Consider the following 57,671-nt stretch of genomic DNA (forward strand, 5'->3'; position numbering starts at 1 on the left):
GGTGAGGTTGCTTGGCGCCAGGTCAGCCGAGCCGCCCAGATATTCCGGCAGGATTTTACCGAAGGCTTCGATGGCGTTCTGCGAGGCTTTACGGCTGGCGATTTTCGCCGGGTTGGCCTGCAGCTGCTCAATGAATTTCTGCGACTCGCTGGCCCAGTTAGCCGGCAATTCGTTGTTCACGCGACGCTTGAACTCAGCAGCCAGCTCCGGATGCGCGGCAGCGTAGGCAGCAAACTTCTTATCCCACGCAGACTCTTTCGCCTGGCCGGCTTCTTTAGCATCCCACTGCGCGTAAATGTCTGAAGGGATTTCGAACGGACCGTGGTTCCAGCCCAGCTGTTTGCGGGTCAGCGCGATTTCATCGGCACCCAGCGGCGCGCCGTGCGAGTCGTGCGTGCCGGCTTTGTTCGGCGAACCGAAGCCAATCACGGTTTTGCACATCAGCAGCGAAGGTTTATCGGAAACCGCTTTGGCTTCTTCCACCGCTTTCTTAATCGCGTCAGCGTCGTGACCGTCCACGCCGCGCACCACGTGCCAGCCGTAGGCTTCGAAACGTTTGGCGGTGTCGTCGGTGAACCAGCCGTCGACGTGACCGTCGATGGAGATGCCGTTGTCGTCATAGAAGGCGACCAGTTTGCCCAGCTTCAGGGTGCCGGCGATGGAGCACACTTCGTGTGAAATACCTTCCATCATGCAGCCGTCGCCCATAAACACGTAGGTGTTATGGTCTACGATGTCATGGCCCGGACGGTTGAACTGCGCCGCCAGCGTGCGCTCGGCAATGGCGAAGCCAACGGCGTTAGCGATGCCCTGGCCAAGCGGGCCGGTGGTGGTTTCCACGCCTGCGGTGTAGCCGTATTCCGGGTGGCCTGGAGTTTTGGAGTGCAGCTGACGGAAGTTCTGCAGCTCGCTCATTGGCAGATCGTAGCCGGTGAGGTGCAGCAGACTGTAAATCAGCATTGAGCCGTGACCGTTCGACAGCACAAAGCGGTCGCGATCTGCCCACAGCGGGTTAGTAGGGTTATGGTTCAGGAAGTCTCGCCACAGCACTTCGGCGATGTCCGCCATGCCCATCGGGGCACCCGGATGTCCCGAATTGGCTTTCTGTACTGCATCCATACTTAACGCGCGAATGGCGTTGGCAAGCTCTTTACGAGAGGGCATCTTCTACTCCAGGTCGGATTAATGCTCCGCCACGCTTAACTTATTGTAATTAATCAGTTATAAGGCGAAGCGAGAAAAAAGTCGCACATCAATGTACATGAAAATCAGGGCAAAAGTACATGCATCGGGGTGCTAAATAGCGGGTAAACGGTTGCATTTCCGGCCTTGTCTGCTAGCCATTGAATAAGTTGCGAGCTATAACCAATGCGTTTAAACACCTGCGACGGTTTCAGGTGTTTGTTTTCTTTACCTTGTTACCTAAAGGATGCGGATATGAAAATAAGAGCCACGATTGTTGCTCTGGGCCTGGCTTCGCTGCTGAGCGGCTGCGAAGGATTCGACAACAACGCGCTGCTGCAATCTGGCGCGCAGGCTTATCAAGCCTATGCGCTGAACGATTCACAAGTGAAGGAGTTGAGCGACCAATCCTGTGCGCAGATGGATAAAGACAACCAGCTTGCGCCCGCCAACAGTGAATATCAGCAGCGTTTGAATAAAATCGCTGCCGCGCTGGGCGACAATATCAACGGCGTACCCGCCAACTACAAGGTGTATCAAACCAAAGACGTCAACGCCTGGGCGATGGCGAATGGTTGCATCCGCGTGTATAGCGGGCTGATGGATATGATGACCGATAACGAAGTGGAAGGCGTGCTCGGCCATGAAATGGGCCACGTTGCGCTGGGTCACACGCGTAAAGCTATGCAGGTCGCGCTGACCACCACGGCGACACGCACTGCGGCGGCATCGGTAGGCGGCGTGATTGGCTCGCTGTCACAATCGCAGTTGGGTGAAATGGGCGAGAAGCTGGTCAATGCACAGTTCTCGCAAACCCAGGAGTCACAGGCCGATGATTACTCTTACGATCTGCTGAAAAAACGCGGCGTGAATCCAATGGGCCTGGCGACAAGCTTTGAGAAGTTGGCAAAACTGGAACAGGGGCGCCAGAGTTCGATGTTTGATTCTCACCCGGATTCTGAAGCACGCGCGCAGCATATCCGCGAACGTATTGCCGCAGACGGGAAGTAAATAGTGCTCGCGGTCCCCCATCCCGGCCTTCCCCCGTTAACGGGGGAAGGAGACGCAGCCATATGCAGCTTCTGAACGCACATATCGCAGCATCTTCCTCCCCCGTTAACGGGGGAGGACCGAGGTGGGGGGCAGCCAGCAAAGAACGATTAACGCTTAAACAAACCGTCCACCATCGCGCCCAAATCCTGCGTGCTGGACGTATCGATGTGGCCCTGCGGCGATAACTTATCAATCACCTGCGGTAGTAACGCGGCCAGCGTGCCGGACGCGCCATTCACATCGGTGCCCAACTTGTCCGCCAGCGACTGGAGCTGCCCAGGCTCAAGTGCATTTTGGATATCGCCGCCGCCAATCGACTGATTATCGCCGCTGCCGATCCAGGTATTCAGCACCTGCCCCAATCCGCCCTGTTGAAACTTCTGCAGCAGTACTTCAACACCGCCCTGCTCCTGCACCCAGTTCCAGATAGTCATCAGCTGCTGGAGCTGATTACCCTGTCCACTTGCGCTGTTGCCATTGCCCAGCGATCCCACTAAATCGTCTAGCAAGCCCATAAAAGCCTCCGCAGATTAATTAACCGCCACTAAGTGTAGCCGCAGGCGCAAGGATTAACCTTTATTCGCCGCCTGCACGTGCAGCATATCCAGCGCCAGTGTGGCCGCCGCCAGCGAAGTGAGATCGGCGTGGTCGTAACCCGGCGCCACTTCCACCAGATCCATACCAACGATATTCATGCCCTGCAAACCGCGAATCAGCTTGGTGGCTTTATCGCTGCTCAGGCCGCCAATCACTGGCGTGCCAGTGCCCGGCGCATGGGCAGGATCAAGGCAGTCGATATCAAAGGTCAGATACACCGGCAGATCGCCGACGGTGCGCTTCACTTCCGCCAGAATATCGTCGACGCTGCGATCGTTGACCTGAGCTGCATCCAGCACGTTGAAGCCAAGGCTCTTGTCGAACTCGGTACGAATACCGATCTGCACCGAATGCTGCGGATCGATCAAACCTTCTTTCGGCGCGGTGAAGAACATGGTGCCGTGGTCGAAGGTTGGGCCGTTGGAATAGGTATCGGTATGCGCATCGAAGTGCACCAGCGCCATTTTGCCGAAGTGTTTAGCGTGCGCGCGCAGCAGCGGCAGCGTCACGTAGTGGTCGCCGCCGAAAGTCAGCATGCGTTTACCGTTCGCCAGCAGCTTCTCGGCGTGCGCCTGCAGTTTGTCCGACAGATCCTGTGAATCGCCGAAGGCATACACCAGATCGCCACAGTCGACGACGTTCAGACGCTGACGCAGATCGAAATCCCACGGCCAGCGACAGCCTTCCCACGCCAGATTGGTGGAAATCTGACGAATCGCGCCCGGCCCTAAACGGCTGCCCGGACGGCCTGATGTCGCCGCATCGAAAGGAACACCGGTAATCACCCACTCCGCATCGCTGTCGTAAGGTTGGAAGTTCAGCGGGAAGCGCATGAAACCGAAAGCGTTAGAAACCAGGGAGTTATCGTACTGATTGCCCAGGGTGTTATACATAAATCGTCCTCTTTAATCCGTCATTAGCCTAATAAGGTATACCCTAAATAATTCATGCTGTAGGAAGGCGGCAAACGAGAGAATCCCGATGAGCTTACTTGAGTAAGTGATTCGGGTGAACGAGAGCAGCCAACGCACCTAGAGCATGAAGTATTTAGGGTATAGATGAAAAAAATCCCCTCCGCGTCGTTAGGCCCGACGAGGAAGGGATGATGGGCGCGATTATCGCGAAGATTGCAGCGCCCTGCAATCGGGCAGCAAAAATCAGCGTTCGCGCATCGCCTCTTTGCCTTTATTAAACGGTTTTATCAGGTAATCCATCACCGTTTTCTCGCCGGTTTTGATATCCACGGTAGAAACCATCCCCGGGCTGATGGAGAAGCGCTTACCGGCTTTATTCTGTACGTAGTCGTTATCGGTACGGATAAACACGCGGTAATAGTAGATCTCCGGTTTGACCTCATCCTGAATGGTATCCGGCGAAATGCTCTCCACCACGCCGTTGAGGCCGCCATAAATGGCGTAGTCATAGGCGGAGATCTTCACCACCGCGCGCTGGCCGGGATGAATAAAGGCGATATCACGCGGCGACAGTCGCGCTTCAATCAGCAGACGATCGTTCATTGGCACGATGTTCATCAGCTCACCATTCGGTGGCACCACGCCGCCGACGGTGGAGACTTTGATGTTTTTCACAATGCCGCGCATCGGTGAACGGATGGTTAAACGCGTTACCGTGTCTTCACGCCCTTTCACCACCTGCGCCATGCTGTCGGCTTCGGCGTTGGCCTTCGCCAGCTCTTCGCGCGCCTGCACGTAATATTGCGAGCGCATGTCAGTAAGCTTCAGCTCCAGATCCGATTTATCACGCTGCAAACGCAGCACCTCCACGCTACTGGCGGCACCGGTTTTCGCCAGGCGCTGCGTAATCGCCAGTTCGCGGTTGGCCAACGCCAGCGACTCTTTAAACTGCGCGGTGGCATCGGAGAGCTGAGCGCGGCGGGTTTTGTACAGCCGGGTTTCTGAGGCCTCCAGCTCGGGAAACTTATCCAGCTCCGCCGGGAAGGTGAGCGGCTGATCGTTCACTTCCGCCGTCAAACGGGCCGCCGCTGCCAGCGCCGCACGATAGCGCGCGGCACTCTCACCGACGTTGGATTGCGAACGCGTGGCGTCAAGCTTGGCCACAATCTGTCCGGCCTGCACCTGATCGCCTTCATGCACATACAGCTCGGTCAAAATGCCGCCCTCCAGCGATTGCAGCACCTGATCGCGCGAGCTGGGGATCACTTTGCCGGTGCCGGTTGAGACTTCATCCAGCACACCAAACCACGCCCAAATCACCGTGACGAGGATCAACGCGGTGCTGATGACAATCAGCCGCACGGCGCCGGTGTAATGGGTTTCGGATCGCAACTCGCCCAGCAGATCGTCGGAGGAGTCCACCTCGGCGGCGGTCACCAGCCGCAGTCTTGCCGGTAATTGTTTGATCATGATTGCGCCTCCGGTTGACTACCGTTAGCGCGCGGCGGCGGCAAGGCGTTCTCTTTCGGGCTATCCATCACCAGCTGTCCCTCTTTCAACACCAGCACACGATCCACCAGCGCCAGGATCGCCGCTCGATGCGTGGCGACGATCAGCGTGCGACCATTCAGCCACTGGCCAAGACGTTCGATAAACTCCTTCTCGGTGTGATCGTCGAGCGCCGCCGTCGGCTCATCCAGCAGGATAATGTTGGGATCGCGCAGCAGCATACGCGCCAGCAGCAGCGACTGGCGCTGGCCGCCGGAAAGTCCGGTGCCACCTTCCATAATCGGATGATCGAGACCGAGCGGCAGACGACGAATAAAGTCTGCCCCGCCGCTGACGGTCAGCGCGCCGAAGATGGCATCATCGGTGGCGTGCGCCGCGCCGAGAGTCAAATTTTCACGCAGCGTACCGTGAAACAGGCGCGCATTTTGCGTCAGCAGGCCGACGTTGCGTCGCACGTCGGCAACATCGATATGCGGCAAACTGAGGTTATCCAGCCGCAGCTCGCCGCCGACTAAATCAATGCCGCCGCACATCGCCTGCAGCAGGGTCGATTTGCCGGAACCGTTGCGCCCCAGCACCGCAATGCGCTCGCCCGGTTTAATCGTCAGGCTTTTAATGCGCAGCGCGATAGTCATCGAATCGGTGTAGTAACGGAACATGGCGTCGGTGAACTGATAGTGACCAAACAACACCGGCGTGTGAATGCGCGTCTCGTCCTTGCTGTTTTCCACCGGCAAGTTCATCAGCGCATCGAGGCTGCCTTTCGCCGCTTTCACCTGCTGCCAGCGCGCCAGCACGCCGCACAGTGTCGCCATCGGCGCAATCATGCGTGAAGAGAGCAGCGACGCAGCCACGATGGCACCGGTGGTGATATCGCCGTCGATCACCATCGGCGCGCCGATGACGATCACGCTGGCATACACCAACCCTTGCACCGTCACGCCCCAGGTGATCAGCGAGTGCATCACTTTGCGCATCTCGACGCCGGATTGGGCGGTGATGCGAATGTAGCTGTTCCACTGCTGCAGGAAGCGATCTTCCGCCTGCATCAGCTTGATGTCCTCCAGCCCTTGTACGCTCTCCACCAGCACCGCGTTACGCAGCGTCGACTCTTTCAGGTTTTGCTGCGCCAGCTTCGACAGTTTTTTCTGGCTCAGCACCCCCGGCAAGATCATCAGCAGCACCGCCACCGGCGCAATCCAGGCCAGCTGCGGCGCGATGATTGCCATCACCAGCAAGAACAGCAGGAAGAATGGCATATCGACAATCGCCGTCACCGTGGTGGAGGTGACCATTTCGCGGATCGACTCCAGCTCGCGCAGCTGCGAGATGAAGGTGCCGGTCGAACGCGGCACCGCGCTGCTCCGTAGCCGCAGCGCGTGACCAAAGACGCGATCGGAGACGCGCATGTCGGCGCGTTTACCCAGCAGATCGGTGACGTGATCGCGCCCGACGCGCAGGATATAGGTGAACACCACCGAGATAATCACCCCGATATACAGCACGTACAGCGTCGGATAGGACTGCGCCGGAATCACCCGGTCATACACCTGCATCGAGAAGATAATACCGACCAGCGCCAGCAGGTTGATCAGAAACGATCCCAGCATCACGTAGCCGTAAGGACGCAGATCGTGCAGCACCAGGCGGCGCAGCCAGTCCGGTTTCACCGTCGACAGATAGCGATCAACGCGGCTGTCTTTGGCCGCCGTCACCGGCCGCAGCGCCGCGGCAAAGCGGATTTCCGGTAGCAGCGTTGCCAGTGCAATCGGCGCTGGCTGTTCATCACCGGCAAAGTGCACCCGCACCTCATCGTCACCGTCAAACTGGGTGATCACGCCCACCTGACCATCGGCCAGCTCTACCGCCAGCGGCAGCCGCCAGCTGGTGATCTCCCACTTATTCTCTTCATACAGCTGCAGCGATAAACCCGCCTGGCGCGCCAGATGGCGCAACGCTTTGTCACGCGTCTGTTTGCCTTGCCACTCCGCAGCGGCCATGATCATCCCCGGCGAACAGGGCAAGCGATAATGACCGGCGATCAAGATAATGGCGGTGGCCCATCCGTGCAGGGGCACATTTCCCCCGGAGGCGCTATCGGGCGCATCGGGAAGTTGTAATTGCGTCATGGCTGGATCTCCACGGACTGGATCCGCTGGTTATTCAGGGCAAACGCCGACCGCATATGCCCGGTGCTGTAGAGGCAATCGAGCTGCAGTGAGCGTAACTGGCTAATGGTTTGCTGCAGCGTGAAACGGGTCTGGAACACCTCCTGCTCGGCGTTGAGCACGTCCAGCAGCGGACGCGTGCCAAGCTGCAGATACTGATCCTGATACAGCGATTGGGTTTTCTCACCCAACGTCTGTTGCCGACCCATGATGGCGAGGCTGAGCGCCAGGCTTTGCGACTCGTTCTGCGATTCGCTCAGCTGCTGCCGCGCCTTGAGCCGCGCCGAGTTGACGGCCGCATTGGCGGCGCGCAGCGCATTGGCGGCCGCGTCACGGCTGGCGGTGATGCCACCGCCCTGATAGAGCGGCATCTCGACTTTGACAAAGGCGGAATATTGCGTGCGATCCAGACTTTCGCTGCCGGAGTAGTGATCGTTGAGATAATGCGTCACCTGCGGTTCCAGCGAGATGGTGGGCATATTTTGCGCATTCGCGTTATCGAGTTTTGCCTGCGCCTGATTGGCCTGCGCCCAGGCCGCCAGCACCGCTGGATTGAGCTTGTCATCGGCTTTCGCCATCTGACAGGATTTGGTGAGATTGGTGGGGAAATCATCGCTGACTTTTTTCACCAGCGGCCAGCCCAGATAGGTCGCCAGCGTGGCGCGCCAGCGGTTAAGATTGGCCTGATACTGCGTCAACGTGGTACGCGCGCCTTCGATACGCGCATCGGTTTGCGTCGCATCCGACAGTGACGCCGCGCCCTCTTCATTTCGCTGGCGCGCCAGATCGCCAATTTTACTCAGCGCCGCCAGCTGCTGCTGCGCAATCGTCACCAGTTGCTGATAACCCTGCACTTCCACCAGCGCTGCCGCGGTATCGTGCGCTACGGTGTCAATACTCACCAACACGTTGGCCTGCTCCTGCGCCACGCCCGCTTCGGCGGAACGCACCGAGCTGCTGACCTTGCCAAAGTCATACAGCATCTGCGAAACCGACAGCACAAACGATGGGCTGAAGCCCTTTTCGCTATAGGCGTTACTGTAGCCGTTATTCATCCCGGCACTGATTTGCGGATAGTATTTGGCTTTCGCCACATCAACCTGATTGGCCTGTTCCAGCATCTTGCCAACGGCTTCGGCAATATCCGGATGCCACTGAATGGCGCGCTGCACGGCCTGGTTGATGGTGAGAGAGTCGGGTACGTTGGTAAGGGCCGGTTCAGCCACCTCGCCGGCTAATGAAGGGAGTTCCTGTTGTTGCGCCAAACCTGCTGAAGTAATACGCCCCGCGTTGGTTAACGCGTCACTGGCCGCTAAAAGTTGAGAACTGTAAAGTAAAGCCATGCCCGCACAGAGAACGCTGAGCTTAAACGAACGGCGAAAAGTTGCGCCTGAGTGCATCAGTTCCATCGATAGTCCACCAGTCAATAAAGAGAAAGGGGCACATCCCTGTGCCCTTACTGCATCCCTGCGTCACATAGCCGTTAGACCGTGTGGTTTTGGTGCGGTTGTTGCAGCAGCTCCTCCAGAGAAACGTTCACGCCTTCCAGCGTAATCAGTTGAGTCGCGCTGTAACCCGTACCGGTACCGTCACGGTCAATTGAGAGCACCGTATTGCCATCTGAAGTATGGTCCACTTTCACGAAATCATTAATATTACTTGTGGAATCATTCCAGCCGATAAGCAAGTTACTGACATCAATTTTGTCGCCTTGCGCAACATTGAAGTCGGTCCAGGTATCGTGACCGTTACCGCCGGTGGCATCCGCGCTCGCCAGTAAGTGATACACCAACGTATCTGCGCCGGCACCGCTGGTGATGGTGTCGTCGTAGGCACCGCCGGTCAGCGTGTCAGCCCCCGCTGTGCCTGTGATGGTTGGATGCAGCTCAATGGTGAACGACTGACTGGTGATGGTGCCGTCATTCGCGGCCAGGGTATAACTGAACACCTCTTTGTGAGTGAGCGATTGTCCATCCACGCCGGCATTCAGCGCATAGGTATAGCTACCGTTGGCGGCAATACTCAGCACACCAAAGTCCCCGGCAATCGCCGTGGTACCCACGCTGTGAACCGTCGTGATATCACCGTGTTCATTAGTGATACTCAAGGTTCCCGTATGACTCGCCGTTGATGAACCGTAGATGCTGCCGCTGGCATCGTGGTCGCCGCTGGTGGTGTCAGCAAACAAGCTGTTAGCTGCCAACAACGAGGTCGCCGACGCACCATTGTGCAAATTCACCGTCAGGCTGGCCGAGGTCAACGCACCGCTCGCATCCCTTACCGAGTAAGTAAAAGTATCCGCCGCTGGCAGGGTATCGATATTCAGACCCGCCTTCAGTGCATAGGTGTAGTTACCGTGTGAATCGATGGTCAGGGTGCCGTAAGTGGTGTTGATCACGGTGTTGCCCGTCGCCGCCACCACGTTGCCCGATACCGCCGTCACTGCTGTGCCATTAGGAATGGTGCCCGCCAGCGAACTGGTGTCGTTAGTCAGCAGGTTACCGGTGACCGTTGCCGCCACCGTGACAGCCAGCGTCGTGATGTCTGACACCGTGCTAATCGTGGAGGTTGGCAGCAGACTGACGTTAACGGTTGAAGCGACGATCACCGCGTAGTTGCCGGTACCCAGATTGTTATAGGTCACGTTGGCACCTTTCAACGTTCCCAGCGACAACACGGCACCGAGGTAGTTAGTGGTGCTGTTAATCAGCAACCAGGTGCCATTACTTTGCTGCTCATACAGATTCAATGAGTAGTTGGTTAACAAACCCACGCTGCTGATTGAACCGTTCAGCGTTACCGTACGCGTGTCATCCGGCCCCACGTTAAACAGGTAGGCGTTACCATTGGTCAATACGCTGGCTTGCAGCACATTGCCGAGCCCGACCGTAAGCAGCGCGGTGTGCGACACGCTGGTCGTGCCATTGTTCAGCGTGCCGGTTTGGGTGGTGTAATCCACTTCGTTGACATCGTTGGCCGCCACGATACGAATCGCGCCGGTCAGCGGGCTGCTGGTGGAGACGTTACCCGCGCGGTCAGTCTGAATCACCGACAGCGAGGCTCCGGTGGTCTGCGCGGTACTCAGGCTAACCGACCAGGTGCCGCCCGTGCCGACGGTCGCCGTGCCGAGGGCGTTGCCGCCCGCATCACGCACGGTGACGATGGCGCCCACCTCACCGCTACCGGTGACGGTGGTACCGGCATCGTTAATCGCCAGACCGCTAACCGCCGCCGGTGGCACCGTATCGACATTAACAGTCACTGCCGTATTGCCGGTACTCACGTTGCCCGCCGCATCAGTTACCGTCACGCTCAGCGGATGCGCACCGTTCGCCAGCGCTGTGGTGGTGTAGGTCCAGGTTCCTCCTGCGCCCACCGTCACGGAACCCAGCGCAGTGGTGCCATCATAGATGGTGACAATCGCGCCCACTTCCGCCGTACCGTTGAGGACCGGCGTGGTATCGCGAGTGTAAGCACCGTTAACCAACGTCACTGGCGTGCTGCCCGCATCGTCGGTGATGGTGAGTGAACTGGCCGCTGGCGCCACCGTGTCAACGCGCAAGGTAGTCGAGGCGTTCGGGCTGACGTTGCCCGCCGCATCGGTTGCCGTCACGTTCAGCGTGTGCGTGCCGTTGCTCAGCGGAGTAGAGATAAAGCTCCAGCTGCCGTTGCTGCCTACCGTGGTGGTGCCGAGCAGCGTGGTGCCATCGTAAACGCTGATCCTTGCCCCCACTTCGCCGTTACCGGTCAACAGCGGTGTGCTGTCGTTGGTCGCGCCGTTATTCGGGATAGCGATTGCCGTGCTGCCGTTGTTGTTAGCAGCGACAAGACTGGTCACCGCCGCCGGTGCCACGGTATCGATCGTCACCGAGGCCGCGGTGGTACCGCTGACGTTACCGGCCGCATCGGTCACCGTGACGCTCAATGGATGCGTGCCCTGAGCGAGCGTGGCGGTGGTGAAGCTCCAGGTCCCGCCGCTGCCAACGGTCACAGTACCTAACAGCGTGCCACCATCGAAGATAGACACCCTGCTGCCCACTTCCGCCGAACCGCTCAGCGTTGGTGTGGTGTCGTTAGTGGCACCGCCGCTCGGCACCACGGTGCCGGTAACGTCGTTAGTAATCACCAGCGTTGACGCCGCTGGTGCCACGGTATCGACGGTGATAGAGACCGTCGCCGAAGCCGCGCTGGTGTTACCTGCCGCATCCGTTACCGTTACGCTGAGCGGATGGGTGCCGTTGCTCAGCGTCGCGGTAGTGAAGGTCCATGCGCCAGTACTGCCCGCCGTCACGGAACCGAGAACGGTGGTGCCATCGTAGACAGTGACAATGGCGTTCGCTTCCGCCGTGCCGCTCAGCGTTGGCGTGGCGTCATCGGTAGAGGCGCCGTTGGCCAGGGGTCCCTGAATCGTCCCGACATCATCGGTGATCACCAGATTGGTGACCGGATTCGGTGCCACGGTGTCAATGCTCAGGGTGGTGGACGTGGTTGGGCTGACGTTGCCCGCCGCATCCGTCGCCGTCACATTCAGCGTGTGGGTGCCATTACTCAGCGCAGTGGAGACGAAGCTCCATGTGCCGTTGCTGCCCACCGTGGTGGTGCCGAGCAGCGTTGTCCCGTCGTAAACGCTGATCTTCGCACCAATCTCACCCGAACCGGTTAACAGCGGCGTACTGTCGTTGGTCACGCCATTGTTCGGAATGGTCACCGCCGTACTGCCGTTGTTGTTGGCTGCCACCAGATTGGTAACCGCCGCCGGTGGCGTGGTATCGATAATCACCGAGGCCGAGGTGGTGCCGCTGACGTTACCCGCCGCATCCGTTACCGTGACGCTCAGTGGATGCGGGCCGGTGGTCAGTACACCGGTCGTGAAGGTCCAGCTGCCGTCGCTGCCGGCAATCGCCGTACCCAGCGGCGCAGCGCCATCGTAAATCGTGACTCTACTGCCCGCTTCGGCCACGCCGCTCAGCGTTGGCGTGGTGTCGTTGGTGGCTCCGCCGCTCGGCACCGTGGTGTTGGTGACGTCGTTAGTGATCACCAGCGTTGATGCCGTCGGTGCTACCGTGTCTACGGTGATGGAGACTGGCGTGGTAGCCGCGCTGGTATTACCCGCCGCATCTTTCACCGTTACGCTGAGCGGATGAACGCCGTTACTCAGTGTGGCGGTGGTGAAGGTCCAGGCACCGCCGGCTCCAGCAGTCACCGAACCCAACACCGTGCTGCCGTCATAGATGGTGACAATTGCATTGGCTTCCGCCGTGCCGCTCAGCGTTGGCGTGGCATCATCGGTTACCGCGCCATTAGCCAGCGGTCCCTGAATCGTGCCGACGTTATCGTTGATCACCAGGTTAGTCACCGGTGACGGTGCCACGGTATCAATCGTCAGGGCGAACGCGGCATTCGGGCTGACGTTGCCCGCTGCATCGGTCGCCGTGACGTTAAGGGTGTGCGCTCCGTCCGCCAGGGTTGGCGTAGTGAAGCTCCAGCTGCCGTTGCTGCCTGCGGTGACCGAACCGATAATCGCGGTGCCATCACGGATGATCACCAGACTGCCCGCTTCTGCGCTACCGCTGAGGGCTGGCGTATTGTCGTTGGTGCTGCCACCCGCGTTAATCGCTACCGGCGTGCTGCCGTTGTTATTGGCCGCCGCCAGCCCGGTGATCGCCACCGGCGCCACGGTATCAATATTCACCGTCGCCGCGGTGCTGCCACTGACGTTACCGGCCGCATCGGTCACCGTCACGCTCAGTGCATGCGCGCCCTGGGTCAGAACATCGGTGGTGAAGCTCCATGCCCCGCCGCTTCCTGCCGTCGCGGTGCCCAGCAGCGTTGTGCCATCGTAAACCGAGACGCGGCTGCCCGCTTCCGCCGTACCGCTCAGCGTTGGCGTGCTGTCGTTGGTCGATCCGCCATTCGGCACCGTGGTACCGTTGGTATCGTTGGTGACCAGCAGCGTTGCGTTGGCCGGTGCCACCGTATCCACATTGACCGTGAAGTTGGTCGCGGTGCTGGTGTTGCCCGCCGCGTCGCGCACCGTCACGCTCAATGGATGCGAACCATCACTCAGTGCGGCAGTGGTGAAGCTCCATGCGCCGTTGCTGCCGGCAACCGCAGAACCCAGCACCGTGCTGCCTTCCGAGATGATCACCACGTTGCCCGCCGTGGCGGTTCCGCTCAGCGTTGGCGTGTTGTCATCGGTTGAAGCGCCGTTGCTAAGGTTACCGGTTGTGGCACCCACGTTGTCAGAGACCAGCAGATTGGTGACGGGCGTTGGTGCCGCCGTGATCACCGTGAGGCTGATCGAGGCATCTGGGCTGACATTGCCTGCTGCATCGGTCGCCGTCACCGTCAGCGTATGCAGACCATCAGCGAGCGTTGGCGAGGTGAAGCTCCACGCACCGTTGCTGCCTGCAGTGACTGAACCAATCTGGTTGGCGCCATCGAAAATTTTAACGATGCTACCGGCTTCCGCCGTACCGCTCAGCGCTGGCGTGCTGTCGTTAGTGGTGCCACCAGCGGCAATCGCCACCGGTGAGCTGCCGTTGTTGTTAGCCGCAGCCAGACCGCTGACGGCTGCAGGAGCTGCAGTATCAACGATCACCGTTGCCGTACTGGACGCGACGCTGGTATTCCCTGCTGCATCGGTCACGCGCACGGACAGCGCATGGCTACCGTCACCCAGTACTGCGGTGGTGAAGTTCCAGTCACCGCCCGCACCGGCAGCCACTGAACCCAGCAGCGTGGTGCCATCGTAAATAGTGATGACGCTGCCGACTTCCGCCGTACCGCTCAGGGTTGGCGTATTGTCGTTGGTCGCACCGCCATTCGGCACCACCGCACCAGTCTCGTCGTTGTTGACCACCAGCGTTGAGGCGTTTGGCGCAAGGGTATCCACGGTGAGATTCACCACATCCGAGCGCGGTCCAACGTTGCCCGCCGCATCGGTGACGGTAACGCTCAGCGCATGCCCGCCCTGGCTGAGGGTTGGCGCGGTGAAGGTCCACTCACCGCTAGCGTTGGCGACCGTAGAGCCAATCACCGTGTTGCCATCATAAACCGTGACAATACCGTTGGCTTCGGCCAGTCCTGCCAGCCGTGGCGTGCTGTCGTTGGTGATACCGTTGTCAGCAATCGGTACTGTGATGCCGTCGTTGTTATTGGCGGCAGACAGATTGGTGGCGGCGAGCGGTACTCCGGTATCGATAGTGAAGTTCACCGTCGGCGATGTCGCTCCCGGATTACCGACTGAATTAACCGTAGTGATATAGATACCGTGCGCACCATCGGCTAGCGTAGGCGTAAAGCTCCACTGCCCAGTGTTGCCAACGGTAACGCTGCCCAGCACGGTAGCGCCATCATGGATGGTGATCACATCCCCTTCCTCAGCGGCACCGGTTAAGACCGGCGTGCTGTCATTACTGTTGGCACCGTTGCTCAACTCAACCGGCGTGGTGCCGTTGTCATCGGTGATCACCAGCGTGCTGGTGGCGGGTGGCAGATCGGCGGCAATGTTCAGCGTAAACGCCGGACTGCTCACCGCGCTGACGTTACCCGCCGCATCGGTTACCGTGAAGGTGAAACTGTGCCCGCCATTAGAGAGCCCGGTACCCGGCGTATAGCTCCAGTTACCGCCAACCGCGTTGACGGTACCCAGCAGCGTGGTGCCATCGTAAATCGAAATTCTACTGCCCGCTTCCGCCGTACCGCTGAAGGTTGGGGTGTTGTCATCGGTGGTGACGCCGTTGGTCAATGGACCGGTGCTGCCGCCTACGTTGTCGTTTACCGTCAAATCATCGAGAGTGATCGGATCCGGCACCGACGTATCGATATAGACGGTAATCGGCGTCGCTTCAGGCCCGGTGGTACCCGCCGCGTTAGTGACCGACACGGTGAAGCTATGCTGGCCATCCGACAAGGTCGTGGTTTGGAAGCTCCATGTGCCGTTATCACCCACCGTGGTGGTGCCGAGCAGGGTAGGTCCTTCGTAAACATTGATGGTGGTGCCCGCCACACCGGTACCGCTTATCACTGGGGTGTTGTCGTTGGTATCCCCTTCATTCGCAACCTGCACCGGCGTGGTATTGGCGTCGTTATAGACAGCAAAGCTCAGCACTTGCGCTGGCGTTGAGGTATCCACCGTCAGCGATACCGAGGCATTGGAACTGACGTTACCCGCCGCATCCGTCACGCTGACGTTCAACGTATGCGTGGCATTCGAGAGCGCCGTGGTGGTGATGCTCCACGCACCATTGCTGCCCGCTATCGCCGAACCCACCAGCGTGGTGCCGTCGTAGACTCTGACCACAGCATTGGCTTCCGCCGTGCCGCTGATGGCTGGCGTGCTGTCGTTGGTGATGCCGCCGTCAGCAATCGTGATCAGCGTGCCGCCATTGTTGTTCTGCAGCAGCAGATCGTCAGCCGGCTGCGGTGGCGTAACATCCACCACCACGGTAAAGCTGGCGGAAGGCGCGCTGACATTCCCCACTTCATCGGTCACTGTCGCGGTCAGCGTGTGCGAACCGTCCGTCAACACAGGCGAACTGAAGCTCCAGCTTCCGTCGCCCAGCGCCGTGGTGCTGCCAATCACGACATTACCGTCGTAAATGGTCACCAGACTGCCCGCTTCTGCCGCACCGCTCAGCAGCGGTGTGTTGTCACTGGTGCTTGCGCCGTTAGGCACCAGCACCGGCGCACCGCTATTGTCATTACTCACCACCAGCGTGGCTGGCGTAGGTACGGTGGTATCAACGGTAAACTCGATCGCCGTGGAAGCGGGGCCCGCGTTACCTGCCGCATCGACAACGGTGGTGGTCAGACTGTGCTCGCCATCATCAAGCTGCGGTGAACTAAAGCTCCACTGCCCGTTGCTACCCACCGAAGCGCTGCCCAGGATTTCAGTGCCATCACGAATAATGATGGTGCTGCCCGCTTCTGCCGTACCGGTAAGGAACGGCGTGTTGTCGTTGGTTGCCCCCCCGTTGGTGATGGCAACCGGTGAAGTGCCCTCATCGTTGCTGGCGACAATATTCCCCGCAACTGCCGGTGGAGTGGCATCGATCACTACGCCAATGGTGGCAGGTGCGCTGACGTTACCCGCCGCATCACTGGCCGTAACGCTGAAGGTATGCGTACCGTCCGCCAGCGCCGTTTGCGGCGTAAAGCTCCATGTACCGCCCGCTCCCACGGTGGTGGAACCCAGCACGCCATTTTGATCGGCAATGGTAATGATACTGCCCGCCTGGCCCGAACCGCTCAGCACCGGCGTGTTGTCATTGGTGAGGCCGCCGTTCGGGATAGTGACCGGCGTGCCGATATCGTTAGTCAGCGTCAGTCCGGTTGCGGCTGGCGGTGCTACGGTATCGACAGTGACGGTAATCGCGCTGCTTGCCGGGCTGGTATTCCCCGCCGCATCGCGCACTGTCACGCTCAGATTATGCGTACCGTCAGTCAGGGTGGGTGAGAAGCTCCAGTCGCCCTGCGCATTGGCGATGGCGCTGCCCAACACCGTGGTGCCATCAGAAACGATAACAATGCTGTTGGCTTCCGCCGTACCGCTCAACAGCGGCGTGCTGTCGTTGGTAGTGCCGTTGTTGGCAATCGGCACCGGCGTGCCGCCGTTGTTATTGTTGAGTTCAAGGCCCGTCGCCGCCACCGGCGCAACGGTATCCACGGTAAAGGCAATCGCGCTGGATGCGGGACCCACGTTGCCAGCTGGATCGGTGACCGTCGCCGTCAGGCTATGGCCGCCCTCACCCAGCGTTGGCGTGGTGAAACTCCACTGGCCATTACTGCCAACAATCGCGCTACCTAGCACCTGCGTGCCATCCCGTACCGTGACGGTGCTGCCCGCTTCGGCGGTGCCGCTGAGCAGCGGCGTGGCATCGTTAGTGGTGCTATTGCCATCAATCGCCACCGGCGTGCTGCCGTTGTTATTACTCAGCTCCAGCCCGTCTGGTGCTGCCGGCGGTGTGGTATCGATGCTGAAGTTCAGCGCCGCCGATGGCGCGCTAACGTTACCGGCGGGATCGGTCACCGTGGTGGTCAGACTATGCGGCCCCTCGCCGAGCACCGTCGAAGTGAAGCTCCAGTTGCCGCTGCTGCCTACCACCACCGAACCCAGCACGTTGCTGCCATCAGAGATAGTCACCGTGCTGCCCGCTTCGGCGCTACCGCTCAATACCGGCGTGGTGTCGTTGGTGGAACCGCCTACGGCGATGGGCACCGCGGTGCCGCCTGAATCATTGCTCAGCTGCAGACCGGTGGCTGCCGACGGCGCTTCGGTATCCACTGTAAAGGTGATGGCCGTGGACGGTGCGCTGCTGTTGCCTGCGGCATCGGTGACGGTCGCCGTCAGGCTATGCTCGCCCTGGCTCAGCGCCGGTGTGGTGAAGCTCCAGGCTCCGTCGTTTCCGACAATCACCGTGCCGAGCACGGTAGTGCCATCGCGCACGACCACGATACTGTCCGGATCCGCGTTCCCACTCAGCACCGGCGTGGTGTCGTTGGTCGCACCGCCGGAAGCAATTGGCGCTGGCGTGTTGCCCTGATCGTTATTGAGTTCCACGTCAGTAGCTGCTGGCGGTGCTTCGGTATCAATGGTCACCGTTACCGCCGATGATGCCGGGCCGACGTTACCCGCCGTATCGGTCACCGTGGTGGTCAGACTATGTCCACCTGCATCCAGTGGTGTGGTTGGTGTGAAGCTCCATTTGCCATCGGTGCCGACCGTGGTGCTACCCAGCACCGCGCCATTATCACTGACCGTCACCACGCTGCCCGCTTCGGCGCTGCCGCTTAATACTGGCGTGGTGTCGTTGGTGCGGCCACCGGTATCAATCGGTACCGCTGTGCCGCTGCTGTCATTGCTGAGTTGCAGATCGGTGGCGGCGGCTGGCGGTGTGGTATCCACGGTAAAGGCGATCGGTGTGGAAGCGCCGCTGCTGTTGCCAGCCGGATCGGTCACGGTGGTGGTCAGGCTGTGCGCGCCCTCACCCAGCGCGGTAGCGGGGGTGAAGCTCCAGCTGCCGTCAGTGCCCGCGGTTGCTGTGCCCAATACGGTTGTGCCATCACGCACCGTGACGGTGCTGCCCGCCTCCGCGGTGCCGCGCAGGATAGGAGTGTTGTCATTGGTGATGCCGCCGGCAGCGATGGTCGTGCCGCCATCATTGCTCAGCTGCAGCCCGGTTGAGGTGGCCGGTGGTTGAGTATCCACCGTAAAGGCGATTGCCGTAGACGGATCGCTGACGTTGCCCGCCGGGCTGGTCACGGTGGTGGTCAGGCTATGCGCGCCTTCGCTCAGGGCTGGCGTGGTGAAGCTCCAGGTTCCACCGCTGCCCACCGTCACCGTGCCCAATACCGTGGTGCCATCAAGCACCGTGACGGTGCTACCTGCGGCTGCTGTGCCGCTGATCACCGGCGTGGTGTCGTTGGTTGCGCCGCCGGAGGTAATCGGCACTGGCGTGCCGCCATTGTCATTGTTGAGCGCCACGTCGCCTGCTGCCGGTGGCTGCGTGGTATCAATGTTGACGGTGATCGGCGTTGAGGTTGGCCCAACGTTGCCGGCCGGATCGGTGACGGTGGCGGTGAGCGTATGCTCGCCCGCCGCCAGCGGTTGGCTTGGCGTAACGCTCCAGCTGCCATCGCTGCCTACGGTGGCGCTGCCAATAATGTCTGTGCCATCACGTACCGTTACGATGCTGCCCGCTTCGGCCGTACCGCTCAGGGCTGGCGTGGTGTCATTGGTGGTACCGCCAGCGGCAATCGGTAGCGGCGTCGCACCGTCGTTATTGCTCAGTTGCAGACCCGTAGCCGCGGCTGGCGGTGTGATATCTACGGTGACCACAATCGGCGTCGATGGCGCGCTGGTATTGCCCGCCGGACTGGTTACCGTCGCGGTTAAACTGTGGTTACCCTCGTTCAGGGCTGGCGTTGTAAAGCTCCACTCGCCGCCGCTGCCGACGGTAACGGTGCCCAGCACGGTGCCGCCATCAGAGACGGTAATAGTGCTGCCCTCCGCTGCGGTACCACTCAACACCGGCGTGGCATCATTGGTCGCCGCGCCTGAGTTAATCGGAACTGGCGTGCCGCTGGTGTCGTTGCTGAGCTGCACACCGCCGGGTGCTGGCGGCGTGGTGACATCAAGGGTAAAGGTCAGTGGCGTACTCGCCGCGCCGGTATTGCCCGCCGCATCGGTCACCGTGGTGGTCAGGCTGTGTGCGCCCGGATCCAGCGCGGGTGACGTAAAGCTCCAGTTGCCATCGTTGCCGACGGCCACCGAACCCAGTACGCTAGTGCCGTCGAGAATCGTCACGATGCTGCCCGGTTCAGCGCGCCCGCTGAGTACCGGCGTCAAATCATTGGTGGTGCCACCATCGGCTATCGGCACCAGCGTGCCGCTGCCATCATTGCTGAGCTGCAGATCGCTGGCAACGGCCGGTGCCGTGGTATCGACAATCACGATCACCACCGACGATGCTGGGCCAACGTTGCCCGCCGGATCGGTGACGGTGGTGCTGAGGTTGTGCTGTCCTTCGCTCAGTGGTTCGGTTGGCGTAAAGCTCCAGTTGCCATCGCTGCCGGTAGTCGCCGTCCCCAACTCGGTGGTGCCGTCGCTGACGGTTACGGTGCTACCTGGCTCGGCGGTGCCGCTCAGCGTTGGCGTGGTGTCATTGGTGGTGCCGCCTGCGGCAATCGGCGTGCCGTCATCGTTACTGAACTGTACATTGCCTGCCGCCGCTGGCGGTTGGGTATCGACGGTGACGGTGACCGGCGGTGACGCTGGGCCGGTGTTGCCCGCCGGATCGGTGACGGTTGAGGTCAGGCTGTGATTACCATCGCTTAGCGGAGGCGTGGTGTAACTCCAGTTGCCATCGTTGCCCACCGTGGTGGTGCCGAGCACGGTGGTGCCATCGGAGACGGTGACCGTACCACCGGCTTCACCGGTTCCGCTCAGCGTTGGCGTATTGTCGTTAGTGCTGCTGCCGGCAGGAATCGGATCGCCTGCATCATTGGTCAGCGCCACATCCGCTGGCGCGGTTGGCACCACGGTATCAATGGTGATGTTGATGGTCGGCGTATCGGTTTCAACACCGGTTGTTGGATTGGTGGCCGTGGCGTGGAACGCGTAGTTGCCATCAGCCAACGCCGCTGGCGTGAAGTTCCACTGCCCATCGGTGCCCGCCACCACGCTGCCAATAATCGTGGTGCCGTTGTACAGGGTTATCAGATCGCCCTCGCTTGCCTGGCCACTCAAAATCGGCGTGGTGTCATTGGTGCTGGAATTGTTTGGCAGTTCCACCAGCGTGCTGCCGCTGTCGTCGCTGACAATCAGCAAGCTGTTGGTGGCCGGTACGCCAGCATCGACATTGAGTGTAAATACCGGCGAAGAGGGACTGACATTACCCGCCGCATCGGTCACCGTGGTGGTCAGGCTATGCTGGCCATTGGTCAGCGCGGCATCTGGCGTGAAGCTCCAGCTGCCGTTGCTGCCAACCGTTGCTGAGCCGAGCAGCGTGGTGCCGTCATAGACGCGCACCACCGCTCCCGCTTCGGCTGTGCCGCTCAGGGTTGGCGTGCTGTCATCAGTAATGGTGCCGGAGGTTAACGGGCCGGTGCTGCTGCCAACGTTATCCGTGACGACCAATCCGCTGGTCGCCGCTGGCGCCACGGTATCAACACTAAAGACGATCGGTGCCGTGGCCGGGCTGACGTTGCCCGCCGCATCGGTCACCGTGGTGGTCAGGCTGTGATTGCCTTCCGCCAGCGTTGGCGTGGTGAAACTCCAGTTGCCATCGCTGCCCACCGTCACGGTTCCCAGCACGGTGGTACCATCCAGAATCGTGACGGTACTGCCCGCTTCCGCGCTGCCGCTCAACACCGGCGTTGCATCATTGATGGCGTTGCCGGAGGTGACGGGTTGCGTAATGCTGCCAGCATCATTGGTGAGTGCCACCCCGCTCGCCGCATCCGGCACCACGGTATCAACGGTGATGTTGATGGTGCCGGAATCGGTCACGTTGCCGCTGGTATCCGTGGCCACCGCGTGGAAGGCGTAAGTGCCGTCGGCCAGAGCCGCTGGCGTGAAGCTCCACTGGCCATCCGCACCGGCGACGGTGCTGCCCAGCAGCGTGGTGCCATTGTACAACTCAACGACCGCATTGGCCGCAGCCAGCCCGCTGAGGGTTGGCGTGGTGTCCTGCGTGCTGGAACCCTCAGGCAGCACTTTCAGCGTGCTGCCGCTGTCATCGGTGATCTCCAGCGTACTGGTAGTTGGCGGCACGCCCGCATTGACGGTGAATTCAACATCGGGGGAGGCCGGGCTGACGTTGCCCGCCGCGTCGGTCAGCGTGACGCTCAGCGAATGGCTACCGTTGCTCAGGGTTGGCGTGGTAAAGCTCCAGCTGCCATTGGTCCCCACGGTAACGCTGCCAATCAGCGTGGTGCCGTCATAAATTTTGACGATGGCATTCGCTTCACCGTTACCGGTTAAGGTCGGGGTGTTGTCATCGGTGGTACCGCCTGCGGTGATAGGGCCGGTGGTGCTGCCGACGTTATCGCTGATCACCACATTGCTGGCAACTGTTGGCGCCTGGGTATCAACCGTGAAGGTGATTGGGCTTGAACCCGGACCGACGTTACCCGCCGCATCGGTCACGGTAGTGGTGAGACTGTGGTTGCCTTCGGTCAGCGTCGGCGAGGTGAAGCTCCATGTGCCATTGCTGCCGACAGTTGCCGTGCCCAGCACGGTGCTGCCATCGCGCACCGTCACTGTGCTGCCCGGTTCGGCGGTGCCGCTGAGCACCGGCGTGGTGGTATTGGTGGCGCCACCGGAAGCGATCGGTTGCAGCGTGCTGCCATCGTTATCGCTCAGCTGTATGCCGCCAGCCGCCGCTGGGGCGACGGTATCGATAGTGATGGAAATTGTCGGCGTTTGCGTCACGTTGCCGCCGGTATCAGTCACCGAGGCGTGAAGAGCATAAGAACCATCAGCCAAAGTGCCTGGAGTAAAGGTCCACTGACCATCACTGCCCGCCACCACGCTACCCAGCACGGTTGTACCGTTGTACAGCGTGATAAGCGCTCCGGCGGTGGCGAGGCCACTCAGCGTTGGCGTGTTGTCGTGGGTGCTGGCACCGTTGCTAAGCTGCACCAGCGTGCTACCGGTATCATCGGTGATTTCAAATGAGGTGGTGGCTGGCGGAATACCGGCCTGAACATTGACTTCATATGCAGGCGACGCGGGACTGACGTTACCGGCGGCATCAGTCAAGGTAACCGTTAAGCTGTGGCTACCGTTGCTCAAGGTTGGCGTGGTGAAACTCCAGCTGCCATTTGCTCCCACCACCGCCGTGCCGAGCAGGGTTTGCCCGTCATAAACGCTCACCACTGCGCCTGCTTCACCGCGCCCACTCAGGGTTGGCGTATTATCATCGGTGGAGGAGCCGTTTGGCACATTGCCTGAGTTATTGCCGGAGTTATCACTGAGTGACAGCTCCGTAGCAGCGGCAGGCGCCTGGGTATCCACGGTAAAGGTGATGGTGGTCGGCGTACTGGAATTACCCGCCGCATCGGTGGCAGTGATGCTTAGCGTATGGCTACCCTGGCTCAGCGCTGGGCTGGTAAAGCTCCATGCGCCATTGCTACCGACGGTAACGCTGCCTAGCACCGTATTGCCATCACGAATGGTGATGATGCTGCCCGCTTCTGCGGTACCGCTCAGCTGTGGCGTGGTGTCATTGGTAGCACCGCCGTTGGTGATCGGCTGCGCAGTAGAGCCGCTGTTGTTCACCACGGTCAAACCCGCCACGGCATCCGGCGCTACGGTATCAACGGTGAAACCTACGGGATTTGACGCCGCGCTGGTATTGCCAGCGGCATCGGTTGCGGTCACGCTCAGGCTATGCTGGCCATCCGTCAGCGTAGGCGTGGTGAAGCTCCAGCTACCATCGGCACCTGCGGTCACTGAGCCGATCAGCGTATTGCCGTCATAGATGCGGATGATGGCACCCGCTTCTGCGGTTCCGCTTAACGTTGGCGTGTTGTCGTCGGTTATGCCACCTGCACTGATCGTGCCCTGATAGGGGCCAACGGCGTCCGTAACCACCACATCGCTCACTACGGCTGGTGGTGTGGTGTCAGGATCGGTCGGGTTAGTGGGATTGCCACCGTTATCTCCAGGTGAGGCATTTCCGCCACCGCCGCCAGAGCCAGCAAACAGCGCGCCGATACCGGCCAGCGCTGCACCACCGATACCGAAGGCGGCAATGGTGCCGTCATTGGTGGTGTTTTCCGCTAACAGACCTTCGGTGCTGTCGATAGAGACATACTGGAAACCTTCTGTACCGGGATCTTCCACCCACCACATCGCGCCGCGATCGTCCTGCAGGACCAGATCGCTATCGCCATTCGGGCTATAAAAACCATGAATAACAACCACTTCACCAGACTTTGTGGTGACTACTAAATCATTACCATTGCGTGTGAAAGACTTAATATCAGACTGATTAAGATGCAGCTTCACTACACTAGGAGCGGTTAAATTAACTTGATTTCCACTCAGCTCAGAAGCAATGGTCCCACCTTTGGGGGTTACTGAGATATTATTCATGTTATTGAGATCCCGCGCAGTTCTATAAAAATGCCCGGCATCCGCGGACACCGGCTTTTACAGTGAATAATCAGTGAGATTATTCACTTCTTCTCTGGAGCGACCTCATACAGGCTAATGATGAAATCGCGTTGAGTTTTGTTAATCCGCCATCCTGATAACGCATTGGTTTTATTTCTTAAAATCACCACGGGAAAAATAGTTTTATTCTCAATCGGCCGGGCAGTAATTACGTGAAACGCGTGCAGCCCAGGCTTTGACATATTTTTCTTCCCCGAGGGATGAAACCAACCCAACTAAAATCAGGATTACGCTATAAAATCATTGAGATAGATGCTCTGCCAGAAATAGCCCTGCATGCCATAAATTGCTTTATGCGACAGCAGGTCGACCTGTTGTTGAGTTTCAACGCCCTCAACAATCACGCCGTTGCATAATTCGTTGAGGTGGTCGAGCAGAATGTCAAAGGTGCGACCGTCGCCAAATTGCCAAAAAAAATCTTTGTCAATCTTGACGATTTCAAATATTCCGCTATCGAGCATGTTCAGGTTGGAATAACCCGGACCAAAGTCATCGAGCCATAAAGGGGCTGGCGTCACTTTCGCGACACCTTTTAACAGCAGCAGATCGGCGCTATTAAAGCGCGCGGTGAAGAATGCGGATATTTCCAGACGCAACAGCGTCAGTTGAGCCAGTTTTTCTTGTATTTCATCATCTTTAAAGATGCTGGCTACGATATCTCTATCAACATTCACACTGACAATCTGATCAAACCCTTTCTGGTATAGCTGAATAAGTTTTTCGATCTGGTGGAGGAATAACTGCCATTTAATGTCAGCAGAAAGCTGACTGAAGAACCCTGCATCCCTGTTGGGGTTACGCTTATTATTGATATCTGCGTCATCGGCAAAACGCGTTAACAATTCCCTGGCAATCACCTGACCGGATAAAGCGTAAACCGGCTCCAACATGAAGATAAACTTCGGTTGATTGCTCATTTCATGGTCCTTACTGCAACTGCCTGATAGCGCTAAACTGTCAGGATTTCTCATGTAAGAAGTAAGGGAAACATTGATAAAACTTAATGCCTTAACTGAAGGTTAACGTACAACTTACACTTTGAAAAATAGATTTCAGTAAACAGTGCTGACAACTTCAATCGTTTAAACCAATCAATAACGTAAGTAAATTTCTCTAAAGTTCATAAAAACTTCGGATTATTCCTAGAAAAATTTAAGTTAGTACCAGTCTTGACAGATCAAGAAACAACGAAGCAATTGAAATAAAACAAAAATAATTAAATCAATATGGGTTGATTTATATTTTTATCCTAAAATGCGAATTCATTCATTTTAAATCAATGATTCCAAAAGGTGCCAAAAAACGATAATTACAATGGTTACTATTCAACCCTTAATGTTTAAATTTTTATTATACATCCCAATCAATACATAACAGATTGGCTGTCAGATGGTTGATGAATCAGTACTTACTGCAGGGTTATTATTGATAATAGCGATGCCAGCCGGCGGGCTTTCTTAGCAAAAATAAGAAGATAGAGAAGAACCTATTAATGACGTTTTTTGGGTGGGCGGTTATAAATAGGTCAAGAGTGATCATCTTCACAAATTAATTAAATAAGTGGCGATGAAAAAGAAAAAAGGCAGGAATGGTTAAAACCGGGCCTCTGGCGAAGCCCGGTTAATGAGCAATTAATTACTCATCTTCAAGATAAGTATAACCGTACAGGCCGCTTTCAAATTCTGACAGGAACTGCGCACGCAGCTCTTCATCAATATCGGTCTGCTGTGTGACCTGATCGCGGAACAGCGTCATCAGGTCGTTCGGGTTTAGCTGCACATACTCCAGCATATCCGCCACGGTATCGCCCTCATCGGACAGCTGCACTTCAACGCTGCCATCCGGGAATGCAAACACATCCACCGCTTCGGTATCACCGAACAGGTTGTGCATATTGCCGAGGATCTCCTGATAGGCACCGACCATAAAGAAGCCGAGCATCGGTGGATTATCGATGTCGTACTCTGGCATCGGCATGGTGGTGGCAATACCGTCGCCATCAACATAGTGATCGATGGTGCCATCGGAGTCACAGGTGATATCCAGCAACACCGCGCGACGCTTAGGCATTTTGTTCAGCCCTTCCAGCGGCAGCACCGGGAACAGCTGATCGATACCCCACGCATCCGGCATCGACTGGAACAGCGAGAAGTTGACGTAAATCTTATCCGCCATCCGCTCCTGCAGCTCATCAATGATCGGACGGTGCGCACGGTTGCTGGGATCGAGATGCTGCTGAATATAGTGGCAGATGCTCAGATAGAGCTGCTCCGCCCAGGCGCGCTGACCGAGATCGTAAGTACCTGATGAATAACCCGTATGGATATCGAACAGATCCATCTGGCTATCGTGCAGCCATTCACGCAGCGAACGACGCACATCGGGTTCATGCATCTCTTGCCACGTGTCCCACAGGCTCTGGATCGGACGCGGTGAATCGGCATCCGGCGCCACTGGCGTGCTGAATTCGTTACGTTCCACACCAATGATATTGGACACCAGCACCGTATGGTGCGCGGTTACCGCACGCCCCGATTCAGTGATCACCGTTGGGTGCTCAAGACCGTTCTCTTCACAGGCGTCGCCAATCGCCCAAATCACGTTATTCGCGTACTCGTTCAGACCATAGTTGACCGAGCAATCGGACTGCGAACGCGTGCCTTCATAGTCGACGCCCAAACCGCCGCCGACGTCGAAGCATTTGATGTTAACGCCCAGCTTCGCCAGCTCAACATAGAAGCGCGCCGACTCACGTACGCCGGTGGCGATGTCGCGGATGTTGGACATCTGTGAGCCGAGATGGAAGTGCAGCAGCTGCAGGCTATCGAGACGACCGGCCTTGCGCATGATGTCGACCAGCTGCAACACCTGCGACGCTGCCAGACCAAACTTGGATTTTTCGCCACCGCTCGACTGCCACTTGCCTGAACCCTGCGAGGCCAGACGCGCACGAATACCGAGACGCGGCACTACGCTCAACCGCTCAGCTTCTTCCAGCACCAGGCGCACTTCGGTCATCTTCTCAATCACCAAATAAACTTTGTGACCGAGCTTCTCACCAATCAGCGCCAGACGAATATATTCACGGTCTTTATAGCCGTTACAGACGATCACCGAGCGGGTTTTACCGGCATGGGCCAGTACCGCCATCAGTTCCGCTTTCGAACCGGCTTCTAAGCCTAACGGCTCGCCAGAGTTGACCAGCGACTCAATCACACGCTTATGCTGGTTAACCTTGATCGGGTAAACCAGGAAGTAATCGCCTTTATAGCCGTAGGACTCACGCGCACGTTTGAAGGCGGCGTTAATCGAACGCAGACGATGCTGGAGAATCTGCGGGAAGCAGAACAGCGCAGGCAGACGCTGACCGTCGGCTTCGCGCTCTTTAACCAGTTTTGCCAGGTCAACGCGCACTTCCGGCTGATCCGGATCGGGACACACGCTGATGTGCCCCAGTTCGTTGACGTCGTAATAGTTATTTCCCCACCAGGCAATATTGTAGGTACGCAGCATTCTGCTCGCTTCCTGATCGTTCATTGCCACCTCCTGCATGGAGCGGAGTGAACCCTGTTCGCCAGCTGACGAACCCTTGATATTCTTCATGTCGTCAGACATCGCGAACCTCAATTTTCCGTTGAAATATGAAATCGTTACCGCGTTTTGTCATGGTAACGCCAGGTGAAAATTGTCCCATCCTGCTTACTGCCCCTTTAAGGTTGCATGACTCTAAGTGTAAAACACCGCGCCGAAGTCGGTGAAATCAGGGCAATAGCCTGAGATTTGCACGTTCATTAGCGAGTGAAACGCAGTAATAGATGTAGGGATAATTTAACCGATGCTCGTGTCGGGATAATGAACAGAACGTCGACAGGATAAAAGAACAGATGTGGAATGGGAAAGGAGAGCCAGCGCGCCGACACAGCGCAGTGAACCAATGAGAGAGAAAGAGTGGTTCATTACTTTAATCACCTCCATCGCCGGCTAACAGCCTGCGAGAAACGGCTTGGGTGAAAGTCAGAATAAATGACATCTGACGGCGCGACGCACAGTGACGTCATCCTTTACGCTGAAACAGCAGCGGCGTTTTATACAGCCACACGGGTTAAATTGCAAAATCTTTGTCAGGTAACTGCGTGCGGTGTCAGGAAATTATTCCACTTTCGATGTTGCGGAAAATGCGGGAACGGAAAAAGCACTGGAAAAGTGCTCACTGAGTAACCTAGAATAGCCGTCCAGATGGTTTTCCATCTAAACTGATTAACATCCAGGCGGTGTCTGTCTGGCGCATTAAAACTTCTTACTGCTCGTGGCTTTGCCTGAAGGGGCGTTAAGTCGATTTCATCATTAACGCTATGCAGTCGTATTCAAACCATTGTTAAGGTAAAGAACAGAATGGCTAAACACCTTTTTACATCTGAGTCCGTATCAGAAGGACATCCTGATAAAATCGCTGACCAAATTTCCGATGCCGTGCTGGATGCCATCCTGGAACAGGATCCCAAAGCACGCGTGGCCTGCGAAACGTACGTTAAGACCGGTATGGTGCTGGTTGGCGGTGAAATCACCACCAGCGCATGGGTTGATATTGAAGAGATCACCCGTAATACCGTACGTGAAATCGGTTATGTCCATTCCGATATGGGCTTTGATGCGAACTCTTGCGCGGTACTGAGCGCGATTGGTAAGCAATCGCCAGACATCAACCAGGGCGTTGACCGTACCGATCCGCTGGAGCAAGGCGCCGGTGACCAGGGCCTGATGTTCGGTTATGCCAGCAACGAAACCGATGTGCTGATGCCAGCGCCGGTCACCTATGCGCACCGTTTGGTGCAGCGTCAGGCTGAAGTGCGTAAAAGCGGTTCACTGCCATGGCTGCGTCCGGATGCGAAAAGCCAGATCACCTTCCAGTATGATGACGGCAAAATTGTCGGTATCGATGCGGTTGTGCTGTCAACGCAGCATGCTGAAGAGGTGACCACCGCCGATCTGCGCGAAGCCGTGATGGAAGAGATCATCAAGCCGGTTCTGCCGACGGAGTGGATCAACGCCAGCACCAAATATCACATCAACCCAACCGGCCGCTTTGTTATCGGTGGTCCAATGGGTGACTGCGGTCTGACCGGTCGTAAAATCATCGTGGATACCTACGGCGGCATGGCGCGTCACGGTGGCGGCGCATTCTCGGGCAAAGACCCGTCAAAAGTTGACCGTTCTGCCGCTTACGCTGCACGTTATGTGGCGAAGAACATCGTTGCAGCTGGCCTCGCTGACCGTTGCGAAATTCAGGTTTCCTACGCGATTGGCGTGGCTGAGCCAACCTCCATCATGGTTGAAACCTTCGGTACTGAGAAAGTCTCAACCGAGCAGCTGACGCTGCTGGTACGCGAGTTCTTCGACCTGCGTCCATATGGCCTGATTCAGATGATGGATCTGTTGAAACCGATCTATAAAGAGACCGCAGCATACGGTCACTTTGGCCGTGAGCACTTCCCGTGGGAGCAGACCGATAAAGCGGCTCAACTGCGTGAAGCGGCGGGCTTGAAGTAATCGCGTCCTCTGCGGGCTGATGCCCTCACCTTGGCCCTCTCCCACAGGAGAGGGAAACGCTGCAAGATGTATGACTGAAAATGAGCTCGCTTAGGCGGGCTTTTTTTATGCCTTTTAATCGTCAGGCGCATTTTTCTATGCCGTCTACACTTCTTACGCTGTGTTTACAACATAGTGATAACGATTACATTTTGAAATCCTTTAACAATCGGCAATTTAGAGATTTTTCAGCGTAGTTATTACTGTGAAAATGCGTTATTTTCAGCGTCGTCTGATAGCCGGTATTTAGTGCAATGTCAGAAACTTAAAGGGTGCTATACCTTACTGGTTACGTAACTATTTCGGGCGGAAAATGCTGGATTGCAGGGTTTCAGCGTGTGTAACCGATTACACTGATGTGATCGCTCTCACTTTTTTCCGCCGACAGGTTTCATAACATTGATAACAACAATGATGGATAAACTTTGGAGGCATCATGCCTGGTAATAATCACAAAAGCAGAACATCAAATAAGGTCATGACCTTGTTTGTCTGCTTTTTAGCGGCCCTGGCCGGCTTGCTGTTTGGATTGGATATCGGTGTTATCGCCGGTGCTCTGCCTTTCATCGCAAAAGATTTTAACGTCACCGCACATCAGCAGGAATGGATCGTCAGCTCGATGATGTTTGGTGCGGCGGTGGGTGCTGTGGGTAGCGGCTGGATGTCATCGCGTCTGGGCCGTAAAAAAAGCCTGATGGCCGGTGCCATTCTGTTCGTCATTGGTTCGCTGTGGTCTGCGGGTGCAACCAGCCCGGACATGCTGATCGCTGCACGGGTGGTGCTGGGCCTGGCCGTGGGTGTCGCGTCTTATACCGCTCCGCTCTATCTCTCTGAAATCGCGCCAGAGAAGATTCGCGGCAGTATGATTTCGCTCTACCAGCTGATGATCACCATCGGTATTCTGGCCGCTTATCTCTCTGATACCGCCTTCGCCGACGCCGGCGCATGGCGCTGGATGCTGGGCATCATCACCATTCCTGCCGTGTTGCTGCTGATTGGCGTGTTCTTCCTGCCGAACAGCCCACGCTGGCTGGCCGCGAAGGGGGATTTCCGCAGTGCGGAACGCGTGTTATCGCGTCTTCGTGATACCAGCGAACAAGCAAAACGTGAACTGGATGAGATTCGTGAAAGCCTGAAGATCAAACAGTCTGGCTGGCAGCTGTTCCAGAGCAACAGTAACTTCCGCCGCGCGGTGTTCCTCGGCGTGCTATTGCAGGTGATGCAGCAGTTCACCGGTATGAACGTCATCATGTACTACGCGCCAAAAATCTTCGAAATCGCTGGCTTTGCCAACACCACGCAGCAAATGTGGGGCACGGTGATTGTGGGTCTGGTGAACGTGCTGGCTACCTTTATCGCTATTGGTCTGGTGGATCGCTGGGGCCGTAAACCAACGCTGCTGCTGGGCTTCCTGGTGATGGCCGTTGGTATGGGCGTGTTGGGTACAATGTTGCACATCGGCATCCACTCGCCAGAAGCGCAGTACTTTGCGGTCGCAATGCTGCTGATGTTTATCATTGGTTTTGCGATGTCTGCCGGTCCGCTGATTTGGGTTCTGTGTTCAGAAATCCAGCCGCTGAAAGGCCGCGATTTTGGTATCACGGTGTCCACCGCGACCAACTGGATTGCCAACATGATTGTCGGCGCTACATTCCTGACCATGCTGAATACGCTGGGCAACGCGCCAACCTTCTGGGTGTACGCCGGTCTGAACGTGTTCTTCATTCTGCTGACGCTGACGCTGATTCCAGAGACCAAAAACGTCTCGCTGGAACACATCGAACGCAATCTGATGTCAGGCAAAAAACTGCGCGATATCGGTCAGAAGTAATCCCGATAAGCGAATTCAAGGGCTGCCTGCTGGCGGCCCTTTTTTGTTTGATTCAACTGTCGCAACCTTTTATTCTGCCCCACATGAAAACACCGCGCCTTCCCATCGCCTTACAACAAGCCGTCATGCGCTCGCTGCGCCATTTTTTACAGCTGGCCAACGAGAAGCTGGAGCGCCGCTTTGATGAGCCCTCGCTGATCTACCAGCAGCGCGGCACGGCGGCGGGCACCGCATGGCTGGAAAAGTGGGAAATCCGTATCAATCCGGTGCTGCTGTTGGAAAATCAGCAGGCGTTTGTTGATGAAGTGGTGCCGCACGAACTGGCGCATCTGCTGGTGTGGAAAACCTTTGGCCGCGTGCCGCCGCACGGTAAAGAGTGGAAATGGATGATGGAGAGCGTGCTCGGCGTGCCGGCGCGTCGCACCCACCAGTTTGAAATCGACTCAGTGCGCAGCAATACGTTCCCCTATCGCTGCCGCTGTCAGCAGCACCAGCTGACTGTGCGTCGCCATAACCGCGTGCTGCGCGGCGAAAGCGAGTATCGTTGCGTACACTGCAAATCTTTGCTGCAGCCCGGTGAGTTTTTAGCAACATAGTTCAGCAACATAGCTCAGCAACATAGTCTAATCTCATATCCCATGCGCCATCATTCTGTTACCCTGCCGCCCTTTTTCAGGACCAGGTTAATTTTTGGAATATGTCTCGCAAAACGCTGCTGTTTCTTACCTTATTAGTTGCCCCGCTTAGTGCTTATAGCCTCAGTTTCACTCACTACCATCAAAACAATTTTAATCAGGCCAAAGCCTATGCGGCGCAGATCAACGCCGATGCGCCTGCGGACTTTTACTGCGGCTGCAAAATCATCTGGCATGGCAAAAAAGGCGTGCCGGATTTATCCAGCTGCGGCTACAGCGTGCGTAAGAATGCCAATCGCGCTGAACGCATTGAGTGGGAACATGTGATGCCAGCGTGGGAATTCGGTCATCAGCGTCAGTGCTGGCAAAACGGCGGACGCAAAAACTGCAGCAAAGACGCGGATTACCGCCGCATCGAAAGCGATTTGCATAACCTGCAGCCGGCAATTGGCGAAGTGAACGGCGATCGCAATAACTTCCAGTACAGCCAGTGGAACGGTGGCGATCAACAGTATGGCCAGTGCAGCATGAAGGTTGATTTTAAGCAGAAGCTGGCGCAGCCGCCCGAGCGCGCACGCGGTGCGATAGCACGCACCTACTTCTATATGCGCGATCAATATCAGCTGCGCCTGTCACGCCAGCAAACCCAGCTGTTTACCGCCTGGGATAAGCAATATCCGGTGACGAAGTGGGAGTGCGAGCGCGACAACCGCATCGCTAAAGTGCAGGGAAATCATAACGCTTATGTACAGCAGGCTTGCCAGCGCTAAAAGCGCTACCCTACACTAGCTTTTTTCGATTGCGCCGTGTCAGCGGACACGGCATAACGCTGGCAGGAACCGCATGCGTATACCTCGCATTTATCACCCCGAATCTCTTGAAGTAAACAGTGAAGTCTTCCTTGATGAGGACGCCGCTAACCATGTCGGGCGCGTGCTGCGCATGACGGCTGGTCAGCAAATTGAGCTGTTTGATGGCAGTAATCTGACTTTTAACGCTGAAATCACCCAGGCTGATAAAAAGCGTGTAAAAGTAAGGGTCCTTGCCAGTCAGGCTGATGACCGTGAATCGCCGCTGCATCTGCATCTTGGTCAGGTGATGTCGCGTGGCGAAAAAATGGAATTCACTATCCAGAAATCGATCGAACTTGGCGTGAATGTGATTACGCCCTTGTTTTCTGAGCGTTGCGGCGTAAAGCTGGATGCCGAGCGACTGGCGAAAAAGATTCAGCAATGGCAGAAAATCGCAATTGCCGCCTGTGAACAGTGCGGCCGCAATCGCGTGCCGGAAATTCGCGAGCCGATGACATTACAAGCCTGGTGTGCGGAAGCCGATGAGGGTTTAAAACTCAATCTGCATCCGCGCGCCAGTCATAGCATTAACACGCTGCCGCAGCCGGTGGAGCGCGTACGTTTGCTGATTGGACCGGAAGGCGGCTTATCCGCCGAAGAAATTGCCATGACGGCGCAGCAGGGTTTCACCGATATTTTGCTCGGACCACGCGTGTTACGCACCGAAACTACCGCGCTCACCGCCATTACGGCACTTCAGGTGAGGTTTGGCGACCTCGGTTAAGCGATACTTTTGGTTGAATACCCCTTGAGGAGAGAATAATGATCAAGCTTGGCATCGTTATGGACCCCATTTCGTCCATCAACATTAAAAAAGACACCAGCTTCGCCATGTTGCTGGAAGCACAGCGCCGTGGTTACGAAATTCATTACATGGAGATGAGCGATCTCTCTCTGCGCGGCGGCGTGAGCTATGCGCGCACCCGTCTGCTGAGCGTTGAGCAGAACTACGACAACTGGTACACGTTTGGCAGCGAGCAGCTTATCCCGCTGGCCGATCTCAACGTGGTGCTGATGCGTAAAGATCCGCCGTTCGACACCGAGTTTATCTACGCCACCTACCTGCTGGAGCGCGCTGAAGAGCAAGGCACGCTGATCGTCAACAAACCGCAAAGCCTGCGCGACTGCAACGAAAAGCTGTATACCGCCTGGTTTGCCGATCTGACGCCCGATACGCTGGTTACGCGCAACAAAGAGCAGCTGCGCGCCTTCTGGCAGGAACATGGTGATGTGATTCTGAAACCGCTTGATGGCATGGGCGGCGCGTCCATCTTCCGCGTGAAGCAAGATGACCCGAACTTCGGCGTGATCACTGAAACCCTGACCAATCACGGTCAGAACTTCTGCATGGCGCAGAACTACCTGCCGGCGATTAAAGAGGGTGATAAACGCGTATTGGTGGTGGATGGCGAACCGGTGCCTTACTGCCTGGCGCGTATTCCGCAAGGCGGTGAAACGCGCGGTAACCTGGCCGCCGGTGGCCGTGGCGAAGCGCGTCCGCTGAGCGACAGCGATTGGGAAATTGCGCGTCGCGTCGGTCCAACACTCAAAGCCAAGGGGCTGATTTTTGTCGGTCTGGATATCATCGGTGATAAACTGACTGAAGTTAACGTGACCAGCCCAACCTGCGTACGTGAAATCGAGGCCGCGTTCCCGATATCAATCACCGGCATGCTGATGGATGCCATTGAGAAACGCCTGGGCTGATGCCGTCGGAGTGCAAGCTCCGTGAACACCCAAAACCGGCGCTGTCGCGGCTGCGCCGGTTATTTTTGATATACGAGTGACAATGAATTTACAGCATCATTTTTTAATTGCGATGCCGTCGCTGCAGGACCCGCTATTCAAACGCTCCGTGGTGTATATCTGCGAGCATAATGAAGATGGCGCCATGGGTTTGATCGTGAATAAACCGATGGAAAACCTGACGGTCGAAGGCATTCTTAAAAAGCTTAAAATTAGCGCATCCGAACGTGACCCTGCCATCAAACTGGATAAGCCAGTGTTTGCCGGTGGTCCGCTGGCGGAGGATCGTGGTTTTATTCTGCACTCGGCGCAGCGCATTTACTCCTCGAGCATTCGTATTTCTGACACCACGGTGATCACCACCTCGCGTGATGTGCTGGAAGCGATCGGTACTGCCTCGCAGCCAGACAATGTGCTGGTGGCGCTGGGTTATTGCGCCTGGGAGAAAGGTCAGCTTGAAGACGAGCTGCTGGAAAATGCCTGGCTTACCTCACCGGCTAATACCAATATTTTGTTCCAGACGCCTATCGCAGAGCGCTGGCGCGAAGCGGCACGCGGCTTAGGCGTGGATATACACAATATCGCCACCGATGCAGGGCACGCCTGATGGCCAATGAAACCTTATTGGGCTTCGATTTTGGCACCAAAAGCATCGGCGTCGCCATTGGACAGCAGCTCACGGGTACCGCTCGTGCGCTGACGGCCTTAAAAGCGCAAGATGGCACGCCAGACTGGAACCTGATCGAAAAACTGCTGAAAGAGTGGCAGCCCGATTATGTAGTGGTCGGTTTGCCGCTGAATATGGATGGCACCGAACAAGAGCTGACGGCACGCGCGCGTAAGTTTGCCAATCGCCTGCACGGTCGTTTTGGCGTGCGCGTTGAGCTGCAGGACGAACGCCTGAGCACCGTCGAAGCGCGTGCCGACCTGTTTGAACGCGGCGGTTTTCGTGCGCTGCAGAAGGGCCAGGTCGATTCGCAATCGGCAGTGATTATCCTCGAAGATTGGTTCGAGACGCATTAAACCCTTACCAGTTATCTCATCCAGATCTATCACATACCGTAGCGGCGCGATTTATCGCGCGTATAAATGACGGCACCATGCCCATCCATGCATTGCGCAATAAATTGCGCCGCTACGATTTGTACTCAATCCCACATCAAATCATCCCCGCCTGCTGACGCGCCTGCTCGCTCTGGGCAAAGGTTTGCATCCCGGCCTGCGCGCCAGTTTGTAACACGCCCGGCAACTGGTGCATTTTCCCTTCACGAATCAGGTTTGCCACCGCCGGCGTCGCTACCAATACTTCAAATAACCCTACACGTCCGCCCGCTTTTGCCGGCACTAAGCGCTGCGCCAGCACCGCTTTTAAGCTGCCCGCTAATTGGGTGCGCACCAGGTTCTTCTCCTCCGCGGGAAAGACATCCACCAGCCGATCTACCGCCTGGGTTGCACCGCGCGTATGCAGCGTCGCCAGCACCAAATGCCCGGTTTCTGCTGCGGTAAGCGCCAGCCGGATGGTTTCGCTATCACGCAGTTCACCGAGCAGAATCACATCGGGATCTTCGCGCAGCGCGGCTTTTAGCCCATGTTGGAACGAGGCGCAGTGCGCGCCCACTTCGCGCTGCTGAATCAACGATCGCTGACTGTGATGAACAAACTCGATTGGATCTTCCAGCGTCAGGATGTGCCGCGCCTGCTGACGATTAAGGCTATCCACCATTGCCGCCAGCGTGGTGGATTTGCCGCTGCCGGTGGCGCCGGTGATCAAAATCAGCCCCTCTTCCAGCTGTAATAGCTGGCTCACCACTTCGGGCAAATGCAGGCTGCTAAGATTAGGCGCGCTGCTGGCAATCAGCCGCAGCGCCAACGATAAACCGTGCCGCTGCATAAACAGGTTGGCACGCAGTCGCACGCCGCTGGTCAGCGTAATGGCAAAATCGACATGGCCATTTTCCTCCAGCTCGGCCTGCTGCGGCGCAGTGAGCCACTGCTGCATAAAGCTTTCCAGCCAGCCGCCCTCCAGCGTGCTCTGCTGCGGAATCGGCTCCAGCACGCCTTGTCGGCGCCAGTGCGGCAAATGTCCGCTGCAAAGGTGCAGATCGGCGGCGTTATGCTTTACACTAAGGGCCACAATTTCATCCAACTCCATTTAACTTCTCCTGACTATGACTTCCATTGAGCACAACTTACAGCAAGTGCGTGAGCGCATCGCCGCTGCCGCCGCACGTTGCGGGCGCGCGCCAGAAGAAATTACGCTGCTTGCAGTGAGCAAAACCAAACCTGCGAGCGCGGTCGCAGAAGCCATTGCCGCTGGACAGCAGGCGTTCGGTGAAAATTACGTGCAGGAAGGGGTTGAAAAAGTGGCTGAGCTGGCCGCACATCCTGATTTGCAATGGCACTTTATCGGTCCGCTACAATCCAATAAGAGCCGTCTGGTGGCGGAAAATTTTGCCTGGTGTCACACCGTTGACCGGCAGCGCATCGCGCAGCGCCTGAACGATCAGCGCCCGGCGTCGTTGCCGCCGCTCAACGTGTTAATTCAGGTAAATATCAGTGACGAAAACAGCAAATCTGGCATCATGCTGGAGGCGCTGCCCGAGCTGGCGCAATACATCGCCGCGCTGCCACATTTGCGCCTGCGTGGGCTGATGGCCATTCCAGCGCAGGAATCAGAATACGATCGGCAACTGGCGGTCTGCCAGCAGATGGCCAGCGCGTTTCATGCCTTACAGCAGGATTATCCTGACGTCGATACGCTTTCTCTGGGAATGAGTGACGATATGGACGCGGCAATCGCCGCGGGCAGCACCATGGTGCGGATTGGCACCGCCGTTTTCGGCGCGCGGGATTATGCGCGACCTACACAACAATAATTGAGGAACCTCATGTTAACACTGACGTTTTTAGTCAAAACGCTGATCGATTTGTACGTGATGGTGCTGCTGCTGCGCATCTGGATGCAGTGGTCGCGCTGTGACTTCTACAACCCGCTGGCGCAGTTTGTCGTGAAGATCACTCAGCCGATTATCAAGCCGCTGCGCCGTATCATCCCCGCGATTGGCCCAATTGATACCGCTTCGCTGCTGCTGGCGTTTGTGCTCACCACGCTGAAATATCCGATACTGCTGCTGATTCAGGTCGGCGTATTCTCGATTGATCCGACCAATCTGCTGGTTGGCCTGCTGTCGCTGGTGAAGTCCGCCGGTTATCTGGTGTTCTGGGTAATCATCATCCGCTCACTGATGAGCTGGATCAGCCAGGGCCGCGGTCCGATGGATCAGGTGTTGTTGCAGCTGACTGAACCGCTGATGTCACCGATTCGCCGTATTCTGCCCGCGATGGGCGGCATCGATTTCTCTGCCATGATTGTCATTCTGGTGCTGTACGCGCTGAATTTCCTCGGCATGGACCTGTTCCCAGGTCTCTGGTATTTGCTGTAATTCGCTAATCTGGAACTGTTATGCAAAAAGTTGTTCTCGCTACCGGTAATCCGGGCAAAGTTCGTGAACTGGCCGATCTGTTAGCGGCCTTCGGACTCGATATCGTGGCGCAAACCGAACTCGGCGTGGAGTCAGCGGAAGAAACCGGCCTGACCTTTATCGAAAACGCCATTCTCAAAGCGCGCCATGCGGCTGACATTACCGGCTTACCGGCGATTGCTGATGATTCGGGCCTGGCGGTGGACGCATTGGGCGGCGCGCCGGGCATTTACTCCGCGCGCTATGCTGGCGTTGACGCCAGCGACCAACAGAATCTGGAGAAGCTGCTGGTGGCGCTGGAAAATGTGCCGGAGGGCAAACGCCAGGCACAATTCCACTGCGTGCTGGTGTATGTGCGTCATGCCGCCGATCCCACGCCGCTGGTGTTTCACGGCAGCTGGGCCGGTGAAATCACCCGCTCAGCCGCTGGCGAAGGCGGTTTTGGTTACGATCCCATCTTCTACGTACCTGAATTAGGTAAAACGGCGGCAGAGCTGAGTAAAGACGAAAAGCGCGCCGTCTCTCACCGTGGTAAAGCATTGACGCTGCTGCTGGAAGCGATGCGCAATGCCTGAGTTACCTCCGTTAAGCCTGTACATCCATATTCCGTGGTGTGTGCAGAAGTGCCCGTACTGTGATTTCAACTCTCACGCGTTAAAAGGCGAGGTGCCGCACATCGAGTATGTGCAGCACCTGCTGAAAGATCTCGAGCTAGATTTGCCGCTCACCGCGGGGCGCGAAGTGCGCACCATCTTTATCGGCGGCGGTACCCCAAGCCTGCTGAGCAGCAATGCGATGCAGATGCTGATGGATGGCGTGCGAGCGCGTTTGCCGCTGGCTGCCGATGCGGAAATCACCATGGAAGCCAATCCGGGCACGGTGGAAGCCGATCGCTTCAGTGGTTATCAGCGCGCGGGGATTAACCGTATTTCGATTGGCGTACAGAGTTTTAGCCCACAGAAGCTGGAGCGTCTGGGCCGCATTCACGGGCCGGAAGAAGCGGTACGCGCGGCGCAGCTGGCTGAAGGCTTAGGTTTGCGCAGCTTTAACCTCGATCTGATGCACGGCTTGCCGGATCAGTCGCTGGAAGAAGCGCTGGATGATTTGCGTCAGGCGATTGCTCTTAACCCACCGCATCTGTCGTGGTATCAGCTGACGATCGAACCGAATACCTTATTTGGCTCGCGTCCACCGAAACTGCCGGATGATGACGCGCTGTGGGATATCTTTGAGCAAGGTCATCAACTGCTGAGCGCCGCAGGTTATCAGCAATATGAAACCTCGGCCTACGCCAAGCCCGGTTATCGCTGCGAACACAACCTTAACTACTGGCGCTTTGGTGATTATCTGGGCATTGGCTGCGGCGCACACGGCAAGCTGACGCAGCCGGATGGCCGCATCGTGCGCACCGTAAAAACGCGCCATCCACGTGGTTTTATGAAAGGTAATTATCTTGATAAGCAGCACGAAGTGGCCGAAAACGATAAGCCATTCGAGTTCTTTATGAACCGCTTCCGCCTGCTGGAGGCCGCTCCGCGCGCGGATTTCCGTCGCTATACCGGTATGGATGAGCAGATCATTCGCCCGCAAATTGATGCCGCGATAACCGCGGGATACGTGGTGGAAAGTGCTGAATACTGGCAGATTACTGAGAAAGGGAAGCTGTTCCTGAACTCGCTGCTGGAGCTGTTCTTAAGCGAAGATGAGTAAACAGAAGGCCGGGAAACCGGCCTTCTGCGTTGTTAGCCTTTAACGCCCTGCATCAACCCTTTGCGCTGCTCTTCCAGCACGGTGACGCGGTTACACACTTCGTGGCCGAAATTCTGGAAATCCTGCTCCTGCTTGTTCCATTCCGCCTGCACCGACTGCTGTAAGCCGCCAAGGTTGCCCATAATGGCCTGCAGCGGATTGCTGCCGCTCGCGGCCTGGCTGCTGCCCATTTCGTTGAGGCTATCCTGCATGATGCCGCCCAATGTGCTCTGCACCAGCTTCTCGCCTTCAGCGCGCACCTGATCGATGGCCTGATGATGGAAGGTTAATCCATCCGGGCGATGCTCAATAATCCGGTTCATTTGCTGCTTGAGCTGGCCGTTCAGCTTGGTCAGACGATTACGCACATTGCTGTTAGCGCCGAGCTTTTCGACGATCACTTTATCCAGCGCCACGCGGCTGCGTTCAAGACGTGAAGTCGCACCGCTATCGATCCATGGCAAGTCGCGACGCAGCGCGGTTTGATAATCGATGGCTTTCTGGCGCGCGGCGTTATCCACGTTGACCTTCTGGCCATTAAACTGCACATCGCCCTGCGGAGTGATTTCGAGGTTGCCGTTGCTGCCCACCACCTGCACGCTCTGCGGTTTAATGATCACATCATCCTGTGGCTTGACGCTGCACTCGTATGCAGCCTGAGCCTGAGTTGCCGCCAGCAGCAGCGCGGCGATAAGTGCCTTACGAACCATGAAATCTCCTGAGCAATAAAAAGGTCGCCATAAAGGTACAAACCGGGCTGATGGGTAACAGTTTGCTCGCTGTAGTCAAAATGTGCTTGCTGTCCCCCATCCCGGCCTTCCCCCGCAAGCGGGGGAAGGAGACGCTGCCACATGCCAATTTAATACTCACATATGGCACATCTTCCTCCCCCGCGAGCGGGGGAGGACCGAGGAGGGGGACAGCCAGCACGGTACGAGGTGGGGAAAAGCCAGCACGTTTTTAACTCGCATTAACCACTAAAGATTAGTCCCACCAAACGTCGAAGAGTTCAGTTACTTGAATATCAGAAAGGTTATGCTGCTCGAGCCACTTACGCACCAGCTCGCGGTGCTCATCGGTGCACTTGCCGGTTTCCTGCAGGCAAACCAGACCTTCCCACACCAGATAGCCGCTGCCATCGTAGGCCAAGCCATTCGGCGCGATCACTTCGTTAATGAACTGATCAACAGTCGCATCAATTTGCTGCTCGGTGGTGCCTTCGGCAAAACGCCAGGCCACGGAGAAACCTAATTCCTGAAACTCATCAATATGCAGTTTTTTACGCAAACGACGGCTACGCTGTACGGCCATTATTTCACCCTCTCAAACATCAGATCCCATACGCCATGGCCTAGTCGCTGCCCGCGCTGCTCAAACTTGGTTAACGGACGCGTTTCGGGACGCGGCACGTAATCATTACTCTCCGACTGATTTTTATATCCGTCGATGCTGCTCATCACTTCTAACATGTGTTCGGCGTAGGCTTCCCAGTCGGTTGCCATGTGGAACACGCCGCCCAGCTTCAACTTGCGCATCACCAGTTCAGCAAACGGCACCTGTACGATGCGACGTTTGTTATGGCGCGCTTTGTGCCATGGATCCGGGAAGAACAGCTGCACCATACGCAGCGAGTTGTCCGGAATCATCTTCTGCAGTACTTCCACCGCGTCGTGACACATCACACGCAGGTTCTCTACGCCCGCTTCCTTCGCCGACGCCAGACAAGCGCCGACGCCCGGTGCATGAACTTCCAGGCCGAGGAAGTTCTGGTGCGGATTGTTCTGCGCCATGGTCACCAGTGAGGCGCCCATGCCAAAACCAATTTCCAGCACGACCGGCGCGTCACGGCCAAACAGCGTCACCAGATCCAGCGGTTCCGGCTGGAACTCAACGCCCATCTCCGGCCATAAATTATCGAGCGCGAGCTGCTGTCCTTTCGTTAAGCGCCCCTGGCGGCGCACAAAACTGCGGATACGGCGTAATGGCCGCCCGTTCTCATCGAATTCAGGGGTGATGACGTCATTAATCATGTTGAAGCCTGCTGGTTAGCCTGTTCTGGGAAACGGGCATTATGCAAAGTTAGAAAGCAGAAGCAAGCCTTTGCAATGTTCCGGTTTACACCCTGATGTCTCTGTGCTGGAATTCCTGCCTGATTGTAGAGTAAACACGGAAAATTTCCTTCTTATGATGCAAGCGCCGATGTTCGCGCAACAAGTGCTGGATTGGTATCAGCGCTTCGGTCGCAAAACCCTGCCGTGGCAGCAGGAGAAGACGCCATACAAAGTGTGGCTGTCTGAAGTGATGCTGCAGCAAACGCAAGTTGCTACCGTCATTCCCTATTTTGAACGCTTTATGGCGCGCTTCCCCACGGTGGCCGATCTGGCCGCCGCGCCGCTGGATGAAGTACTGCATCTGTGGACCGGCCTCGGTTATTACGCGCGTGCGCGCAATCTGCATAAAGCGGCTAAACAGGTGGTTGAGCAACACGGCGGCGAATTCCCGCGTAACTTTGATGATGTGGCAGCATTGCCAGGGATTGGTCGATCGACGGCGGGCGCGGTGCTATCGCTGTCGCTGGGTCTGCATTTCCCGATTCTGGATGGCAACGTTAAACGCGTGCTGGCGCGCTGCTACGCGGTCGGCGGCTGGCCGGGCAAAAAAGACGTTGAGAAACGTTTGTGGCAGATCAGCGAACAGGTCACGCCAGCCGCAGGCGTTAGCCAGTTTAATCAGGCGATGATGGACCTTGGCGCGTTAGTATGTACTCGCTCACGTCCTAAGTGTGAAATCTGCCCACTCAACAGCGGCTGCGTCGCTTATGCCAACAGCAGCTGGGCTGACTATCCCGGCAAGAAACCGAAGCAGACTTTGCCGGAACGTAGCGGCTGGATGCTGATGATGCAGGATGGCGATGATGTGTGGTTAGAGCAGCGTCCGCCAGTAGGTTTATGGGGCGGACTGTTCTGCTTCCCACAGTTTACTAGTGAGCAAGCGCTAACTGACTGGCTAAGCGAACGGGGCATTCACGCCCAACCGCAGCAGCTCACGGCGTTTCGTCATACCTTTAGCCATTTCCATTTAGACATTGTGCCTATGTGGCTAGCGTGGCCTTCCTCCGGGTCGCTGATGGATGAAGCGGGCGGTCTCTGGTATAACTTAGCGCAACCACCGTCAGTGGGTTTGGCGGCGCCGGTTGAGCGCTTATTGCATGAATTGCGCCATCCCCAGCAACTGTCACTGCATAAGCATGTGACTGAAGAGGAAGAGTAATGAGCCGCACCATTTTTTGTACTTATCTGCAACGCGATGCTGAAGGCCAGGACTTTCAGCTCTACCCTGGCGAACTGGGTAAGCGCATCTTCAATGAGATCTCCAAAGAAGCCTGGCAACAGTGGATGTCCAAGCAGACCATGCTGATCAATGAGAAGAAATTGAGCATGATGAACCCGGAAGATCGCAAAGTGCTGGAAAAGGAGATGATTAATTTCCTGTTTGAAGGCAAAGATGTGCACATTGAAGGTTACACCCCGCCAGAAAAATAACCGTTCAGGGCTTCCCTTTGAGGCCCTCTTTTTCGAGTCAGGCACGTATTTACAATGAACAAAAAACTGATAGCCCTGCTGGTGATAGCACCCCTTTTGGTTTCCTGCTCCGGACAAAAAAAATCGCCGTTTCATGAAGAGTGGGTCAAGGACACCAACGGATTTGATATTTTGATGGGTCAGTTCGCCCATAACATTGAAAATATTTGGGGAATCAATGAGGTTCTGATCGCTGGACCGAAAGATTACGTCAAATATAGCGACGGATATTACACCCGCAGTCACATCAACTTTGACAGCGGTAGCATTACTATTGAGACCATTTCCGGCACCGATCCGATGGCCAGCCTGCGCCAGGCGATCATCACTACGCTGTTGATTGGCGAAGATCCGGGTAATGTCGATCTCTACTCTGATGCCAACGATATTCAGATCAGTAAAGAGCCGCTGCTCTACGGCCAGGTGCTGGACAATACCGGCCAGCCGATTCGCTGGCAGGGCCGCGCCGGCAGCTTTGCTGATTATCTGATCCAGAACAAACTGCAGAAACGCACCTCCGGATTGCACGTCATCTGGTCGGTGACCATTCCGATGGTGCCGAACCACCTCGATAAGCGTGCCCACAAATATCTGCCGATGGTGCGTAAAGCCGCTGAGCAATATAACGTGGATGCGTCACTGATTCTGGCGATTATGCAGATTGAATCGAGCTTCAACCCCTATGCGGTGAGCCATGCCGATGCGCTGGGACTGATGCAGGTAGTGCAGCATACCGCCGGTGTTGATGTGTTCCGTATGAAGGGCAAAGGCGGCAAGCCGAGCCGTAGCTATCTGCTTGATCCTGAGAATAATATTGATGCGGGCACCGCGTATTTGTCGCTGCTGCAGAGAAGCTATTTGGGTGGCATTCAGGATCCGGTTTCGCGGCGTTATGCGGTGATTACGGCCTATAACGGCGGTGCTGGCAGCGTACTGCGCGTGTTCTCCAGCGATAAAGATCGTGCGTTCTCGTCGATTAACGGTATGTCGCCAGCGGAGGTGTATCAGACGCTGACCACCAACCACCCTTCGGCAGAATCGCGTCGTTATTTGTATAAGGTGAGCCAGGCGCAGCGCAGCTATCGTCGGTTCTAGGACGGTGCGGCTTGGCCCTCATCCCAACCTTCTCACGCTCGCGGGAGAAGGAGCCGATCCAGCACATGCTTAACAATGCTCACCACCTAAACATTCCCTCTCCCGCGTGCGGGAGAGGGTTAGGGTGAGGGAAATCAGCACACCATCATATTCGCCACCAGATGCTTACGCCCGCTCTCATCTTCCTCGGTGTAAACCCCTTGCAGCTCAGGCGAGAAGCCCGGCAGTAGATTGATGCCCTCTTCCAGCGCGAGGAAATAGCGCTGCACCGCGCCGCCCCACACTTCGCCCGGCACCACACACAATACGCCCGGCGGATACGGCAACGCGCCCTCGGCCGCGATGCGCCCTTCGGCTTTGGCAATCGCCACCAGCTCCACTTCACCACGAATATAGGCCTGATGCGCATCCTGCGGATTGACGTGCACCGCTGGGAAGCAGGCAGCGCGGAACATCGCTTTCTGCAAATCCTTCACCTCGAAACTGACATACAGATCGTGCATTTCCTGGCACAAACGACGCAGCGTGTAGCCTTTATAGCGCTCGATATTCTTGCGATAAACGCTCGGCAGCACTTCCGCTAACAGCGCATCCTCTTTCACGTGCTGCTCAAACTGTTCCAGCATCGCCACCAGATGCGCCATTTTCTCCGGCGTTTCCGCTGGCGTCAGCAGGAACAGAATCGAATTAAGATCGCACTTCTCCGGCACGATGCCGTTTTCGCGCAGATAGTTGGCGAGAATCGTCGCCGGAATACCGAAGCGGGTGTATTCACCGCTGGCAGCATCAATGCCCGGCGTAGTCAGCAGCAGCTTGCAGGGATCGACCAGATACTGTTGCTGGGCATAACCTTCAAAGCCGTGCCATTTCGCCCCGGGTTCAAGGCTAAAGTAAGCGGGATCGGCGGCAATGGCTTCCGTTTCGGCCGATTGCCACAGCTTACCGTGCACTTTTTCCGGCAGGAACGGTTGGATCATTTCACAGCGTTCCAGAATCGCTTTGCGCGCATCGATACCGATGGTGACGCAGTCGTGCCACATGCTACGTCCGGCCTCACCTTTGTGCATACGCGCGTTAATATCCAGCGCAGCAAACAGCGGATAGAACGGGCTGGTTGAGGCGTGCAGCATAAAGGCGTTGTTCAGGCGTTTATGCGGACAGAAACGCTTTTGCCCACGGATGTGATTGTCTTTCTTATGAATTTGCGAGGTCTGCGAGAAACCGGCCAGCTGTTTGTGCACCGACTGCGTAACAAAAATACCGGGATCGTTCTCGTTCAGCTCCAGCGTCAGCGGCGAGCAGCCAGCCATCAGCGGGATAAACTGCTCATAACCCACCCACGCCGAATCAAACAGGATGTAATCACACAGATGACCGATGCGATCGACCACCTGACGCGCGTTATATACCGTGCCGTCGTAGGTGCCGAGCTGAATGATCGCCAGACGGAAAGGACGCTGATCCTTCGCGCGGTGTGGCGCGACTTTCTCAATCTGCTCACGCAGATAGGCATCGTCAAAGCAGTGCGCATCAATGCCGCCGATAAAGCCAAACGGATTACGCGCCGCTTCCAGATACACCGGCGTCGCGCCCGCCTGAATCAGCGCACCGTGGTGATTGGATTTATGGTTATTGCGGTCAAACAGCACCAGATCGCCGCGCGTGAGCAGCGCATTGGTCACCACTTTATTGGCGCTTGAGGTGCCGTTAAGCACGAAGTAGGTTTTGTCGGCGTTAAACACTTTGGCGGCAAACTTCTGTGCATCTTTGGCTGAGCCTTCATGGATCAGCAGATCGCCAAGCTTAACGTCGGCGTTGCACATATCGGAACGGAAGACGTTCTCGCCGTAGAACTCATAGAACTGACGTCCTGCCGGATGTTTACGGAAGAACGCGCCGCCCTGATGTCCCGGACAGGCAAAGGTGCTGTTCTGCATATCGACATAGCGCGTTAGCGTGTCGAAGAACGGCGGTAGTAACTCGGATTCGTACGCCTGCGCAGCGTCCTCCAGCGCGGCCCACTCTTCAGGCGCGCCATTAATTTCCCCGCTCACGCCCGGCAACTTCAGCACCTCTTCATCGAACGCATGAGCGACAAACACCGGCAGATTGAAGCCGGTTTGGCGCAACAGTGTCAAAACGCCGCTGCGGGTGTCCGACAGGGAGATAACCACCGCTGCCACATCGGTAAAATCAGTATTGTCCAGCGTCACCACGTCGCGCGCGGTGTTCAGGCTGAGGTTTGGCGCTACAGCAACGCTGGCAGCAATTTTCAATGGGTTCATAACACAAATCCCTGAGAGAGGATGAGTGGGTGCCGATGGCACAGCAATGAGGAGGTTTCCTCGGCGAAAGTCATAAGGGAGTTGATCACTGACTGGGGCGCAATCATGTCATCTTTTTTTTGCAGGAACAACCGCGCCCTCACCCTAACCCTCTCCCGCAAGCGGGCGAGGGAACCGATCCAGCAGATTTCGAATTTGGTACTCAATATTTAGCCACCGCACGGACGGCCCCCTCGCCCGTTTACGGGAGAGGGCTGGGGTGAGGGAAAAAAAGGAGTACTATTACCCTACTTTCCTCAACCAGCCGGAGGCTGCATGTTTAAGGCATTGGTCATTGAAAATGATGAACAGGGCTATCGCACCACCCTGCAAGATCTGTCAGAAAAACAACTGCCCGATCAGGATGTCACCCTCGAAGTAAGCTACTCCACACTCAACTACAAAGACGCCCTCGCCATCTGCAACAAAGGCCCGATTGTGCGCCAATTCCCGATGGTGCCGGGCATCGATTTTGTCGGTCGTGTCATCAATAGCCGTCATGCCGAATGGCAGCAGGACGATGTCGCACTGCTCACCGGCTGGGGCGTGGGTGAAAAACATTGGGGCGGACTGGCGCAAAAAGCCAGCGTCTCGGGCGACTGGCTGGTGAAAGTGCCCTCTGCGCTGAGCCCACTGCAAACCATGGCGATTGGCACTGCGGGCTTTACCGCCATGCTGTGCGTGCTGGCGCTGGAAAAACAGGGCATCACGCCACAGCACGGTCCGGTGTTAGTTACCGGCGCGAGCGGCGGCGTGGGCAGCTTTGCCGTCAGCCTGCTGGCACGCCTCGGCTTCGAAGTGGTGGCCTCCAGCGGGCGCGCCAGCGACAGCGACTACCTGCGCAACACGCTTGGCGCCGCGTCGATTATCGATCGCGCAGAGCTGAGCGAGCCCGGCAAACCGCTGGCCAAAGAGCGTTGGGCCGCAGCGATTGATAGTGTCGGCAGCCACACGCTGGCCAATGTATTAGCGGGCATCAAGCGCGATGGCGTGGTAGCGGCCTGCGGCATGGCGCAAGGGTTGGATCTGCCAACCAGCGTCGCGCCGTTCATTCTGCGCGGCGTGGTGCTGGCCGGTGTGGATAGCGTGATGTGCGCGAAACCGCTGCGTCAGCAGGCATGGCAACGTCTGGCGGAGCTGGTGGATGGCGAGCAGCTGCAGCAGTTAACCAAAGTGATTCCGCTGGCGGAAGCGCGTGAAGGTGCCGAGCTCCTGCTGGCGGGGAAAGTGCGTGGACGCTTGATCGTCGATTGCCGCTAATCGCACCATCACGTAGCGGCGCAATTTATTGCGCATCTTTTACAGAGCGCGATAAATCGCGCCGCTACGGTGTCAGGCGCGCAGTTGAATCTGCGGCCTGCCCTTTTCATCCTTTATCACCACGTCCAGCTCCGCCTGATACCAGCGCGTTAGCGTGCGCTCGGTCATCACCTCCTGCGGTGCACCTTCCGCCACCAGCTTGCCCTGATGCAGCAGCAACACACGATCCGACCACAGCGACGCGAGATTCAGATCGTGCAGCACGGTGCAGACGCTGAAGCGCCCGTTGCGCGTTAAGCGGTGCAGTAAACGCAAACTGTGCTGCTGCCAGAACAGATCGAGTGCCGACGTCGGTTCGTCGAGAAACAGCCAGCCGCGCGGCCCATCGTCGTGCCACAGCTGCGCCAGCACGCGCGCCAGCTGCACGCGCTGCTGCTCCCCGCCGGAGAGCGAGCGATAATCGCGCCTGGCCAGTTCAAGGCTGCCGGTGATGTGCATCACCTCTTCGATAACCGCTTTTGATTGACTGCTCGGCCAGGGCGCACGTCCCATCGCCACCACCTCGGCGGCCGGTAACGGAAAGGTGACGCTGTTTTGCTGACGCATCACCGCGCGGCGCTGTGCCAGCGGCTCACGCGGCCAGTCGTTTAAGGGGCGTTCGCCGAGCCAGCATTCGCCGGCTTGCGGCGTAAGAAAGCCGGTTAGCAGACGCAGCAGGGTAGATTTTCCGGCGCCGTTCGGACCAATCAGCGCGACCATTTCACCCGGCTGTAAGCTAAGCGAAACGTCATCGATTAACGCGCGCGAGCCGTGGCTAAAACGCAGGCCGCGCGCCTGCAGGCAATCACTCATTCATCCCCCTTGGGCTCACGCAGAATCAGCCAGAGAAACCACGGGCCGCCGAGCAGACTGGTTAACAACCCCACTGGCATCTCCGCTGGCACCACCACCGTACGCGCCAGCGTATCCGCCAGCAGCAGCAAAATTGCGCCCGCCAGCGCCGAGCCCGGCAGCATCCAGCGATGATCGCTGCCGAGGCAGAAACGCATCAGATGCGGTACCACTAAGCCGACAAAGCCAATAATGCCGCTCACCGCCACGGCGGTGCCAACCAACAAGGCGCTCAGCACCAGCAGCTGACGCTGGGTACGCTTTACGTCGATGCCCATGTAATGTGCGTCTTCCTCGCCGAGCTGCAGCAAGTTAAGGCGACGCGCGCGCAGCTGAATGGCGATCAGCGCGGGCAGAATCAGCAGCGCGCACACGCTCAGGCTTGGCCATTGCGCCGCACTCAAACTGCCCATGCCCCATAGCGCCAGCTGACGCAGCTGTTGATCGTTACTCAGCCATGACAGCACGCCGACCGCCGCGCCGCACAAAGCATTAATCGCAATGCCAACCAGCAGCAAGCGTGACAAATTGCCCAGCGCCAGGCGGCTGAAGCTGAAAATCAGCAAGGTGACGACCAGGCTGCCGCCAAAGGCAGCGAGGGTCGGCAACCATAACGCCAGCAGCGGCGGTAAGCTCAGCGGAATCACAATCGAAATCGCCACCGCCAATCCGGCACCGCTGCTGATGCCGAGCAAACCGGGATCGGCCAGCGGGTTGCGAAACAATCCCTGCATCACCGCGCCGGAGACCGCCAACGCCATGCCGAGCAGCACCGCCAGCAGCACGCGCGGCAGGCGGATGTTGATCCAGATTTGCCACGCCATATCGCTCAGCGGGGCGCGCCACAAGGTGCGCATCGAAAGCGGCATCGCACCGAAGTTGGCGGCCATCAGCATGCATATCACCATGCTGATGCCCATCACACACAGCCAGCGCAGCATGGATGCATTCGTCATGTTTTTTCCCCTAAATAATTCAAGATGCAGGAAGGCAGCAAGTGTTCGAATCCCCAGGAGCTTACAAAAGTAAGTGACTGGGGTGAGAACACGCCGCTAACGCGCCTGCGGCTTGAAGTGTGACGGGGAAGCTGCTTCGGCGGCATGACGCAGCTTGATGAGAACGCCTGGCGTATCGAGGCCAAAGCTCAGCAGCGCCATCTCATCCACCACCAGCAAGGCGCGATGCTGACCGGCTGGCGTCAGCGCCAATCCTGGCAACGACCACACTTTATCTTCGCCACCCAGCGTGCGCAGGCCATCTTCGCCCACCACAATCAAATCCGGTGCCGCCGCGACCACGCCTTCCTGCGACAGCTGCTGATAGTGCGGCACCGCCGCCATGGCGTTGATCAGCCCGGCGCTGCGAATGGCACCGTCCGCGCCGGTTTGCGCGCCAGCCGCCTGGGTGCGCATGCCGCCATGCGCCATGATGAACAGCACTTTAATCGGCAACAGTTTTTGTGGGATCTGCGCGCGCTGCTTGTTCACTTTTTCGATCAGCGCGTTGGCGGCCTCTTCACGATGCAGCGCCTTGCCGATAGTGGCGATTTTTTCCGCGATAGCATCGAGGCTGTTTTTGCCGGTGACATCCACCACCTTCACGCCAGCTTGTGCCACCTGCTGCAGCACCAGCGACGGTTTGGCCTGCTCGCTGCTCAGCACCAGCGTCGGCTTCAGCGCCAGAATCCCTTCGGCGTTCAGCTGCCGCATATAACCCACATCCGGCAGTTTGTTGGCCTGCGCCGGATGCTGGCTGGTGCTATCGCGCGCCACCAAATCCTGCTGCGCATCCAGCGCATAAATGATTTGCGTGACGTCGCCGCCAATGGAAATGACGCGCTCCGCCGCGAAGGTTGGCAGCGCCAGCGCGCTAAGCAGCAACAAAAGTTGTCTCATGCTGACGCTCCTGCCGCTGTCAGTGAGGTCACCTGCTCGCGCCAGCGTGCCTGCTCCGGCGTGCCTTCACTGCGCTGGCCGTACAGTTGGGCGATCTGCGTGCCGTCGGCGGCAAACAGCTCGAGGCTGGTGACAAAGCCGTCGCCGCTCGGTTTGCGCGTCACCCAGCTTTCACTGATGCGGTCCGCCATCAAATGCAGCGTGAAGGTGGGATTGAAGATGTTGATCCAGTTATCCATCGGCATCAGCTTGTGCACCGCGCCGGTGAAGATCTGCGTGCAGCCGCGGTTACCGATGAAAATCATGATTTCATTGCCATCCTGCTGTGCCAGATTCAGCAGCTGCGCCAGTGAATCATTACTCACCTGACGTGCCAGATCGTCTGCCACCGCGCGAAACGCCTGCGGGCGCGCAAGGTTATGGCGCTTGAGCAGACCAAAGAACTGATGCACATCCGTCATCGCGCGCCATTCAGCTTCTACTTTGCTGGCGTCAATTGCACTGCTGTATTGCGGCGGGCTGGCAGGCTGTGGATCTAACGCCGCTGCACTCTCCACCACAAACTCGGCAAGCAGCGCATCCCAGGCGGCGATATCGGTGTTGTCGGTGGCGTAAATTTTCAATACTGCATCAGCGTGGCGATCAAAAATCTGGATGCTTTGGCGTTCGCCGTGTGCGGTCTGCTCACGCAGAAAGAACGCGCTGTGCCACTGATTGGGAAACAGGCGCTGATCGAGCGCGCGCGGATTAAGAATCAGCCCGGCATGCTCGCCGAGGTGCAGGTTTTCATATTTGCCGACCTGCTCGTGTACCGCATACTCATTGCGCGTGATGCTTTTGGTTTCGCCGACGGCGGCCAGTGCGGCCAGCAGCGCGGGGAAATCGCCTTTTAACGCCCTGGCATCCTGACCAACGCGCGCTTCGCACAGCTGTGCTTCGCCAATGCCCATCAGCGCGGCGAGATCGCGCGCATACTTTTTCGGATGTTCGCCTTTCAGTGCCAGATAGTGATCGTAACGTGGGTTCATTGCGCTTGCTCCATGAAAAGGCCCTGCGCTGCCGCAGGGCGAAAAGAGGTTAGAAATCGACGTTAACACCTAACTGGAAGGTGCGGCCTGGCATCACCGCCAGATTAATGTCGTTGCGTTCCTGGTCATTGCTGCTGGTCAGCGTGCGGCTGCTGGTGTAATCCCAGTATTTGCGGTCGGTAATGTTGTAGATGCCGCCGCTCAGCTTGACGTTTTTCGTCGCCTGCCAGTAAGCCGTCGCATCAACCATGCCATAACCCGGGACACGCATATATTCCGTGGTGGAATCGGTGATCGGCGTGCCAGCATTGGTATAGCTTTCGCGGTTGGTGGCCGTCGCCTGCTTACCTTTCACGAAGGTGGCGGTCAGCGCTGCGCCGTAGCCGCGCGCTTTGTCATCCCACGCCAGGCCGACAATCGCCTTCAGCGGTGCGACGCTATCGAGATCGATGTATTTGTCACCGGAGTAGCTGGACTTGGATTTCCCTTCGTTATAACCCAGCGCGAAGGTGCTGCTCAGGCCATCCACCTGCGAGAACCAGGTGCCGTAATTCACTTTGGTGGAGATCTCAGCACCATAAATGTAGGCCTTATCGCGGTTTTCAGCCTGATAGCTGGTGTAGATGTTGCTCGGTACGTTGACGAACCTCTCCGGATTGGTGGCGCGACGATAGCGGGTATAAGCGATGAAGTTTTTATACTGGTTGTAGAACACCGACGTGTTAACCGTTACGCCTTCGGTGGCCTGACCTTTCAGGCCCCACTCGAAGTTGTTGCTGGTTTCGGTTTTCAGATCGGTATTACCAATCAGCGCATACTGCGCGCTACCGGCATAGCTCGAACCCAGGTTCCATGAACCGTACAGCTGGCTGGTGGTAGGGAACTGCACGCCGCGTTTGTATTGCAGATAGGTGGTCAGCGCGGGCGTCAAATCGTACTGGAAGGTCAGCGATGGCAGCACCTGAGTATCAGAGTTGGTTTTGCCGTACAGCGCATCAACCTGCTCTTCGGTCAACACCGCGCTGCCATTGGTAAGATCGCCCAGATCCTTCGGCTTAGTGCTCTGATACATCACGCGTACGCCGGGAATGATCGCGAAGTTGTGGCTATCAAGATCGAAGTTGATCTTATCCTGCAGATAACCGGCTACGGCAAACGTGCGGCTGTCTGACTGCGGTTGGGTAATGGCGCTGAAGGTGCTCGGCGTCGGCGCCTGACGGAACGGGCGCTCGCTGTTATCCAGACGCGTGTTAATCCCGGCGCTCAGCTCATGGCGCCCCAGCGTTTTGGTGCCGCGCGTATCGAAACCGTAGGTATCAACGTTGAAATCAGAATAAACAAAGCCGTACTGGCTGGCGCTGGTCGGCAGCCAGGTATTGTCATGCGCCTGAGTTTGCTGCCAGTACAGGCGCGTGGTCAGCGTGTCGATGAAATCGTTGTACGGCGTCCACTCATCCGCCAGATTGATACCCCAGCGACGCGTATCACTTTGCTGCTGCGCGGTGCCCCACACGGTGTTGCCGCTGGTGTCCCAGGTATCGTAGTGGCTGTGATTAGTTTTGTGATAGTAATCGAAGGTGGCACTCAGCTTGTGCTGATCGTTCGGCTGCCAGATGCCCGACGTCATAAAGGCATCGGAGTGCCAGTTGGCCGGATAAGCCTCTTTGACGCCGCTGTTGTTCTCGGTTTCCTGACCATCACGACGGCTGTAAACAAACAGGCCGCGCAGCTCATCATCGCCTGCGGCAGCGGTGATACCGTTGTGCCAGCTTCGGTTCGATGAGTCGTAACCGCTCTGATAGCCAAAGTAGGTATTTTTATCGCTGCTGAGGTAATCATCGGCGGTTTTGTTGTGGAACGAGACGTTGCCGCCGATCGACGTATTCGGCTGATCCACCGCAGTAGCGCCCTTCTCAATGTCGACGCTGCCGAACATATAAGGGTCGATGTAATCGCGGCCGATACCAAAGGTATTATTGCCGGTGCGGCTGACGTAAGGACGTCCGGTGGCATCCGGAATCGGAATGCCGTCGATATCCATGCCGACGCGGTTACTCTCCAGGCCACGAATGTTGTAACCGGTGTAACCCGCGCGGTCGAAGCCACTTTTACCGGCAGATGAACCACCGCTGGAGCCGGTCGCGCTGATCAGCGGTTCATACCGCATGATCGAACCGAAATCATTGGCGCCACGTTTTTGCAGCTCTTGCGCGGTGATGGTGGTTTTATTGCCGGCCTGCTGCTTCGGCGCGGTGACGGTGAGTACCGGCTCATTGCTGGCGTTATCGCTGGCGGCAAAGCTGCAAGCGGCATGAATAGCCGAAGATAAGATGGCAACTTTGAAAAGACGCTGCTGGTTTAATCCCTGAAAGAGTGAAGACATGCGCGAAATACCTGGTTAATTGTTAGTATTCGCTCACTTGCTTGCTACCAGAAAGTACGGACTTTGAAGCAAAGACCGTAAAAAGTTGCGGACTTATTTTATGTAATAAATGATTGCGACAGAAATGTAATGCAAGTGGTAATCATTATCAATAGCATTTACATTAAGATGTATCTTAGAGCGCACAATTTGTTAACTTGTTTATTATCAATAATTAAGCAGAGACACCTATGACTCAGAAACCTGCCATTACCATTCACTACTGTACTCAATGCAACTGGCTGCTACGTTCTGCGTGGATGGCGCAGGAGTTACTGCATACCTTTGCCGAGGATTTGAGTGCGGTAACGCTTAAGCCAGGCACCGGCGGCGTGTTTGAGATTCAGATTGATGGGCTGGTGATTTGGGAGCGTAAGCAGGAAGGCGGATTCCCGGATGCGGCGGCGTTGAAGCAGCGCGTGCGCGATGTTTGCTGGCCGGATCGCGCATTGGGGCATGTGGACAAGAAGAAGAGCTGATCTGCTCTCCGTACGGTTATCGGAACGGTCGCCATAAATGGCGACCCTACGGGTGGAACTGGCAACCACCTAACTCCTGGCGATTTTCTCCGCCGCTTCGTGCAGCGCGTTAATCACCATCTCCAGCGCCTCTGGCGAAATATCTTCCTGCGCCAGACGATGATTCAAGGTGTGCTTGATCAAATTAATCGCCTGCTCAACCTGCGGAATGCTGCGGTTATTCACCAGAATCGCCAGCGAAGTTAAGCGCTCGATAATCGCCTCCACATTGTCACGATTATCCGCCAGCAGCGCCGCGCCGCTGTCATTCAGCGCATAGGCTTTACGTGACGCCTGCGCATCCACCACGCGAATCGCATCCATCTCTTCAAGCAGCGTCAGGTTGGGATAAATAATGCCGGGACTGGGGGAGTATTCCCCCTTGGAGAGCTCTTCGACTGATTTGATCAGCTCATAGCCGTGCGCAGAGCTGTTCGCCAGAAAGTGCAGCATTAACAGGCGGATATCGCTGGCATCCAGCATTCGCTCCCGACGCTTTTTACGTGCGCCTGCACAGATGGCACGCGGTGCGTGGTCGGACTGCCATGGAAAATCCCGCTGCTGTTTCATTGCCTTCCTGAGCGTCAATTTGGGGAGGTTGATAGTAGTCTGCCACCTGGCAAAATTCAACACAGGCGGCAGCGCGCGGGGAAGTGTCGGTTATTTCTGATGCCAGTAGGCCACAGCGCGCACGTAATCGGTGTGTGCACCGCGTCCCTGAGTAAAGTAATCGCTGAGCTGTTTCACCGCTTCGCCCTCACCCGTCAGCCAGATGAAGTAATCATCGGCGGGCAAGGCAATGTTATCCAGCTGCGCGGTGATGGCGGCAAGGTTAGCGGCCTGCATGGTGCCGCTGCCGAGCCAGGTCACCTGCACATTGGGTAAATCCCCCAGATAATCGCGCCCTGTAGCTTCATCCGCATACGCCAGCAGATGAATCTGCTGCGCCTGCATCTCAGCATAACGGCGCTTAAAGGCCGGCAGACCGGTCTCGTCGCAGACGTAAATCTGACAGGCATAATCAGCGGGTACGATAAGTGAACCGCGCGGGCCGCCCATGGCAATTTGGTCGCCCGGCTTAGCGTCATTGGCCCAGCTACTGGCCACGCCGCCATCGTGCAGGTAGAAATCGATGGTCAGTGAATCAACGCCGTTGAACTCCAGCGGCGTGTAATCACGCGCGGCAGGACGTACGCCGCCCGGCCAGACAATGCCGTCATCCGTCATTTGTGGCAGTGCCAGCGCGCTGCCGGCGCTGTCCGGGAAGAACACTTTGATGTGATCGTCAAACGACGGCGAATTGAAGCCTGCTAGATCGCTGCCGTTGAAAACAATGCGCCAGAATTCACCGGCAATCAGCGTTTTGCTCACCACGGTGATGTGACGGAAACGCAGTTCATTTCGTACGCGACGCGGTATGCGTGCGGTAGGGGTAGTTTGCAAGCGTTGTCTCCCTAAAAGATAGTGAAAGTCATTCTCATCTGATGGGCAAAGATTAGCTATGATATATCTTCGATGCAATGCCGAAAAATGCTATTGGCAGAATCATAAGGTCAGATTAGCGCGATAAATCGCGCCGCTACGGTGAAGTGCGGTCGGGGATGTGGAGCTAATTAAAGGCAGGAATGGTAGCGGCGCAATTTATTGCGCAATGCAGAAATGAGGATTAATGCCGAGACCGTGCATGGGTTGCGACGGTCTGGATCGGAATTAAAAGGGTATTAAGCCTGATGGTTACCGCAGGTGACGAAGCTACCCTCATCCTGGGTATGATTCGGCAGCACATTGTCGCCAAGAATTTCATGTTGCGCACAATGTGGTTGATGCGGGTGCAGGCCGCCCGGCGGTGAAAAAGGCTCAGCCATCTGCGCACTTGCCAGCGAAGAAAACGCTACAAGCGCTGTCATGAGGAACAACGGTAAAAGTCGCATAATTTTTTATCAATTCACTATAGCGGTCCGGAATGGACCAGGAATGCAGGTGATTATCCAGCCTGATGTGTGGCGGCTGGTGATTTACGCGGCCAATCAGGTTTCGATGAAGAATTTTACGCCAATTATGGCAATGAGTTTATAAAATCGTGCGGTTTGTCACGGTTTACCGCACGAATTATGCATTAGTTATCCGCCACCGGAATATAGAACGTGCCCTGTAGCAGATCGGGCGTGCTGTATTTCAGATCGAGCTTAAGCAGATCCTTGCCCGTACGTCGTGCCACGCCCAGCGCAGGCAGATGGTTGTAGTAAATCTCGGCGGTAAAGGCGTTAATCTCTTCAGGCGTACCGTGCCAGTCAATCTCCGCGTACAAGCCCTTTTCACCGGTCCAGTTCTGTACGTTGCGCGGCAGCACATCGGCGTACTGACTCTCTAGCGCCTGGAACAGACTAATGTGCTGCTGGTCGGCAGAATTTAAACCCGGACTGAACTGAAAGCCCAGCCAGCCGCGACTCACGTGTTGGCCGGCAAAGGCGATAAAATCACGCGTGTGCTGCGCCACTACATGGTGGTGATGATCAATATATTCGCCAAAGCGGCATTCCCACTCAATCACTTCACCGCACAGCTGAATCTCCGGCTTCTGCGCCAGACGCGCATTCACCCACTCGCGCTGCGTTGAGATTCGACTGTGGAAATCCTTCATCAGCATGTCCGGGATGCGGCGATAAG

At 57.1% G+C, this 57,671-nt stretch carries 41 protein-coding genes (1 of these 41 running past the window's edge); 18 read left to right on the top strand and 23 right to left on the bottom strand.

Going from position 1 to position 57,671, the window contains the following annotated elements:
• On the bottom strand, nt 1-1,164 hold a 1,164-nt coding region (locus WFL93_RS21890; protein ID WP_336779029.1), incomplete at its 3' end, for a transketolase family protein.
• A 273-nt stretch (nt 1,165-1,437) separates the two neighbouring features.
• Here WFL93_RS21890 and WFL93_RS21895 point away from each other — a divergent pair.
• Nucleotides 1,438-2,193, top strand: coding sequence for a M48 family metallopeptidase (locus tag WFL93_RS21895; RefSeq protein WP_336779030.1), 756 nt, complete (start codon nt 1,438-1,440; stop codon nt 2,191-2,193).
• A gap of 149 nt (nt 2,194-2,342) precedes the next feature.
• Here WFL93_RS21895 and WFL93_RS21900 read toward each other — a convergent pair whose 3' ends face one another.
• The 8 genes from WFL93_RS21900 to speA form a co-directional block, all read right to left on the bottom strand.
• Nucleotides 2,343-2,750: a YidB family protein gene (locus tag WFL93_RS21900; RefSeq protein ID WP_336779031.1), complete on the bottom strand. Its 408-nt coding sequence runs from the start codon at nt 2,748-2,750 to the stop codon at nt 2,343-2,345.
• 54 nt (nt 2,751-2,804) lie between these two features.
• Nucleotides 2,805-3,725 (bottom strand): agmatinase, encoded by a 921-nt coding sequence (gene speB, locus WFL93_RS21905; protein WP_007890305.1) that lies wholly within the window; start codon nt 3,723-3,725, stop codon nt 2,805-2,807.
• Nucleotides 3,726-3,989: 264 nt separating this feature from the next.
• Nucleotides 3,990-5,216 (bottom strand): HlyD family type I secretion periplasmic adaptor subunit, encoded by a 1,227-nt coding sequence (locus WFL93_RS21910; protein ID WP_049850714.1) that lies wholly within the window; start codon nt 5,214-5,216, stop codon nt 3,990-3,992.
• Nucleotides 5,213-7,384, bottom strand: coding sequence for a type I secretion system permease/ATPase (locus tag WFL93_RS21915; protein ID WP_049850713.1), 2,172 nt, complete (start codon nt 7,382-7,384; stop codon nt 5,213-5,215). The genes WFL93_RS21910 and WFL93_RS21915 overlap by 4 nt, the downstream gene beginning before the upstream one ends.
• Nucleotides 7,381-8,832: a TolC family outer membrane protein gene (locus WFL93_RS21920; RefSeq protein WP_336779032.1), complete on the bottom strand. Its 1,452-nt coding sequence runs from the start codon at nt 8,830-8,832 to the stop codon at nt 7,381-7,383. The genes WFL93_RS21915 and WFL93_RS21920 overlap by 4 nt, the downstream gene beginning before the upstream one ends.
• A 74-nt stretch (nt 8,833-8,906) precedes the next feature.
• Nucleotides 8,907-24,029: an Ig-like domain-containing protein gene (locus tag WFL93_RS21925; RefSeq protein ID WP_336779033.1), complete on the bottom strand. Its 15,123-nt coding sequence runs from the start codon at nt 24,027-24,029 to the stop codon at nt 8,907-8,909.
• A gap of 308 nt (nt 24,030-24,337) precedes the next feature.
• Nucleotides 24,338-25,027, bottom strand: coding sequence for an EAL domain-containing protein (locus WFL93_RS21930; protein WP_336779034.1), 690 nt, complete (start codon nt 25,025-25,027; stop codon nt 24,338-24,340).
• 718 nt (nt 25,028-25,745) lie between these two features.
• The gene (gene speA / locus WFL93_RS21935; RefSeq protein WP_049850709.1) at nt 25,746-27,725 is read right to left on the bottom strand and encodes a biosynthetic arginine decarboxylase; all 1,980 of its coding nucleotides are present in this window, start codon (nt 27,723-27,725) and stop codon (nt 25,746-25,748) included.
• 777 nt (nt 27,726-28,502) lie between these two features.
• Here speA and metK point away from each other — a divergent pair.
• The 8 genes from metK to ruvX all read left to right on the top strand — a co-directional run bounded on the left by metK (nt 28,503) and on the right by ruvX (nt 35,782).
• On the top strand, nt 28,503-29,657 hold the full coding sequence (metK, locus tag WFL93_RS21940) for a methionine adenosyltransferase (RefSeq protein ID WP_007890313.1): 1,155 nt from the start codon (nt 28,503-28,505) through the stop codon (nt 29,655-29,657).
• Between the two features lie 475 nt (nt 29,658-30,132).
• Nucleotides 30,133-31,527, top strand: coding sequence for a sugar porter family MFS transporter (locus tag WFL93_RS21945; RefSeq protein ID WP_007890314.1), 1,395 nt, complete (start codon nt 30,133-30,135; stop codon nt 31,525-31,527).
• A gap of 83 nt (nt 31,528-31,610) precedes the next feature.
• The gene (locus WFL93_RS21950; RefSeq protein ID WP_052013360.1) at nt 31,611-32,123 is read left to right on the top strand and encodes a SprT family zinc-dependent metalloprotease; all 513 of its coding nucleotides are present in this window, start codon (nt 31,611-31,613) and stop codon (nt 32,121-32,123) included.
• A gap of 101 nt (nt 32,124-32,224) precedes the next feature.
• On the top strand, nt 32,225-32,932 hold the full coding sequence (gene endA / locus WFL93_RS21955; protein WP_336779035.1) for a deoxyribonuclease I: 708 nt from the start codon (nt 32,225-32,227) through the stop codon (nt 32,930-32,932).
• A 73-nt stretch (nt 32,933-33,005) separates the two neighbouring features.
• On the top strand, nt 33,006-33,737 hold the full coding sequence (rsmE, locus tag WFL93_RS21960) for a 16S rRNA (uracil(1498)-N(3))-methyltransferase (protein ID WP_007890317.1): 732 nt from the start codon (nt 33,006-33,008) through the stop codon (nt 33,735-33,737).
• 38 nt (nt 33,738-33,775) lie between these two features.
• Complete coding sequence (gene gshB / locus WFL93_RS21965) at nt 33,776-34,720, top strand: glutathione synthase (RefSeq protein ID WP_007890318.1); 945 nt, start codon at nt 33,776-33,778, stop codon at nt 34,718-34,720.
• An 82-nt stretch (nt 34,721-34,802) separates the two neighbouring features.
• On the top strand, nt 34,803-35,366 hold the full coding sequence (locus tag WFL93_RS21970; RefSeq protein ID WP_007890319.1) for a YqgE/AlgH family protein: 564 nt from the start codon (nt 34,803-34,805) through the stop codon (nt 35,364-35,366).
• On the top strand, nt 35,366-35,782 hold the full coding sequence (gene ruvX, locus WFL93_RS21975; RefSeq protein WP_007890320.1) for a Holliday junction resolvase RuvX: 417 nt from the start codon (nt 35,366-35,368) through the stop codon (nt 35,780-35,782). Before WFL93_RS21970 ends, ruvX begins: the two co-directional genes overlap by 1 nt.
• 136 nt (nt 35,783-35,918) lie before the next feature.
• On the opposite strand, the gene WFL93_RS21980 is transcribed toward ruvX, so the two are convergent.
• Complete coding sequence (locus WFL93_RS21980; RefSeq protein ID WP_336779036.1) at nt 35,919-36,911, bottom strand: type IV pilus twitching motility protein PilT; 993 nt, start codon at nt 36,909-36,911, stop codon at nt 35,919-35,921.
• A 16-nt stretch (nt 36,912-36,927) separates the two neighbouring features.
• Between WFL93_RS21980 and WFL93_RS21985 the strand changes: the two genes are divergently transcribed.
• The 4 genes from WFL93_RS21985 to hemW are packed head-to-tail and all read left to right on the top strand — an operon-like array spanning nt 36,928 to nt 39,951.
• Nucleotides 36,928-37,635: a YggS family pyridoxal phosphate-dependent enzyme gene (locus tag WFL93_RS21985; RefSeq protein WP_336779037.1), complete on the top strand. Its 708-nt coding sequence runs from the start codon at nt 36,928-36,930 to the stop codon at nt 37,633-37,635.
• Nucleotides 37,636-37,647: 12 nt separating this feature from the next.
• Nucleotides 37,648-38,202: a YggT family protein gene (locus WFL93_RS21990; RefSeq protein ID WP_007890323.1), complete on the top strand. Its 555-nt coding sequence runs from the start codon at nt 37,648-37,650 to the stop codon at nt 38,200-38,202.
• Nucleotides 38,203-38,222: 20 nt separating this feature from the next.
• On the top strand, nt 38,223-38,816 hold the full coding sequence (locus WFL93_RS21995) for an XTP/dITP diphosphatase (protein ID WP_049850706.1): 594 nt from the start codon (nt 38,223-38,225) through the stop codon (nt 38,814-38,816).
• The gene (hemW, locus tag WFL93_RS22000) at nt 38,809-39,951 is read left to right on the top strand and encodes a radical SAM family heme chaperone HemW (protein ID WP_336779038.1); all 1,143 of its coding nucleotides are present in this window, start codon (nt 38,809-38,811) and stop codon (nt 39,949-39,951) included. Before WFL93_RS21995 ends, hemW begins: the two co-directional genes overlap by 8 nt.
• A gap of 32 nt (nt 39,952-39,983) precedes the next feature.
• On the opposite strand, the gene WFL93_RS22005 is transcribed toward hemW, so the two are convergent.
• The 3 genes from WFL93_RS22005 to trmB all read right to left on the bottom strand — a co-directional run bounded on the left by WFL93_RS22005 (nt 39,984) and on the right by trmB (nt 42,020).
• Nucleotides 39,984-40,700, bottom strand: coding sequence for a DUF2884 domain-containing protein (locus WFL93_RS22005; protein WP_336779039.1), 717 nt, complete (start codon nt 40,698-40,700; stop codon nt 39,984-39,986).
• Nucleotides 40,701-40,974: 274 nt separating this feature from the next.
• Nucleotides 40,975-41,301 (bottom strand): YggL family protein, encoded by a 327-nt coding sequence (locus WFL93_RS22010; protein WP_049850703.1) that lies wholly within the window; start codon nt 41,299-41,301, stop codon nt 40,975-40,977.
• The gene (gene trmB, locus WFL93_RS22015; protein WP_007890328.1) at nt 41,301-42,020 is read right to left on the bottom strand and encodes a tRNA (guanosine(46)-N7)-methyltransferase TrmB; all 720 of its coding nucleotides are present in this window, start codon (nt 42,018-42,020) and stop codon (nt 41,301-41,303) included. Before trmB ends, WFL93_RS22010 begins: the two co-directional genes overlap by 1 nt.
• A 154-nt stretch (nt 42,021-42,174) precedes the next feature.
• Between trmB and mutY the strand changes: the two genes are divergently transcribed.
• The 3 genes from mutY to mltC are packed head-to-tail and all read left to right on the top strand — an operon-like array spanning nt 42,175 to nt 44,666.
• Nucleotides 42,175-43,260: an A/G-specific adenine glycosylase gene (gene mutY / locus WFL93_RS22020; protein ID WP_336779040.1), complete on the top strand. Its 1,086-nt coding sequence runs from the start codon at nt 42,175-42,177 to the stop codon at nt 43,258-43,260.
• The gene (locus WFL93_RS22025) at nt 43,260-43,532 is read left to right on the top strand and encodes an oxidative damage protection protein (protein ID WP_007890330.1); all 273 of its coding nucleotides are present in this window, start codon (nt 43,260-43,262) and stop codon (nt 43,530-43,532) included. Before mutY ends, WFL93_RS22025 begins: the two co-directional genes overlap by 1 nt.
• Nucleotides 43,533-43,586: 54 nt before the next feature.
• Nucleotides 43,587-44,666, top strand: coding sequence for a membrane-bound lytic murein transglycosylase MltC (gene mltC / locus WFL93_RS22030; RefSeq protein WP_007890331.1), 1,080 nt, complete (start codon nt 43,587-43,589; stop codon nt 44,664-44,666).
• A gap of 134 nt (nt 44,667-44,800) precedes the next feature.
• Here the strand turns inward: mltC and WFL93_RS22035 are convergent, their stop codons facing one another.
• Nucleotides 44,801-46,951, bottom strand: a complete 2,151-nt coding sequence (locus WFL93_RS22035; RefSeq protein WP_336779041.1) for an ornithine decarboxylase — start codon at nt 46,949-46,951, stop codon at nt 44,801-44,803.
• 315 nt (nt 46,952-47,266) lie between these two features.
• Between WFL93_RS22035 and acuI the strand changes: the two genes are divergently transcribed.
• Nucleotides 47,267-48,250 (top strand): acrylyl-CoA reductase (NADPH), encoded by a 984-nt coding sequence (gene acuI, locus WFL93_RS22040; protein ID WP_336779042.1) that lies wholly within the window; start codon nt 47,267-47,269, stop codon nt 48,248-48,250.
• Nucleotides 48,251-48,322: 72 nt separating this feature from the next.
• On the opposite strand, the gene WFL93_RS22045 is transcribed toward acuI, so the two are convergent.
• The 5 genes from WFL93_RS22045 to WFL93_RS22065 form a co-directional block, all read right to left on the bottom strand.
• A complete protein-coding gene (locus tag WFL93_RS22045; RefSeq protein WP_336779043.1) occupies nt 48,323-49,102 on the bottom strand; it encodes a heme ABC transporter ATP-binding protein in 780 nt (259 codons plus the stop codon).
• Nucleotides 49,099-50,097 (bottom strand): FecCD family ABC transporter permease, encoded by a 999-nt coding sequence (locus WFL93_RS22050; RefSeq protein WP_336779044.1) that lies wholly within the window; start codon nt 50,095-50,097, stop codon nt 49,099-49,101. The genes WFL93_RS22045 and WFL93_RS22050 overlap by 4 nt, the downstream gene beginning before the upstream one ends.
• Nucleotides 50,098-50,193: 96 nt before the next feature.
• Nucleotides 50,194-51,036 carry a heme/hemin ABC transporter substrate-binding protein gene (locus tag WFL93_RS22055; RefSeq protein ID WP_336779045.1) on the bottom strand — a complete coding sequence of 281 codons (843 nt, stop codon included), beginning with the start codon at nt 51,034-51,036 and terminating at the stop codon, nt 50,194-50,196.
• Nucleotides 51,033-52,064, bottom strand: coding sequence for a hemin-degrading factor (locus WFL93_RS22060; protein ID WP_336779046.1), 1,032 nt, complete (start codon nt 52,062-52,064; stop codon nt 51,033-51,035). The genes WFL93_RS22055 and WFL93_RS22060 overlap by 4 nt, the downstream gene beginning before the upstream one ends.
• A gap of 49 nt (nt 52,065-52,113) precedes the next feature.
• Nucleotides 52,114-54,447 (bottom strand): TonB-dependent receptor domain-containing protein, encoded by a 2,334-nt coding sequence (locus tag WFL93_RS22065; protein WP_007890339.1) that lies wholly within the window; start codon nt 54,445-54,447, stop codon nt 52,114-52,116.
• A 230-nt stretch (nt 54,448-54,677) separates the two neighbouring features.
• Between WFL93_RS22065 and WFL93_RS22070 the strand changes: the two genes are divergently transcribed.
• Nucleotides 54,678-54,965, top strand: a complete 288-nt coding sequence (locus tag WFL93_RS22070) for a SelT/SelW/SelH family protein (RefSeq protein ID WP_007890340.1) — start codon at nt 54,678-54,680, stop codon at nt 54,963-54,965.
• A 69-nt stretch (nt 54,966-55,034) separates the two neighbouring features.
• On the opposite strand, the gene WFL93_RS22075 is transcribed toward WFL93_RS22070, so the two are convergent.
• The 4 genes from WFL93_RS22075 to WFL93_RS22090 form a co-directional block, all read right to left on the bottom strand.
• Nucleotides 55,035-55,574, bottom strand: coding sequence for a PadR family transcriptional regulator (locus WFL93_RS22075; RefSeq protein ID WP_336779047.1), 540 nt, complete (start codon nt 55,572-55,574; stop codon nt 55,035-55,037).
• Between the two features lie 90 nt (nt 55,575-55,664).
• Nucleotides 55,665-56,447 carry a siderophore-interacting protein gene (locus WFL93_RS22080; RefSeq protein ID WP_180822431.1) on the bottom strand — a complete coding sequence of 261 codons (783 nt, stop codon included), beginning with the start codon at nt 56,445-56,447 and terminating at the stop codon, nt 55,665-55,667.
• A 278-nt stretch (nt 56,448-56,725) separates the two neighbouring features.
• Nucleotides 56,726-56,869, bottom strand: coding sequence for a hypothetical protein (locus WFL93_RS22085; RefSeq protein ID WP_235440716.1), 144 nt, complete (start codon nt 56,867-56,869; stop codon nt 56,726-56,728).
• A 251-nt stretch (nt 56,870-57,120) separates the two neighbouring features.
• Nucleotides 57,121-57,671 carry the 3' portion of a helix-turn-helix domain-containing protein gene (locus tag WFL93_RS22090; protein WP_180822433.1) on the bottom strand. 316 nt of this gene lie beyond the right edge of the window, so the window shows 551 of its 867 coding nt (coding positions 317-867); the start codon falls outside the window, past its right edge; it ends in the stop codon at nt 57,121-57,123.

This window comes from Pantoea sp. USHLN256 (genome assembly GCF_037149875.1).
In the GTDB taxonomy this organism is placed as follows: Bacteria; Pseudomonadota; Gammaproteobacteria; order Enterobacterales; family Enterobacteriaceae; genus Pantoea; species Pantoea nemavictus.

Bases quoted from the DNA above. Each gene is read 5' to 3' on its own strand.
- WFL93_RS21895 (WP_336779030.1), top strand. From the start codon at position 1,438: ATGAAAATAAGAGCCACGATTGTTGCTCTGGGCCTGGCTTCGCTGCTG.
- WFL93_RS21900 (WP_336779031.1), bottom strand. From the start codon at position 2,750: ATGGGCTTGCTAGACGATTTAGTGGGATCGCTGGGCAATGGCAACAGC.
- speB (WP_007890305.1), bottom strand. From the start codon at position 3,725: ATGTATAACACCCTGGGCAATCAGTACGATAACTCCCTGGTTTCTAAC.
- WFL93_RS21910 (WP_049850714.1), bottom strand. From the start codon at position 5,216: ATGATCAAACAATTACCGGCAAGACTGCGGCTGGTGACCGCCGCCGAG.
- WFL93_RS21915 (WP_049850713.1), bottom strand. From the start codon at position 7,384: ATGACGCAATTACAACTTCCCGATGCGCCCGATAGCGCCTCCGGGGGA.
- WFL93_RS21920 (WP_336779032.1), bottom strand. From the start codon at position 8,832: ATGGAACTGATGCACTCAGGCGCAACTTTTCGCCGTTCGTTTAAGCTC.
- WFL93_RS21925 (WP_336779033.1), bottom strand. From the start codon at position 24,029: ATGAATAATATCTCAGTAACCCCCAAAGGTGGGACCATTGCTTCTGAG.
- WFL93_RS21930 (WP_336779034.1), bottom strand. From the start codon at position 25,027: ATGAGCAATCAACCGAAGTTTATCTTCATGTTGGAGCCGGTTTACGCT.
- speA (WP_049850709.1), bottom strand. From the start codon at position 27,725: ATGTCTGACGACATGAAGAATATCAAGGGTTCGTCAGCTGGCGAACAG.
- metK (WP_007890313.1), top strand. From the start codon at position 28,503: ATGGCTAAACACCTTTTTACATCTGAGTCCGTATCAGAAGGACATCCT.
- WFL93_RS21945 (WP_007890314.1), top strand. From the start codon at position 30,133: ATGCCTGGTAATAATCACAAAAGCAGAACATCAAATAAGGTCATGACC.
- WFL93_RS21950 (WP_052013360.1), top strand. From the start codon at position 31,611: ATGAAAACACCGCGCCTTCCCATCGCCTTACAACAAGCCGTCATGCGC.
- endA (WP_336779035.1), top strand. From the start codon at position 32,225: ATGTCTCGCAAAACGCTGCTGTTTCTTACCTTATTAGTTGCCCCGCTT.
- rsmE (WP_007890317.1), top strand. From the start codon at position 33,006: ATGCGTATACCTCGCATTTATCACCCCGAATCTCTTGAAGTAAACAGT.
- gshB (WP_007890318.1), top strand. From the start codon at position 33,776: ATGATCAAGCTTGGCATCGTTATGGACCCCATTTCGTCCATCAACATT.
- WFL93_RS21970 (WP_007890319.1), top strand. From the start codon at position 34,803: ATGAATTTACAGCATCATTTTTTAATTGCGATGCCGTCGCTGCAGGAC.
- ruvX (WP_007890320.1), top strand. From the start codon at position 35,366: ATGGCCAATGAAACCTTATTGGGCTTCGATTTTGGCACCAAAAGCATC.
- WFL93_RS21980 (WP_336779036.1), bottom strand. From the start codon at position 36,911: ATGGAGTTGGATGAAATTGTGGCCCTTAGTGTAAAGCATAACGCCGCC.
- WFL93_RS21985 (WP_336779037.1), top strand. From the start codon at position 36,928: ATGACTTCCATTGAGCACAACTTACAGCAAGTGCGTGAGCGCATCGCC.
- WFL93_RS21990 (WP_007890323.1), top strand. From the start codon at position 37,648: ATGTTAACACTGACGTTTTTAGTCAAAACGCTGATCGATTTGTACGTG.
- WFL93_RS21995 (WP_049850706.1), top strand. From the start codon at position 38,223: ATGCAAAAAGTTGTTCTCGCTACCGGTAATCCGGGCAAAGTTCGTGAA.
- hemW (WP_336779038.1), top strand. From the start codon at position 38,809: ATGCCTGAGTTACCTCCGTTAAGCCTGTACATCCATATTCCGTGGTGT.
- WFL93_RS22005 (WP_336779039.1), bottom strand. From the start codon at position 40,700: ATGGTTCGTAAGGCACTTATCGCCGCGCTGCTGCTGGCGGCAACTCAG.
- WFL93_RS22010 (WP_049850703.1), bottom strand. From the start codon at position 41,301: ATGGCCGTACAGCGTAGCCGTCGTTTGCGTAAAAAACTGCATATTGAT.
- trmB (WP_007890328.1), bottom strand. From the start codon at position 42,020: ATGATTAATGACGTCATCACCCCTGAATTCGATGAGAACGGGCGGCCA.
- mutY (WP_336779040.1), top strand. From the start codon at position 42,175: ATGATGCAAGCGCCGATGTTCGCGCAACAAGTGCTGGATTGGTATCAG.
- WFL93_RS22025 (WP_007890330.1), top strand. From the start codon at position 43,260: ATGAGCCGCACCATTTTTTGTACTTATCTGCAACGCGATGCTGAAGGC.
- mltC (WP_007890331.1), top strand. From the start codon at position 43,587: ATGAACAAAAAACTGATAGCCCTGCTGGTGATAGCACCCCTTTTGGTT.
- WFL93_RS22035 (WP_336779041.1), bottom strand. From the start codon at position 46,951: ATGAACCCATTGAAAATTGCTGCCAGCGTTGCTGTAGCGCCAAACCTC.
- acuI (WP_336779042.1), top strand. From the start codon at position 47,267: ATGTTTAAGGCATTGGTCATTGAAAATGATGAACAGGGCTATCGCACC.
- WFL93_RS22045 (WP_336779043.1), bottom strand. From the start codon at position 49,102: ATGAGTGATTGCCTGCAGGCGCGCGGCCTGCGTTTTAGCCACGGCTCG.
- WFL93_RS22050 (WP_336779044.1), bottom strand. From the start codon at position 50,097: ATGACGAATGCATCCATGCTGCGCTGGCTGTGTGTGATGGGCATCAGC.
- WFL93_RS22055 (WP_336779045.1), bottom strand. From the start codon at position 51,036: ATGAGACAACTTTTGTTGCTGCTTAGCGCGCTGGCGCTGCCAACCTTC.
- WFL93_RS22060 (WP_336779046.1), bottom strand. From the start codon at position 52,064: ATGAACCCACGTTACGATCACTATCTGGCACTGAAAGGCGAACATCCG.
- WFL93_RS22065 (WP_007890339.1), bottom strand. From the start codon at position 54,447: ATGTCTTCACTCTTTCAGGGATTAAACCAGCAGCGTCTTTTCAAAGTT.
- WFL93_RS22070 (WP_007890340.1), top strand. From the start codon at position 54,678: ATGACTCAGAAACCTGCCATTACCATTCACTACTGTACTCAATGCAAC.
- WFL93_RS22075 (WP_336779047.1), bottom strand. From the start codon at position 55,574: ATGAAACAGCAGCGGGATTTTCCATGGCAGTCCGACCACGCACCGCGT.
- WFL93_RS22085 (WP_235440716.1), bottom strand. From the start codon at position 56,869: ATGGCTGAGCCTTTTTCACCGCCGGGCGGCCTGCACCCGCATCAACCA.